The following is a 55,374-nucleotide window of genomic DNA, read 5'->3' on the forward strand; positions in this document are numbered from 1 at the left end:
CCGGCGAGCTCGACCAGGTCTCCGTCGGCCTCGACGACCGTACGCCGATCACCTCGACCGAGCCGAAGGGGCCGCCGGCCTGCGAGCAGCCGTGGCCCGGCTTCCTGGAGCGGTTCGCCCCGGCGTACGAGGCGGAGCTGGACGCCTTCGTACGGGTCGCACTGGGCGAGCGGGACAACCCCTGCGACGGCCGGGAGGCGCTGCACGCGCTGCGGATCGCGGAGGCGTGCGAGCTGTCGCGCCGGGAGCGGCGGCCGGTGCGGCTGGGAGAGATCCCCTCGTCATGACGCTGACGACGGATGACGGGGCGAAGCTCTGGGCGGAGAGAACCGGCGAGGGCGATCCGGTGATCCTGTGCCACGGCGGCCCCGGGCTGTGGGACACGTTCGACGACGTGGCCCGGCTGATCGCGGACCGGGGGGTGGCCGTCCACCGCTGGGACCAGCGCGGCTGCGGGCGCTCCGAGCGGCGCGGCCCCTACTCGGTGGCCAGGTCGGTGGCCGATCTCGATGCCGTACGCAAGCACTTCGGTCTGGAGACGGTGACGCTGCTCGGCCATTCCTGGGGCGCGCGGCTCGCCCTGCACTACGCGCTCGCGCATCCGGCACGGGTGACGCGACTGGTGTACGTGTCGGGCACCGGCATCGGGCCGGACTCCGGCTGGTATCCGGAGTTCGTGGGGAACCTGCGGGCCGCGATCGGTGACCGGCTGCCCCGGTGGGAGGAGCTCAAGGCCCTGGAGCGGCGTACGGAGGCGGAGGAGCGCGAGATGTGCGTGCTCCAGTGGTCGGCGGACTTCGCGGGGCCGGACCGGGAGCGGGCGCTGCGGCTGGCCGAGCGGATGGCCACGCCCTGGTACGGCGTGAACCACGAATGCAACGCGGAGATCAACGCCGAGACCAGGACGATGAGTGAGCATCAGCTCCACGCCGCCTGCGGGGGCTTGAGGATGCCGGTCCTCATCGTGGACGGCGAGCAGGACATCCGGCCGCGCGACGCGGTGGATTCGCTGGCGCAGGCCCTGCCGGATGTCTCGCGGGTGACGCTCGCGGGGGCGGGCCACATGCCGTGGGCGGAGTCCCCGGCCGAATTCGCCGCCGCGGTCGCGCCTCGCTGATCACCTCAGGCTCATGTAAAGGAAGCTTGACTTCACGTTAAGACTGCTTGACACTCCAGGTGTCAGGTTTTCTTGCGGTGTCTTTTCTTACGTGGGGAGCGAGTGAGCCGAGTGGCATTCGAAGAGAAACGCGCCTGGAGCATGCTCCTGGTCGCGATCGGGGCGTACGCGGTGTACCTGGCGGTCGTCCTCGGCCGGCCCGGAGACGCGCCCCTCACCGAGGCGCCCTATGTGTCCGCGCTGCTGTGGACGGTCGGCGCGGCGATCGCCGCGAACACCGCGCTCCACGTCACGCTGGCGGCGCTCTCGCGCGAGGACGCGAACGGCAAGGACCAGCGCGACCGCGAGATCCACCGTTTCGCAGAGCACATCGGGCAGTCGTTCGTCGTGATCGGCGGCGTGGCCGGGCTCGCCCTGGCCATGGCCGGCCACGACCAGTTCTGGATCGCCAACGCCATCTACCTGGCGTTCGTCCTGTCGTCGGTGCTCGGGTCCACGGCGAAGATCGTCTCCTACCGGCTGGGCTTCCACCCGTGGTGAAGGCGAAGCCGACCAGGGTCACCAACACGATCCGGGCCCTGCGATTCACCCACGGCGAGATGACGCAGGCCGAGCTCGCCGGCCGTATCGGCGTATCCCGCCAGACCGTCATCGCCATCGAACAGGGCCGCTACTCACCCTCTCTGGAGATGGCTTTCCAGATCGCCCGCGTGTTCGGCGTCCCGCTCGACGAAGTCTTCCAGTACCCCCATGACAACTCGGGAGAAACCCCATGAAAGCCATGGCCCACACCACGTATGGACCGCCGTCGGTCATGCGCCTCGAAGACGTCGCCCGGCCGGTGCCCGGTGGTGACGAGGTGCTGATACGGGTCCACGCGGCCTCCGTCGACCCCGGCGTCTGGCACCTCACGGCAGGCATGCCGTACCTGATCCGCGCCATGGGCTTCGGCCTCCGTGCGCCCAAGGGCCGCATCCGTGGCGAGGGCGTCGCAGGTCGTGTGGAGGCCGTCGGCGCGGACGTCACCCGCTTCCGGCCGGGTGACGAGGTGTTCGGCGCCGGGGAAGGGACGTTCGCCCAGTACGCGTGTGCCAAGGAGGGCAGCCTCGCCCTGAAGCCGGGGAACCTCGGCTTCGAACAGGCGGCCGCTGTTCCGGTTTCGGCGTGCACCGCCCTCCAGGCCGTACGGAACGCCGGACAGCTGCGGGCCGGGCAGAAGGTGCTCGTCATCGGCGCGGCCGGTGGCGTCGGCCACTTCGCCGTACAGCTGGCCAAATCCTTCGGCGCCCACGTCACCGGCGTGTGCAGCACCGACAAGGCCGGCCTGGTCCGCTCCATCGGCGCCGACGAGGTCATCGACTACACCCGCGAAGACCCCACCGACGGCAGCCGCCGTTACGACCTCGTCCTCGACACCGCCGGCAACCGCCCCCTCTCCCGGCTCCGCCGCGCCCTCACCCCCCGCGGGACCCTCGTCATCATCGGCGGTGAGAACGGCGGCAGGTGGATCGGCGGCAACGAGCGGCAACTGGGAGCACTGCTGCTGTCGCCGTTCACCGGCCACCGGCTCCGCGGACTCGCCGTCATGCGTCTGGACCACGGCGACCTCCAGCTCCTCGCGGAGCTCATCGAGGCCGGCTCGCTGACACCCGTCATCGACCGCACCTATCCGCTGGCCGATGTCCCCGAGGCCATCGATTACCTGATGGAGGGCCGGTCGAGCGGGGGCAAGATCGTCGTCCAGGTGTAAGGGCGAGCGGCGGCGCTCACCACCGCACCGGCAGACGTCGTACGCCGCGCATCAGCAGCCCGGGCAGCCATTCCGGCGGCCCGCCGTCGGGGTCGGGCGTCAGATCGGGGCAGCGTTCGAGAAGCGTACGGACGGCGATGCGGCCCTCCATGCGGGCCAGCGGCGCACCGAGGCAGAAATGCAGGCCGTGGCCGAAGGCGAGATGCCCCGGCCCCTTGCCCGCAACCGCTGTACGCGTGATGTCGAAGCGGTCCGGATCCGGGAAACGGGCGGCGTCCCGGTCACCGGCCGCGAGCGAGACCAGGACCGGCTCGCCGGCCGGAATGACGACGTCGCCGACCTCGAAGGGCTCGCGGGTGAAACGGAAGGTGGCGTTCTCCACGGGGCCGTCATAGCGCAGCATCTCTTCGACGGCACTGTCGATCAAACCGAAGTCGGCGCGCAGAGACGCCAATTGATCAGGGTGGGCGAGAAGGGCCCGTACCCCGTTGGAGATCAGGTTGACGGTGGTCTCGTGGCCCGCGATGAGCAGCAGGAAAGCCATGCCGATGAGCTCGTCGGGGGCGAGCCGGTCCCCGTCCTCGGCCTGGGTCCGGATCAGCGCACTCAGCAGGTCGTCGCCGGGCGCGGACGCGCGCTTGTCCTCGACAAGTTCGGCGAGATAGGCCCCCATGGCCCGTACGGCCTCACCTTCCGCGTCGGCTCCGGTCGGCGCGACGATCTCGTTGGACCAGCCCCGGAAAGAGGCCCGGTCCAGGTCCGGTACGCCGAGGAGCTCGCAGATGACGGTCATGGGGAGCGGGAAGGCGAGCGCCTCGACAAGGTCCGCCGTACGGCTGCTTCCGGCGGTCATCGCATCCAGCAGCTCGTCCGTGACGCGCTGGATCTGTGGCCGCAGCGCCTCGATCCGGCGGGAGGTGAACTCCCTGGCGACGAGCTTGCGCAGCCTTGTGTGGTGGGGCGGGTCGGTCTCCAGCATGTTGGCGTTGATCGGGTTGGCGGTCACCTCGTACAGACCCGAGGTCCGCCAGTCCTTGCTGAGGCGCGGGTCGGCGAGCGCCCGCCGCGCCTCGTCGTGGCCGACTATCAGCCACACCCGCTCGACGTCGGCCGTCCGGATCAGGTGGGCGGGACCGGCCTCGCGCAGTTTCGCGTAGTACGGATACGGATCCGCCGCGAACTCCTCGGCGTGATCGCTCAGATCGACGACTGTCATACTCCCCCACCTCTCCGCTGCCCCCTGGCCACTGCCCGGTCAGCCTACGTCGGTTCCTCGTCGAGGAGGCCGGCGTCGTGCACCAACAGCGCGATCTGGACACGGTTGTTGAGGCCCAGCTTGGCCAGCACGCGCGACACATGGGTCTTTACGGTCGGCACGCTCATGTAGAGCGCCGCCGCGATCTCCGCGTTGGACTGTCCCCGGCCGACGGCGACCGCCACCTCCCGCTCGCGTTCGGCGAGTTGGCCGATGCGCCGGGTCGCCGTGTGCCGGCGGGGGTCGGCGGAGACCTCGGCGGCATGGGTCATCAGCCGGCGCGTGACCGCCGGCGAGAGCACCGGATCGCCCGCCGCCACCCGCCGTACCGAATCGACGATCTGCGCGGGCGGGGTGTCCTTGAGTACGAACCCGGCGGCACCGGCCCGCAGCGCGCGCAGCACCTGCTCGTCCGCGTGGAACGTGGTGAGGACGACGACCTCGGGGGCGTCGGGGCGGCGGCGCAGTACCTCGGTCGCCGCGAGGCCGTCCATGACGGGCATCCGGATGTCCATGAGGACCACGTCGGGGTGGTGCAGGTCAGTCATGGCGGCGGCCTCGGAGCCGTTCGCCGCCTCCCCCACGATGTCGATGCCGTCGGCCCCGCCGAGCATGAAGGTGAGCCCGGCCCGTACGAGCGGGTCGTCGTCGACGATGAGCAGCCTGATGGTCATGCGGCCCACGGTAGCCAGGCGCCGACCTTGAACCCGCCGTCGGGCGTCGGTCCGTGATCGAGACGGCCGCCGGCGAGCGTGGCCCGTTCGGTCAGGCCGATGAGGCCCTGGCCCGATCCGGGAACGGGCGGGGCGTCGCCCTCGGGGGCCGGATTGCGCACCTCGACGGTGAGGCCGTCGCCCGGTGCGCCGGTCAGCGTCACGGTGACTTCGGCGCCGGGTGCGTGTTTGCGGGCGTTGGTCAGGCCCTCCTGGGCGATGCGGTAGACGTTGCGGCCGATGGCGGCGGGCACCTCCTGCGGCCGGGCGACGCGGTGGTCGAGGGCGACCTTCATGCCGGCCTCGCGCGACTCGGCGACGAGGGCGTCGAGGGTGTCGAGGGTCGGCTGCGGCCGGTGTTCGTCGCCGGTGGCGGGTCCGTCGCCGGCGGCGGGGCCGCGCAGTACGCCGATGACCTCGCGCAGGTCGTTGAGCGCCTCGTGCGCGCTGTCGCGGATCACTCCGGCGGCGCGGGCGACCTCGGCGGGCGGGGCGTCGGGGCGGAATTCGAGGGCGCCGGCGTGGACGCTGAGCAGGGTGAGCCGGTGCGCGAGGACGTCGTGCATCTCGCGCGCGATGGCCTCGCGGGCCATGCGCTGCGCCTGCTCGGCGCGGAGCGCGGCCTCGGCCTCGGCGCGGCGGGCCCGGTCGCGCAGCGATACGACGAGCTGCCGGCGGGAGCGTACGAACATGCCCCACCCGACGATCAGCAGCACGATGACCACGGTCGCGACCGCCGCGGCCCGGAAGGAGACGCTGGGGTCGGGGCGCAGCACCGCCTGGACCAGGCCGGCCGCGATGGCGGCGGAGCCGACGGCCGCGACCGTCTTGAACGGCCGGTGCACGGTGAGGGTGAACAGGGCGACGACCATGGCGCCGGACGCGACGGGCGCGATGACGGAGACGACGACCAGGGTGACGGCGAGACCCACGGGCCAGCGGCGCCGCAGCCAGAGCGCGCAGCAGGCGGCCGCGCCCGCCAGTTGGTCCAGGACGACGACGTACTCCGGGTTGCCGACGCTGTCGGCGACATCGGCCGCGCCGAGCCCGACCAGCGCGGCGAAGACGAACATGACGATGTCGACGAACCAGTCACGGGGAGTACGGCGCGGACGTCCGCCGGTCCGGTCACCCGGCCGACCGGGGTCGGTATCGGGGTCGGGGTCGGCCATCGCCGAGGGCTGCAGCCAGCGGTACTCCTGATCGGTCATGTCGACAAAACTACGCACGCGGGGGCGGGGCCGGAGCACCGCGACGGGTTTCAGCGACCAAAGTCGCGGAGTCCAAGACTTTCGGCACACCGGCCGATCCGGACGGCGGACGCGGCGGGGCGGCCCGCCACGCCACGATCGGCGCATGAAGAAGATTCTTGAAGTGGCCGGCTTCGTGCTGTTCGTGTCGGGCGGGTCCGGTCTGATCCATGAGGTGACCGGCTGGATGCCCAAGTTCTTCGGCTTCTTGCAGCTGCTGCCGTTCCTGCGGGGCCACGCGATCTACACGAACATCGTGCTGGCGGTCGCCGGCATAGCCCTGATGGCCTCCGCGGACCGCTTCCGGCGGGTGTAGGCGCCTGCGGCGCTGTTCCCCTGCCCACCCCTTCCTGCTGAACGCCGGAGGGGCGGCCCTCACTGGTCGAGGTCGAAAGTGCCGTACGACGGCCTCCCCGCCGGCCGGTAGGTGTGGATGGCGATGCCCGACTCGGTGGTGCTGCTGTCGGTCAGCTCGAACGAGGTCGGCAGACCGCCCTCCGCGAACAGCCGCTGCCCCGCACCGAGTACGACGGGGAAGGTCAGCAGGTTGTACTCGTCGATGAGGTCGTGCTTCATCAGGGACCGGGCGAGCGTGCCGCTGCCGTGGATCTGGAGTTCCCGGCCGGGCTCCTGCTTCAGCCGTGCGACCTCTTGCGCGACATCGCCGGAGATGATGGTGGAGTTGTTCCAGTCGGCCTTGTCCAGGGTCGTGGAAGCGACGTACTTGGGGAGCGTGTTGAGGGGGCCGGCGACCGGGTCGTTCTCGTCGGTGACCTTCGGCCAGTAGGCCGCGAAGATCTCGTACGTACGCCGGCCGAGCAGGAACGCGTCGACGCGGCCGAACACGCCGTCGATGAACCGGCCCATGCCTTCGTCGGCGAAGGGAACCACCCAGCCGCCCTGTTCGAACCCGCCGCTGGTGTCCTCGTCAGGGCCGCCCGGAGCCTGCATCACACCGTCGAGCGTGAGGAATGTGGTGAGCGTGATCTTCATGGTCCGAAGCCCTTCTTCGTCAGGTGTCACCAGCTCTGACTCCACGCTTCCACGGAACTCATCGGCCGGCTCGGGCACGGCGTCCGTTTGCCGCCAGCGCCACCTCGCCGCCGCCTGTTTCCTTGAATCCGCAACCACTATTGCGGACCTACGGAAGAGGCAGCCGACATGGCTTCACTGAACGGCAGGACGGCTCTGGTCACCGGCGGCAGCCGGGGCATGGGCGCGGCGATCGCGCTCCGGCTCGCCCGGGACGGCGCGGATGTGGCCATCACGTACGTACGGGACGAGAAGGCCGCCCACGACGTCGTCCAGAAGATCGAGGCGGCCGGCCGGCGCGGCATCGCGCTGCGGGCCGACGCGGCGGACCCGGCGGCGGTCACCGCCGTCGTGGGCCGGGCCGCCGACGAGCTCGGCCGGCTCGACATCCTGGTCAACAACGCCGGCGTCGGCATACTCGGCCCGATCGGCACCCTGGCGCTCGCGGAGGTCGACCAGGTGCTGACCGTCAACGTACGGGCGGTCTTCCTGGCCTCGCAGGCCGCGGCCGCCAGGATGGAACGCGGGGGCAGGATCATCTCGATGGGCAGCTGCATGACCGAGCGCGTGCCGGGCCCCGGCGGGACGCTGTACGCGACGAGCAAGGCCGCGCTGACCGGCCTGACGAAGGCCCTGGCGCGGGAGCTGGGCGGCCGGGACATCACGGCCAACCTCGTCCAGCCGGGTCCGGTCGGCACGGACATGAACCCGGCGGACGGCCCGTACGCGGCGGCGCAGAGCGAGATGACGGCCCTCGGCCGCTTCGGCACTCCGGACGAAGTCGCGTCGCTGGTCGCGTTCCTGGCTAGCGAGGAGGCGGCGTACATGACGGGTTCGGAGGTACTGGTCGACGGCGGCCACGCCGCGTAACGCCGGGGCACACGGACGGGAAGACGGACGGGAGATGGACGGAGTGCGCCGGGGCCGTCGCGTCCCGGCGCACTCCGTGTCAGGGGTGCCGCGGTGGCGTCAGCCGCCCAGCTCCTGGTGGCGGGCCGCCAGGCGCGACGCCCCCGCCTCCGTCAGGGAGCCGAAGAGACGCAGGCGGGAGATGCCGCCGTCCGGGAAGATGTCCATCCGGACCTCGGTGGCCGCCGGGACCGCGTCCAGCACGAAGCGGTGGTTCGTGTCGGGCTGGAGCCGGGTCCGGGGCAGGATCTCGGTCCAGGTGCCCTCGGCGCCGTCGCGCACGGAAAGCGCCGCCCAGCCCGCCGAGTTGCCCTTCAGGTATGCCGTGTCGATCTCGACCGCGCGGATCTCCGACTGCTCCACGAGGTGGTAGTGGATCCAGTCGTTGCCCTTGTCGCGGCGGCGGCGCGTCTCCCAGCCGTCGTCCATCTTGTGCGAGCGGCCCGGCTGGATGGTGTTGGTGGCCGGGGAGTAGAAGCGGTCGGAGGCGTCCTCGACGCGGCCGCCGTTCTCCAGGGCGACGAGGTCGAACGTACCGAGCGTGGCCAGCCAGGCCGGGTCGGGTGCGACCTCGCCGTAGACACGCAGGCGGGCGATGCCGCCGTCGGGGTGCTGGTTGATCCGCAGGTGCGTGAAGCGCTGCTCGACGTCGACGGCGAAGCCGTTGGCCGCGTGGCCGCCGACTGCCGTACGGGGTACGAGAGTTACCCACTTGACGTCGCCGGAGAGGAGGTCGTCGGGCGAGGGCGACCCCGGTACCGACGCCGCCTCGACCGATACCGCCTGCGGGTAGTTGCCGCGGAAGTGGGCGGTGTCGATGACGATTCCGCGTACGACGCCGGGTGCCCCGAGGCGTACGAGAGCCCAGTCGTGGTCCTCGTCCGTCGGGTGGGGCTGCTGGGCGCTGACGCCACGGCGGCGGCGGGTCTCCCAGCCGTCCATGATCTTGCCCTTGTGCCCGAAGTGCTCCGGGTCGAACTCCGCCGCCCCGGGCCGCAGCATGTTCTCGCGCTCGGCGAAGAACTCGTCGTTGGCGGCGATCACGCCCGCGCCGAGCCGCCGGTCGGCGAGGTCCGCGAAGTGCGTGAAGGGGAAGTCGGCGGTGCGGTAGTCGGCGTACGGGTCGCCGCCGCCGTACGGGTTCGCGTCACCGGTGAAGGAGGGGGTCGCCAGCTCAGACACGTCAGTTGTTCCTTTCGAGCAGCCGGCCGGTCGGCTCGGCCAGGGTGCCGTTGTCGGCGATACGTACGCCGCGCAGCCACGTCGACTTGACGACGCCCTGCAGGGTCTTGCCCGCGTACGCCGTCACCTGGTTGCGGTGGTGCAGCTCCGCCGGGTCGACGGTGAAGCTCTCGTCGGGGGCGAGGACCGCGAAGTCGGCGTCGCGGCCCGGCTCGATGGCGCCCTTCTGCGTCAGGCCGGCGAGCTCGGCGGGTGCGGCGGACATCCAGCGGACGACGTCCTCCAGCGAGTGGCCCCGGCGCCGGGCCTCGGTCCAGATCGCCGGGAGGCCGAGCTGGAGCGAGGAGATGCCGCCCCACGCGGAGGCGAAGTCGGGGGTCTTGAGGTCCGTGGTGCACGGGGAGTGGTCGGAGACGATGCAGTCGATCGTCCCGTCCGCGAGCCCTTCCCACAGCGCGTCCTGGTTCTCGGCCTCGCGGATCGGCGGGCAGCACTTGAACTCCGTCGCCCCGTCCGGGACTTCCTCGGCCGTGAGGGTGAGGAAGTGCGGGCAGGACTCGACGGTAACGCGTACGCCCTCACGCTTGGCCGCGGCGATGAGCGGCAGCGCGTCCGAGGACGACAGGTGCAGCACGTGGACGCGGGCGCCGAGGCGCTTGGCGTGCGCGATCAGGCTCTCGATGGCGGTGTTCTCGGCGTCGCGCGGCCGCGAGGCGAGGAAGTCGGCGTACGCCGGACCGCTCTTCTGCGGGGCCGCCTCCAGGTGGTGCGGGTCCTCGGCGTGCACGATCAGCTGACCGCCGAAGCCGGAGATCTCGGCCATCGACCGGGCGAGCTGCTCCTGGTCGAGCTGGGGGAACTCCTCCACGCCCGACGGCGACAGGAAGCACTTGAAGCCGAACACGCCGGCGTCGTACAGCGGCCGCAGGTCCTTCACGTTGGACGGGATGGCGCCGCCCCAGAAGCCGACGTCGATGTGCGCCTTGCTGCGGGCCACGTCCTGCTTGGTGCGCAGGTTGTCGACCGTGGTGGTGGGCGGGAGGGAGTTCAGCGGCATGTCGAGGAGCGTGGTGATGCCGCCGGCCGCGGCCGCGCGGGTGGCGGTCCAGAAGCCCTCCCACTCGGTGCGGCCGGGGTCGTTCACGTGGACATGGGTGTCGACGAGGCCGGGGAGCAGGACGTCGTCCGCGAAGTCCTCCAGCCGGGCTCCGGCCGGCACCTCGGCGTCGTACGGCAGCACAGCCGTGATCTTCCCGTCGGCGACGGTCACCGATGCGGCGCGCGTCCCCTCGGGGGTGACGACGCGCGTCGAGCGCAGTACCAGGTCCACGTCGGGCACCCTGTCCCTCACTTCCGTACAGAGAAATTCAACGAACTGTTGAAGGAGTCTTCACTTCGGGGTCCGGCCCGTCAAGACCCTCCCCCACCTGGACGGCCTGCGCATCTCCAGGACCGGAGCTCCTTAGATGTTTCCACAAAGTGGAAGTAGAATTTCATCCAGTAGAACGTCGCAATGCACAGGGGCAGGGCAGGGTCGCCTCGGGAGTGACCGCCGACACAGGGACAAACACCCCTCTGACCGGCGGAGACGTCCTGACGCAGGCCGTGTGCTCCGCGCACGCGGCGGGTAGGCTGCTGCCTTGCCCATCCGCCTCGAAAGGACCGTTGACGTGCCGTCGTCCAACGCCACCACCGACGCTTCCAAAACCGCTGCGCCCACCGGTGGTGTGCAGTCCCTTGAGCGCGCCTTCGACCTGCTGGAGCGGATGGCCGACGCGGGCGGCGAGGTCGGCCTCAGCGAGCTCTCGGCCAGCAGCGGTCTGCCGCTGCCGACGATCCACCGCCTGATGCGCACCCTGGTCGCCTGCGGTTACGTACGCCAGCAGACGAACCGCCGCTACTCGCTCGGCCCGCGCCTGATCCGCCTCGGCGAGAGCGCGTCCCGCCTGCTCGGCACCTGGGCCCGCCCGTACCTCGCGCGCCTGGTCGAGGAGACCGGCGAGACCGCGAACATGGCGCTGCTCGACGGCGACGAGATCGTGTACGTCGCCCAGGTGCCCTCGAAGCACTCGATGCGGATGTTCACCGAGGTCGGCCGCCGGGTCCTTCCGCACTCCACGGGCGTCGGCAAGGCGCTGCTCGCGCACACCCCGCCGGAGGAGGTGCGCGCACTGCTCGCCCGTACCGGCATGCCGACCGCCACCGAGAAGACGATCACCACGCCCGAGGGCTTCCTGGACGCCCTGGAGCAGGTCCGCAGGGCCGGTTACGCCGTGGACGACGGCGAGCAGGAGATCGGCGTCCGCTGCCTGGCGGTCCCGGTGCCCAACTCCCCGACCGCCGCGGCCATCTCCATCTCCGGGCCGGCGGGCCGCGTGACGGAGGCGGCGACCGAGAAGATCGTCCCGATACTCCAGGAAGTCGCCCAGGACCTGTCGGTCGTGCTCACCAACAACGGCACGCAGAGCTGAGCGAGCGCGCAGCTCCGGGTCAGATCGGTGGGGCGGCGGCCGAGAGGCGGCCGTCCGCCATCGTCATCACGGCGTCCATCCGCTCCAGGTGCGCGCGGTCGTGGGTGACCAGGACCGTCGCCGTGCCGCGCTCGCGCGTCAGCGTGACCAGCAGGTCGAGTACGGCCGCGCCCCGCTCGTGGTCGAGGGCGCTGGTCGGCTCGTCGACCAGCAGGACGGCCGGCTCGTTCATCAGCGCGCGGGCGATGTTCACCCGCTGGCGCTGACCGACGGAGAGCTGGTGCGGGCGGCGGCCGGACTGGTCCGCGAGTCCCACCGCGTCCAGCAACTCCCCCGCCCGGTCACGTGCCTGAAGCGGCGGGCGTCCCGACAGGTGGGCCATCACCTGGAGCTGCTCGGTGGCGGTGAGGGACGGCAGCAGGTTCGGCTGCTGGAAGACGATGCCGATGCGCGTCCGCCGCAGTTCCGCTCTGGCGGCCCGGCTCAGGGGGCCCGTGTCCGTACCGTCGACGACGACCCTTCCCCGGTCCGGTGAGACGAGCGTCGCCGCGACCGCCAGCAGGCTGGACTTGCCGGAGCCGGACGGTCCGACGACGGCGGTGAGCGTGCCCGCGGCGACCTGGAGAGCGATGCCGTCGAGAGCGGTCAGGCGGGAGTCGCCGTCGGGGTAGGTGAGGGTCACGTCGGTGAGGGACAGGGTCATCGGGCGCTCCCGAGGGCGACGAGGGGATCGACGGCGGTGATACGCCGGACGGAGAGTGCGGCGCCGGCCATCCCGAGGGCGACCATGACGACGGCGGGGACGAGCAGCGTCGCCGGTGCGAGTACGAACGGGACCGCCCCGGCGACGACTCCGCCGATCAGTGTGGCGAGTGCGGTGCCCAGGAACGTACCGGCGCAGAGCATCAGGGCGGCCTGGCCGAGCGCGTCGCGCAGCAGGTACGGCGTGGAGGCCCCCAGCGCCTTGAGGACCGCGATGTCACCGCTGCGCTGGATCGTCCAGACGGTGAAGAAGGCACCGACGACGAGCGCCGAGATGACGAAGAGGAAGCCGCGCATCAGCTGGAGCGAGCCGTTCTCCGCCTCGTAGGCGGCGAGGGCGCTCAGCGAGCCGTCGATGGTGCGGACCTCGGTGCCCGCCGCCTCGTCGCCCGCCGCGAGGTCCGCGCCTTCGCCGGTGGTCAGGGCGACCACGGTGGCCTGCCGCTCCTTACCGGGGCCGACGGCGGCGAGCCGCTGCCAGTCGTCGAGCGACGTCCACACCACCGGCGTGTGGCTGTACGAGTCCTCCCCTTCGACGGCGGCGACGGTCTCCTCCACGCCGCCGATCATGACCTTGTCGCCGGGCCCCGCGCCCAGGTCCCCGGCCGCCCGCACGGACAGCACGGCCCGCCCGGACCGGAAGCTCTCGACGGCCGGCGCCGGCCCCGAACCGGGCTCGACGCCGAACACCGACACGGCGGCCGTCCTGTCCCCCGACCGCGCGTTGGTCGTACGGATGCCCAGCGGCTCGGCGGCGGTGATGCCGGGCCGGCGGGCCCACTCCCGCCAGGCGCTCTCGGTGACCACGGAATTCGTGAACGACACCTCCTGCCCCTCGGGCGGCCGGTCGAAGGCCAGCCGGTCGGCGGGCAGCGAGGTGATGGCCGAGGTGTTGTCCCTGGCCAGTCCGGCGGTGAGGCCGGACAGCAGCCCGACGAGCAGCGTGATCAGCACCACGACCGTGCCCATGAGCGCGAACCGGCCCTTGGCGAACCGGAGGTCTCTCCATGCGACAAACATAATTCCAGCCTGGCCCCGGGGGCGCGCGAAAACATCGCGCCACGGATCGGCGCGACATCAATCTTTTGATTGACCGGGCAACGGCGCCGGAGCCCTACGCTGGCAACGCCATGGACCTCACCCCCTCCCTTCCCCGCTCCTCCCTGCCCGGTTCGCCCCTTCACGCTTCGTCTCCCCCCTCACGTCCCCTCACTCCCGTGCTGCGCGCACTGCGTCTGTGCCTGCACGCGCTGCTCGGCGGGCTGATCGCGCTCGCCGCCGTGAAGGCCGTGGCCGACGACGCCCCGCACGCGACCGCCGTGGTGCTCTCGGCCCTCACGATGGCCGTCGTCTACACCGTCGGGGCCCTGAGCCCGGCCGTCGACCGCTCGCCCAGGGCCGCCGCCGTCTGGCTCGCCGCCCTGGGCCTCGCCTGGCTGATACTTCTGGGCCTGTCCCGCGACGGGCTGTGGGCGGCGTTCCCCCTCTACTTCCTCCAGCTGCATCTGTTGCCGATGCGATGGGGCCTGCCCGCGGTCGCCGCGACGGCGGCCGCCGCCATCGCCGGCTTCGTCCTGCACGGGCCGCCGGTGACGCCGGGCTCGTTCCTCGGGCCGCTGCTCGGCGCCGCCGTCGCCGTCGCGACGGTCCTCGGCTATCAGGCGCTGTACCGGGAGAGCGAGCGGCGCCGCGAACTCATCGACGAGCTGCTCGCGGCCCGTGAGGACCTCGCCGCCGCCGAACGCACGGCCGGGACGCTGGCCGAGCGCGAGCGGCTGGCCCGCGAGATCCACGACACGCTCGCCCAGGGCCTGTCCAGCATCCAGCTCCTCCTGCGCGCCGCCGAACGGATGCTGCCCGTCGGCGCTCCGGCCGCCGCCCATGTCCGGCAGGCGCGGGAGGCGGCGCAGGACAATCTCGCCGAGGCACGCCGTTTCGTACAGGCGCTGACCCCGCCCGGCCTGGAGCACGGCTCGCTGGCCGCCGCACTGGAGCGGTTGTGCGCGGCGACCCCGGCACCCGCTGTGCAGTTCGGTGTGAGCGGTACGCCGGTGCAGTTGCCCACTCCGTACGAAGTGGCCCTGCTGCGCGTCGCCCAGTCCGCGCTCGCCAACACGGTGCGGCACGCGCGTGCGGCACGCGCCGAGATCACCCTCAGTTTCATGGAGACCTCGGTGGCGCTGGACGTCGTGGACGACGGCGAGGGTTTCGACCCCTCGGCCCCCGACCTGCGCAAGGGCGGCGGTTTCGGTCTGCCCGCGATGCGCTCGCGGGCGCGCTCGCTCGGCGGCACGCTGAGCGTCGAGTCCGCGCCCGGACAGGGCACGGCCGTGGCGATCACCCTGCCCCTGCCGTCCGCAGACCCCAAAGACCCCGCGTGACCCGCCCCGGCGCCCCCGTCCGCCTGCTGCTGGCCGACGACCATCCCGTCGTACGGGCGGGTCTGCGCGCCGTACTCGACACCGAGGAGGACTTCGTCGTCGTCGCGGAGGCGGCGACGGCCGAACGGGCGGTGGAGCTCGCGGCGGCGGACGACTTCGACGTCGTACTGATGGACCTGCAGTTCGGGCCGGGCAGGATGCACGGCTGCGAAGCCACCGCGGCGATCACCGCGCGGCCCGGGTCACCCAGGGTCCTCGTCCTGACGACGTACGACACGGACGCCGACATCCTGGCGGCGGTGGAGGCGGGCGCGAGCGGCTATCTGCTCAAGGACGCGCCGCCGGAGGAGCTGTCGGGCGCCGTACGCACGGCCGCGGCCGGGCAGTCCGCGCTGGCGCCGGCCGTCGCGCACCGGCTGATGGACCGGATGCGGACGCCCGCCCAGGCACTGACCCGGCGCGAACTGGAGGTGCTCCAGCTGGTCGGAGACGGTCTGTCGAACCAGCAGATCAGCAAGCAGCTCTTCCTCAGCCAGGCGACGGTCAAGACCCATCTGGTGCACATCTACGCCAAGTTGGGCGTGGACTCGCGTACCTCCGCGGTGGCGGCGGCGACGGCCCGCCGGCTCATCCGGCGGTGACCGTCGCACGCCGTCAGGCGCCGCGTCCGAAGAGCTCGACCGCCTTGCGCACCTGTGTCAGCGCTTCCGCCAGCGCGCTGACCGAGCCGACCGAACCCGCGACCAGCAGCAGCGAACGCCGCAGCCGCATGATCTCGGGTGCGCCGCCGAGCGCCATGGCGTGCAGCGACGCCAGTTCGTCCTCCGCGACCCCCCGGTCGGGCAGTTCGGCGGGATGTGCGGCGAGTTCACGGCGCAGCCGCGAGACGGCAGCACGCAGCTCCGTCACTCGCGGGTCGTCGCCGTCACCGGTCACGCACCTCTGTTCCACACTTCTCAACAAGGTCTCTCCCCCTCGCACGGCCACGTGCAGGTCCTGCCAGTGATGAAGCCCCGCACGCCGTTGGTCGGACGCCGTACACAGGAGCCGGGGTCAGTTAACGCCAATCGGAGGGCTGTCCGCCACTTGGCCCCGGCTCAGCTCTCCGAGCCGGAGTTGACGGCGTTGCGCCAGACCGTCACGTCGAGCGTCATGTACGTACTGGGCGAGTCCTCGGCCGAGAAGCCCTGGACCGTGACGAGGCCCATGTGTCCCGTGCCGGTGGTGACGCAGACCTGCCGGCCCTTGGAGAGTTTGTTCACATAGACGGTTTCGGTGAACCGGGTGTCCGCGCGGCAGGCGGCGAGCGACCTCTGCTGGCCCGGATCGAGCAGCACCAGCGTTCCGCCCTCGGCCTCCGCGTCGAGGTAGCCGCCGGTGTCGTAGGACAGTTCGTACGAACCGTCCTCGCCCACCTGGGGCCGGACCTCGTCGTCCCCCAGCGTCAGGTGGTATCCGGCGGTGAGGTTGATGCCCTTGTAGTCGGCGGGCTCAGGGTCGGGTTTGACCTCCGGCTTCGGGTCGGCGTCCTTCGGGTCGGTGTCCTTGGGGTCCGCGTTCTGAGGGGCCTCGCCCCCGCCGGCCGTCTGCTTCTCGTCGTCCGTGAGCAGGGCGTACGCCATGCCCCCCCGCGATGCCGAAGACCAGCACGGCGGCAAGGGCCACGAGCAGGCCCTGGCCCCCGCGCTTCGGGGGTCGGGGCGCCGGCGGCTGGGGGTGTCCGGGGTACGCCGGGGTGTGCGCCGGCACCTGGGTGGGGGCGTAGGCGGTGGCCAGCCACGGCCGCGTGCCGTTCGTGTCGGCGTCGATGACGGGCGCGGTGAACAGCCCCTGCACGCGCTGCGCGGACTGCACTTCCTGGGCGAACCTGCGGCGGAACTCGGGGTCCTCGCCGAATTCGGGCCGGATCACCTTGATCGCGACGGGCCGTCCGCCCGGTGTGTACGAAAGGTAGACCTTGCCCATGCCGCCCGCGCCGAGCCTGGCGGCCAGCCGGTATCCGCAGTACTCCGCTATCGAACGGCACCCTGTCCAAGGAGACGGACCGTCGGTGCCGGTCCCCATGAGGTATGCAGAGCCCATGGCACATACAAGAGACGACGGCGCCGCGGGCATCGCGGGGCTTCTGCTCGCGGGCGGCGCCGGGCGGCGGCTCGGCGGGCGGCCGAAGGCGTTGCTGGAGTACCGGGGGCGGCCGCTGGTCGAGCACGCGGTACGGGTGCTGTGCGAGGGCGGCTGCGGCCCGGTGCACGTGGTGCTGGGCGCTTCGGCCGCCGAGGTGCGCGAGCGCGCCGACCTGAGCGGATGCGTGCTGGTCGACAACCCGCAGTGGGACGAGGGGATGGGTTCGTCGCTGCGGGCCGGCCTGGCGTCCCTGGCCGGTACGGGCGCTTCGGCCGCGCTCGTCTCGCTGGTCGATCAGCCGGGGATCGGCCCGGTGGCGGTGGGCCGGGTGGTGGCGGCGTACCGCTCGCCTTCGAGCCTCGTGGCGGCGGCGTACGAGGGAAAGCGCGGGCATCCGGTGCTCTTCGGCGCCGAGCGGTGGGCGGACATCGTGAGGACTGCGACGGGCGACCGGGGGGCACGCGCCTATCTGAAGGAGCACGAGAGCGCCGTCACGCTCGTCGAGTGCGGGGACGTGGCCGAGGCGTACGACATCGACACGCCGGAGGACCTGTTCCACTTGGAGTGACCGAGGTGGCACTGAGCGACAGTTTCTGTCGACTCAGAGAATCTCGATGTCAACAGACCGTTGAACTTCCACCATGAGGAAACTACTATCCACAAGTCAGAAGCGCCCTGCACCACACGGCGGCGCCCGCGACCGTACCTCGGAGCCATGGCACGCTGTGCCGTTCGCAGGCGACCCGGCGGCCGTAAGGCGCCGCCCGCCTAAGGAGTGACAGCTCATGTCCGCACCAGCGCCGTCCCCGCTGGCCATCGTCGATGCCGAGCCCCTGCCCAGGCAGGAAGAGGTCCTGACCGACGCGGCTCTCGCCTTCGTGGCCGAGCTGCACCGGCTGTTCACGCCCCGCCGTGACGAGCTGCTCGCCCGCCGCGCCGAGCGCCGTGCCGAGATCGCCCGCACGTCGACGCTCGACTTCCTCCCGGAGACCGCACAGATCCGTGAGGGCGACTGGAAGGTCGCGCCGGCTCCGGCCGCGCTCAACGACCGCCGCGTGGAGATCACCGGTCCGACCGACCGCAAGATGACCATCAACGCCCTGAACTCGGGCGCGAAGGTCTGGCTCGCCGACTTCGAGGACGCGTCCGCTCCCACCTGGGAGAACGTCGTCCTCGGCCAGCGCAATCTGATCGACGCCTACGAGCGCCGCATCGACTTCACCGACCCGAAGTCGGGCAAGACGTACGCCCTGAAGCCGGCCGAGGAGCTGGCGACCGTCGTCATGCGGCCGCGCGGCTGGCACCTCGACGAGCGCCACCTCCAGTTCGACGGCCGCCCCGTGCCGGGTGCCCTGGTCGACTTCGGCCTGTACTTCTTCCACAACGCCAAGCGGCTCATCGAGCTCGGCAAGGGCCCGTACTTCTACCTCCCCAAGACCGAGTCGCACCTCGAGGCGCGCCTGTGGAACGAGATCTTCGTCTTCGCGCAGGACTACGTCGGGATCCCGCAGGGCTCCGTCCGCGCGACCGTCCTGATCGAGACGATCACGGCGGCGTACGAGATGGAGGAGATCCTCTACGAGCTGCGCGACCACGCGGCGGGGCTCAACGCGGGCCGCTGGGACTACCTCTTCTCCATCGTCAAGAACTTCCGTGACGGCGGGCCGAAGTTCGTCCTCCCGGACCGCAACGCGGTGACGATGACGGCGCCCTTCATGCGCGCCTACACCGAGCTGCTCGTCCGTACGTGCCACAAGCGCGGCGCGCACGCCATCGGCGGCATGGCGGCGTTCATCCCGTCCCGCCGCGACGCCGAGGTCAACAAGGTCGCCTTCGAGAAGGTCAAGGCCGACAAGGACCGTGAGGCCGCCGACGGCTTCGACGGCTCCTGGGTCGCGCACCCCGACCTCGTCCCGATCGCGATGGCGTCCTTCGACGCGGTGCTCGGCGACAAGCCGAACCAGAAGGACCGCCTGCGCGAGGACGTCTCCGTGGCGCCCGGCGATCTCATCGCCATCGACTCGCTCGACGCCAGGCCCACCTATGAGGGCCTGCGCAACGCCGTCCAGGTCGGCACCCGCTACATCGAGGCGTGGCTGCGCGGCCTCGGCGCCGTCGCGATCTTCAACCTGATGGAGGACGCGGCCACGGCGGAGATCTCCCGCTCGCAGATCTGGCAGTGGATCAACGCGGGCGTCGTCTTCGAGAATGGCGAGAAGGCGACCCCGGAGCTGGCCCGCAAGGTCGCCGCCGAGGAACTGGCCGCCATCCGCGCGGAGATCGGCGAGGAGGCCTTCGCGGCCGGCAAGTGGCAGCAGGCCCACGACCTGCTGCTGCACGTCTCCCTCGACGCCGACTACGCGGACTTCCTGACTCTCCCCGCGTACGACCAGCTGGTCGGCTGACCCGCACAGCAGCCGAGCAGCACCCAGACGGCTCCGCCCCCGGTGAACGCACAGCACCGGGGGCGGAGCTCTGCTCGTACCGCGTCACCGGACGGGCTCGCTCAGCTCGCCCCGCAACCGCTGGGCCCGCAGCACCAGTTCGAGCTCGAAGCGGCGGTCCGGGTCGTCGACCTCGTCGCCCCACAGCTCCCGTATCTGCCGCATCCGGTAGCGCACGGTCTGCGGATGTACGCCGAGCCTGGCCGCCACCTCCGGCGCCCCGCCGCGCGTCTCCAGCCAGGCCAGCAGCGTCTCCGCGAGCCGCCGCCCCTGTGTGGGTCCGCAGCCGGCGAGCGGCGCGAGGCAGCGGCGCGTCAGGTCCCCGATGAGTTCCTCGGGCGGCAGCAGTACCAGCGCCTCGGTGTGCTCGGTGCAGTGCAGCAGCCGACCGGAAGGCAGCAGCCCGCGCTCCATGAGACGTACGGCGGCCGCCGCCCAGCGCAGCGACTTCGCGGCCTCCGTCAGCGCGACGGCCGGCCCGATCGCCCCCGACCATCCCTTCATCGACCGGCGCAGCAGCTCGGGCCGTCCCGCCAGTGCCGGGTCGGGGACGATCATCAGCGGCTGCTCGCTCTCCAGGTCGAGGAGTACGCCCTGTCCCACGGCCGGTGCGACGAACTCGCGGGCCGGGCGCAGCAGCACCCCCACGGCGACCCGCTCCGGCAGCGCCCAGCCGATCCGGGCGGCGTGCTCGGCGAGCGAACGGGTGCGCGCGGGGTCGGCGGGCTCGACGTACTCCGCGATCAGTTCCTGCGTCAACTTCCTTTGCAGCCGCAGCCGTTCACCGGCCTGCCGGGCGGCGGCCTCGGCGTATCCCCGCACGGTCTGGTCCACCAGACCGTCCAGGAAGGCGAACCCGGACTCGGCGAGCTCGTACATGGCGGGCGGCGGGATGGACACCTGCTGCCCGATCTCGGCGAACCGCCGCCAGGCGAGCCGGACTCCGAGCCGGTACATGGCCTGGAGGGAGTCGAGCGAGCGGCCGTGCAGCCCCTCGCCGCGTCCGAACTCCTGGAAGACCTGGAGATGAACGTGCGGGCGCCCCTCCGCCAGCACCAGGTGCTGCACAAAGTCCTCCAGGGCGCGCCGGATGCCGACGAGGGCGATCAGCTCGCCCGATTCGTCGACGAGCAGCGGCAGCTTGGGGTGTTCGCGGCAGATGCAGTCGAGGATCTCCTGGGCGAGCGAGGGGACCTCGCGCATGGCCCGGTCGGTGAACTGCCGTACCTGCAGGCGGGGCACGTCCTCCCATGCCGAGCAGTCGGCCATACGTCGCTCCCCGTCCACTGCGGTCGTTTCCACTGGAGGTACTCCCACCGGGATCGCTGGGGTCACTTCCGGGGTGTCGCCGACTCATAGCTGATCAGCGGCACGTTCGGCTGGTCCGGGGTGGCGTTCAGCAGTGCCACGATGACAAAGGCGGCCCCCACGGCGAGGGCGGCGGCAACAACGGTGGTCAGCGCTGCTGCAAGGAGTCTGGACATGGTCGGGTCAGCCTCTCTGACGCTGTGACCCCACCGGTGCCCCCACCGGCCCTGTCCGGCAATGGCCCAGTGTCAACACTCCATTGACAGTCCGTCAAGAGGACGCCTACGGTTCCCGGCCCATACGCATGTGCACGTATCCGCCGAGCACCCCCCGCCGGCCCTCACTGGAGTCGCCCGTATGCGTCGCACCGCTTCCCCCCTGTCGCTGGCCCTCCTCGGCGCCGGCGTTTTCCTGCTGGTACTCGCCCCGATGCTGGCCTGGTACGTCGAGCCACGCGCGAAACGCACACCGGTCGACGTGGATGTCACCACGGTCTTCACCGGCAAGGGCAGCTACTTCGACACGACCGAGATCAGAACCGTCCCCGACAGAAAACTCACGATCACCCGCCAGATACGGGGCGATGTGGCCGACAGCGAGAAGAGCGGCAGGGCGGTCTGGGACGTCTCGACGTCCGTGGACACCGACGCCACGCTGCCCGCCGCCGACACCCACGACTCGCTCCAGTGGACGCTGGAGCGCTGGGTGACCGACCGCCGCACCAACGAGCCCGTGCACTGCTGCGGCGAGAAGCCGGCCTTCGACGGGGAGGCGTACCTCAAGTTCCCCTTCGACGTACAGAAGCGCTCCTATCGCTGGTGGGACAACACGCTCGGCTCGACCGTCCGCCTCCGCTTCGCCGGTACGCGCAAGATCCAGGGGTACGAGGGCTACCGGTTCACCGGCGCCGTGGAACCGGCCAGGACCGGCACCCGGCTGGTTCCGGGGCGACTCGTCGGCCTGCCGGAGCGCAGCCAGGTGCTCGCCGAGGAGTGGTACGCGAACCACGGCATCGAGCTGGTCGTCGACCGGCGCACGGGCCGCATCGTGAACGCCGTGATCGGCCCGCGCAAGACGCTGCGCTCCCCCGGCGGGAAGCGGGACAAGGTGGTCCTTCTGGATAGCCGCCGGCTGGAGTTCACCCCGTCGACGCAGCGCGCGCAGGTCGCGCTGGCCTCGTCCGACAGCAAGCGGCTGAAGCTGGTGGGCGAGACACTGCCGATGGGCGGCGGCGGGGCCGGGGCGCTGCTGGCGGCGGCCGGAGCGGTGTTCGTCGTACGCGGGCGGAAAGGCCCACGCCCGTCATCACATTGTGATGACACATCAGCTCGGACTGGGCCCGAAATTGTCACCGCGGTGAGTAGCCGCATCGAACAGCGTGCCGAAAACTGACCTCCCCACCCGAGCACAGCCCCCACCGGTTCCGCACCCCTGAAACGAGTTGGAGCTCGCATGCCCCAGCACGTGCCCCCCACCCTGCACGATGCGAAACCCCAAGAGACTCACCACACACTCCCCCACCCCACCTCCCGGCACCCCCGCCGGATCGTCTTCCTCTCCCGCCGCGACCTCGGCAATCCCGCCGCCGGCGGCTCCGAACTCCTCGTCGACCGCCTCGCGGACGGCCTGACCGCCCTCGGCCACCAGGTGACACTGCTGTGCGGAGGCCCGGCGGCGTACCGCGACTACCGGGTCGTCTCCGCGGGCGGGGACCTCGGCCACTTCATCAAGGCACGCCACACCTTCGCCCGGCAGGTCGGTGACTGCGATCTGCTGGTCGAGGTCTGCAACGGCCTGCCGTACCTCACCCCGCTCTGGCACCGCGGCCCCACCCTGTGCCTGGTCAACCACGTGCACACGGAACTGTGGGGGATGCGCTACCCGGGCCCGGCCGCCGGTCTCGGGCGCCGCCTGGAGCACTGGGCGCTGTCGGCGGCGCAGCGCGAGAACCTGCTGGTCGCCGTATCGACCTCCACGGCCGGCGCGCTGAAGGCCTTAGGAGTGGACCCCGGCCGGATCCGGGTCGTGCACAACGGTGTCGAACAGCCGGCGGAGCGCACACCGCGTTCGCCCGAACCGCTCTTCCTGGCGATGGGCCGCCTGGTCGAGTACAAGCGCATCGACCTCCTCCTGCGCCTGTGGGAACGGGTCAGACCGGTCACCGGAGGCAAGCTGGTGATCATCGGCGACGGCCCGGAACGCCGCGGCCTGGAGTCCCTGGCCGGCCCAGACGTGATCTTCAAGGGGTACGTCTCGGAAGCCGAGAAGCACGAACTCCTCTGCGCGGCGCACCTCCTGCTCCACCCCTCGGCCGTCGAGGGCTGGGGCCTGGTGGTCACCGAGGCCGCGACCCGGGGCACCCCCGCGATCGGCTTCGACGTACCGGGACTGCGGGATTCCATAGCCGACGGTGTGACGGGCGTACTGGCCCGCGGCGAGAGTTCGTTCGCCGCCGCCTGGTGCACTCTCGCCCTGAGCGCCGAGCGCCGCGAGGCGATGGGCCGCGCGGCCGCCGCGCGGGCCGCGCACTACCGGTGGAGCAGTACGGTGGACCAGTTCCGGGCGGTGGCGGCGGAGGCGGCCCTCTCCCACCGGCGGAGGTGACCACCGGTGAAGGACCCCTCCCTCCGCAGGTCCGTCACCCTCTTCCGGGCCTTCCTGCACGAGCAGTCCGACCCCGACGCGTGCTACTCACTGCTGGCCCGTGACGCGGCCGACCAACTGGAGCGGTACGGTCCGCTGGCCAACCGGACCGTCGTCGACATCGGCGGCGGCAGCGGCCACTTCACGGAGGAGTTCCGCAGGCGCGGCGCGCACAGCTTCCTCTTCGAACCGGACGTACGGGAACTGCGGGACCGCGCCCCCGAAGGCACGGTGGTCGCCGACGGCTATCTGCTCCCCCTGGCGGACGGCGCGGCGGACATCTGCTTCTCCTCCAACGTCCTGGAGCACGTCGAGGACCCGCGGACCTTCGTCAGTGAGCTGGTACGCGTCACCGCACCGGGCGGCCTGATCTACGTCGCGTTCACCAACTGGTACTCCCCGTGGGGCGGCCACGAGTGGGCGCCGTGGCACTACCTGGGGGCGGAACGGGCCCGCCGCCGCTACGAACGCCGCACCGGCCGCAGGGCCAAGCACACCCTGGGCGAGAACCTCTTCCGCATCCACGTCGGCACCACCCTGCGCCAGGTACGTTCCCGCACCGATGTCGAGCTGGTCACAGCCCGCGCCCGCTACTGGCCGTTCCTCCCAGCCGTCGTACCGAAAATCCCTGTGCTGCGTGAGTTCGCCACCTGGAATCTCCTACTCATCCTCCGGCGGTGTCCATGACGACGACCCTCCAGTCACCTCCCAGGACACCACCCGCCCCCGGCCCGCACCGGGAACCGCGCTCACGCCACTGGCTGCTGGGCTTCTGGGCGGCGACCCTCGTCGCCTTCCTGGCGGCGTCGCCGGGCAGGATGACGTTCGAGACGAAACTCGGCGTGGCACTGGACCCGTTCAGGTTCCTCTCCGACCTGGGCGAGCTGTGGCACAGCAGGACGGGCTTCGGCGGAATCTTCGACCAGTACATCGGTTACGCGTTCCCGATGCTGCCGTTCTACGCACTGGCCGACCTGGCGCACCTGCCGGTCTGGCTGGCGGAACGCCTGTGGCTCTCGATCGTCGTCACCACCGCCTTCTGGGGCGCGCTGCGCCTGGCCGAGCGCCTGCGCGTCGGCTCGCCCGCGACCCGCCTCCTGGGAGCGGCGGCGTACGCCCTGTGGCCGACGTACACGATCGTCATCGGCTCGACGTCGGCGGCCGCACTGCCGGGAGCGCTCCTCCCCTGGGTCCTGCTGCCGCTCACGAACCCCCACACCGCCCCCCGCGTCGCCGCACTCCGCTCCGCGCTCCTGATCCCGTGCATGGGCGGCGTGAACGCGGCCTCGACGCTGGCGGCCCTCCTCCCCGTGGCGCTCTACCTCCTCAGCCGGCCCCCCACACCCCGCCGGCGCGCACTGATCGCGTGGTGGGTGCCAGGGGTGCTGCTGGCCACCGCCTGGTGGGTGGTCCCCCTTCTTCTCCTCGGCATATACGGCGAGAATTTCCTCCCGTACGTAGAACAGTCCGAAACGACCACAGCGACCATGTCCGCCACGGAGCTGCTGCGCGGCGCGGGCAACTGGACGGCGTACCTGAACTTCGGCGAGGCGTGGCTGCCGGCGGGCTGGACGGTCGCCACGGCGGCCCCCGCCATCCTCGGCTCGGCCTTCGCCGCCGCGCTCGGCCTGGCGGGCCTGGCCCGCCGGGACATCCCGGAGCGGCGCTGGCTGCTCCTCACCACGCTCTCCATCGCGACGATCACCCTCGCCGGATACGGCGGCCCCTTGGGCGGACCCTTCCATTCCACCGTCCAGGACTGGCTGAACGGCCCGCTGGTCCCCTTCCGCAACATCTACAAGTTCCAGCCGGGCCTGGCCCTCGCCCTGGCCCTGGGCCTGACGCACCTGACAGCAGCGGCCACCCGCCCGTCCCGCCGCCTGGCGCCCCTCCTCACCACCCTGCTCGTCCTCCCCGCGCTCGCCCTCCCTTACCTCAACGGAAACATCCTGCAACCAGGTTCCTTCGACAAGCTCCCCGCCCACTGGGAAGCGACGGCCGACTGGCTGAAGAAGTACTCGCCCGACAGCCGCGCCCTCGTGGTCCCGGCCACGGCGCACGGGATCTACACCTGGGGTTCCCCCATCGACCAGCCGCTCGACGTGCTCGCCGAATCCCGCTGGGCGCAGCGCGACTATGTGCCGTTCGGCACGCCCGGCAACCGCCGGGCGATGGACGCGGTGGAACAAGCACTCACCACCGGAGCACAAGTCCCCGGCCTGAGCGACTACTTGAGCCGCGCGGGCCTGCACTACGTCGTCGTACGCAACGACCTCGACCCGGACCAACTGGGCTACGTGCCCCCGCAGACCGTGAAGCGCACGCTGGAGGAGTCCGGCTACCGCCGTGTCACCGGCTTCGGCCCGGTGCTCACAGGCGGCCGCATCCCGGACGACACCCCCGTACAGGTGGAGGGCCTCTACCCAAGGCAAAAAGCAATAGAGATCTACGAGCCGCCCCCCACCACCACGCGCCCCACCAGAGCAGACATCGCCCCGGTCGCGGACACCGCGCGGGTCAGCGGCGGTCCGGAGTCCCTCCTCCGTCTCTCCGCCGACCCCACGATGCGCAAGCGTCCCGCCGTACTCACCGGCGACAGCCACCCGGGCCTGGCAGACCCGGCGATACAGGCGACCAGCGACGGCCTGCGCCGCGCCGACACCCGCTTCGGCCTGGTCAACTCCAATACGTCGTACACCTACACGGCCACCGAGAAGAACCACACCGAAAGCCTCCAGGACCCGGGCCGCGCCCCCCGCCAGATCCTCCCCACCCACGACATCAAGCACCAGACCACAGCGGTCCTGCGGGGCGCGGAGTCGGTGACGGCGTCGAGCAGCGGCAACTGGCTTTTCCATCTGCCGCAGTACGACCCGGTGAACGCCTTCGACGGAAACCCCGACACGGCGTGGGCGGAAGGCAGCGCGGCAAAGCCGAAAGGCCAATGGCTGCGCATAGCCTTCACCTCCCCCACAGCACTCCCCGCCCAGATCCGTGTGACGCCGCTGCCGTCCGACGGAGTGAGGGCGGCGCCCACGGCCGTACGCGTGGAGACGGACAACGGCAGCAGGACGAGCCCCCTGCACCCCAATGGCTCACCCCAGCAGATCAACACACCCCCGGGCAAAGCCACTTACCTCAAACTCACCATCACCAGCGCCCAGCAGGGCCGTCCGGGCCTGATGGGCGCGGGCTTCACCAGCATCGACATCCCCGGCGTCCAGGTCACCCGGCTCCTGTCCCTCCCCCGGGACGCGGACCCCGACGTGATCTCCCTCCACCGGGGCAGCGACCCGGGCGGCCTCTCGCCGGTATCGGCGGAGGTGGGCCTGCACCGCCAGTTCTCGACGGCCACCGAGGGCACGTACTCACTCCAGGCGACAGCTCTCCCCGTACCGGGCGACGAACTGGACAAACTCCTCTACACCCTCGCCCCCGACCAGCGCCGCCGACTGACGGCCACTGCGGACTCGACCTCCCGCCTGGGCACGTCTCTCACCCCCCGCAACCTGGTCGACGGCGACCTCACGACGGCATGGATAGCCGGTGCCAACCCGACGCTGCACCTGCGCTGGCCGGGAAAGAAGCCCATATCCGAGATCGTCTTCGCGGCAGCCGGCGGCCTGTCCACCCGCCCGGAACAAGTGGAGATCAGCTCCCCCGACGGAGCGACGACGGCCTCGGTCGACGAGAACGGCCTGGCCCGCTTCGAACCGATCAGGACCGACCGCCTGGACATCAAGATCACCCGTTCGTCCCCCCTCACGGTCCACAACCCGGTGGCGGACGCCGAGATGCAGCTTCCCGTGGGCCTGAGTGAGGTGTACGTACCCGCACTGGACGAATTCCGGATCCCCCAGCCGGAACCAACCCGCACCTTCCAACTCCCGTGCGGCCAGGGCCCGGTCCTCGCCATGGACGGCACCCTCCACGCCACAACCGCCAAGGGCAGGCTGAGCGACCTGACAGAACGCCGCCCCATCCAGGTCTCACTCTGCGCGGGCCCTCAGCGCGACGGCAAAGCAAGCCTCTCCCCCGGCACCCACCGCGTGGAGGCCGGCGACGCGGGCCCGTTGGCCCTGACCGACATCACCCTGACCAGGAACAAGGCCACGCCCCCCGCGAAGGAGTCCCGCGAACTGACCATCCGGGACACCGCAGGCGACCGCCGCAGCCTCACCGTGGGCAAGGGCGAAGCCTCGTACCTCCAGACCTACGAGAACGCGAACGAAGGCTGGCAGGCAACCCTCAACGGCCGAAAGCTGCCGTCCGTCCGCCTGGACGGCTGGCAGCAGGGCTGGCTGATCCCGGAGGGCGCGGGCGGCGAGGTGCGCATGGAGTACAAACCGGCGCGCCTGTACGAAGCGGGCCTGATAGCCGGAGGAGTCGCCCTGCTGACCCTGACGGCACTGACCCTCTACCGCCGAAACGCAACCACAACCACGCCCACCCGCACCCCTCCCCCACCAGGACCGGTCCTGGGCCTGGCAGCCCTGACCCTGACCCTGGCCGTCACGGCGGGCCCGCTGGCCCTGCTGGTCCCGGCCCTGGCCCTGCTGGCGCACTTCCGCCACACCCTCCTGCCCCCGGTAGCCCTGCTGGCAATGGCAGCGGCGGGCATAACAGCAGCCCTCCAGCCAGGTGCCCCGCCCACGGCCTCGGAGGGCGCGTTCGGCCCCGCAGCCCAGTTCCTGGCCCTGACGGCCCTGACAGCAGCGCTGGTGACGACACGCGGCCACACCCCGCCGTCGCAATCCGAGGTGCCGGGAGGGGACGTGCCGGGGCGCCACCCGCAGGCCCAGGGCGCGCCCATCACCGCCTCGCGATCCACGGTGCCAGGAGGGGACGTGCCGGGGCGCTCCCCGCAGGGCGTTGAACGCAACCACCGCGAACGAACCAACGCAGTACCCGAACGTTCGACGCCCGAGGAGACGCCCCGGCGCGGCACCGACCCCAACGCCCCCGCAACCGCACCCCCGGAGCCCGGCACCCAGGACCAGGAAGCCCACCCCGGCGAGGAGAGAGCCAAGTGACCGCGCTTCACCATCCCGCCCGCCCCGGCAGCAGCAGCCACCCCCGCCGCGTCCCCTTCACCGTCGTGGACGAAGTCACCCGCCACTGCCTGCACCCCCGGGTGCCCGAGACGGTGCACATCGAGGTCCACCTGCCCGCCCGCCCCGACCCCGTCCGCCTGCGCACCGCCTTCAACGAGGCCCTGCGACGCCACCCCCGCATCCTGATGCGGGAGGCCCCCGGCCCCTGGTACCGACGCCGGTACGAATGGGAACTGACCCCGCACCCCGACACCGAAGTCGTCACGTTCCCACCCCCCACCACCCACGCCCTCACCCAGGCCAGGGCCCGCGCCCTCTCCCTCGCACCCCCGCTCACCCTCTCCCCACCCGTACGCCTGGAAGTCATAGACCGCGTACTCCTCCTCACCGTCAACCACACCGCCCTGGACGGCCCCGCCTGCCTCCGCGTCCTGGCCACCGCCGCCGAGATCTACGGCGGCCGGGACAACTCCCCCACCACCGCCGCCCCCACCCGCGCACCCGCGCACCCGCCCGCACCCCAGCCCACCAAGAACCGGCCCACCCCGACCCCCACCCCCACCCCCACCCCCCGTACCGGCTTCTCCCCGGTGGCACGCGTAGCCCGGGGCAAGCCCACGTCAACCGCTCCCAACGGCATCCTGACAGCCGAACTCCCCGTCCCCAGCCGCCCGCGCGACGCGCCGTACACGGTCAACGACCAGCTGATGGTGGCGACCGCCCGCATGATCGCCGCCTGGAACCGCGAGCACGGCAGCCCGCCACGTCCCATGCGGATCACGATGCCGGTGGACGACCGCTCCCGCGGCCTGGACATGCCCATAGGCAACGGCACCCGCCTGGTGGAGGTGCCGTACGCCCCCGAAGAGCTGACCCGGTCCCCCGACGTCCCGGACCTGCTGCGCCGCACGGCCGACCGCACCCGCGCCCTGAAGGCACTCCCGCGCCCCCAACTGGGCCACGCGGCCGCCCTCCTGACGGCACCGGTACTACCGGTCGCACTCCGAGCAGCATTCACCCGCACCCTGCGCCGAACGGCGGCGCCATGGACATCGACCACCCTCCTCAGCAACATCGGCCGGGTCCCGTACCCCCTGGACTTCGGTGAAGGTACGGGCCGGGCGACGGCCGTGTGGTTCTCGGCGCCCGCCCGCATGCCCCGCGGCCTCACGGTGACCACGGCGAGCACGGCGGGCCGCCTGCATCTGGCGCTGCGCTGGTCGGGCGTACTCCTCGGCGCCACGGACGGCGAACGGCTGCGGGACCTTTTCGCGGAGTACCTGGACGCCACGTCCGGAGGCGAGAAATGACGGCAACAACCCCACCCACTCCCACTCCCACCCACACCTCCACCCCCACCCACACCAACACCCAGCCCCCCACCACCCCCACCCTCCGCGACTTCTACGAGAACCCCGATGTCCCGGTAGCCTCCGGCACCCCCAGAACCCTCCGTCAGGCCCGCATCCTCGCCGCCGCCCTCCCCACCCCGGGGGCGACCGTCCTGGACATCGGCTGCGGCGACGGAACAGCCGCGGCCACCGCCGCACCGCTCCTTCGCGGCCACCGCCTCATCGGCGTCGACTGGTCCCAGGACGCACTGCGCCGAGCCTCCACGCACCTCACGCACGTAGTGAGGGGCGAACTGACAGACAACGGACTCCCCTTCGCCACAGGAGCAGCGGACGCGATCCTCTTCAGCGAGGTGATAGAGCACCTGGTGGACCCCGACAGCGCGCTGGACGAGTTACGCCGCGTCCTGGCCCCCGGCGGCCACCTCATGCTGTCGACCCCCAACCTGGCCGCCTGGTACAACCGCGCCCTACTCCTCACAGGCACCCAGCCGGTCTTCTCCGAGGTGAGCCTGCGCGCGATCCACGGCCGCCCCGGCACCGAGGTCGTGGGCCACCTACGCCTCTACACCGCCCGCGCGCTGCGCGAATTCCTGACCGCCTCGGGCTTCGACGTCGTGAGAATCACCGGCGCCCCCTTCCACGGCGTCCCCCGCCTCCTGCGCCCCCTGGACCGCCTGGTGTGCTCCGCCGCACCGACCGCGGCGTCGATCCTGCTGGCGCACGCCCGCCGCCGCGCCGGGGACTGAGCGCCATGTGGTGGGGCGTGGCGGCCGCGCTGCTGGCCAATGTCCTGTACAGCACGGGCTTTGTACTGGAGAAGCGGGCCCTGGCCGGCCTCCCGGCGCTGAACGTACGCCGCCCGGCCCGTCTCCTGCGCCATCTCCTCGGCAGTCCGCTGTGGATCGCCGGTTCACTCGCCCTGGCCGGCGGCTTCGCCGCGCAGCTCATCGTCTACCGAACCCTGCCCATGGCGGCCGCCCAGGCCCTGTTCGTCTCCGGCCTGGTCCTGCTGCTCCTCCTCTCCAAGCTCTACCTGGGCGAACGCACCACCACCCGCGAGCGCTACGCGACAGCGACAGTCCTCCTCGCGCTGCTCATGGTGGTCAGCTCCCTGCGCCACCACACGGACAGCGTCGGCCAGAGCTCCCCGGCCCCGCTGGTCCTGCTGATCAGCGCTCTCTCCCTCACGATCGGCCTGTGCCTGTACGTCGCCACAGAGCGCCGGGCGGCCCGCCGGCACCGCCTGCGCCCGCCCACCGCGGGCGTTGAATACGGAGTGGCCGTCGGCTTCGTCTACGGAGTGAGCTCCCTGGCGATCAAGGGCGTCTCCGCGCACCTCACGCCGGCCACTCTGGAGCACCCCGGCGCGGCGGCGCTCACGCTCCTGGCGAGCCCGTACCCGTACCTGCTCCTCATCACGGGAGCGACCGGCCTGCTCCTCTCCCAGACCGCACTGCAACGCTGCCGGGCGTCCCTGATCGTGCCCGTCTGCACGACGACGTCGTGCCTCTACACCGCGGTCGTCGGTACGTACGCCTTCGGCGAGTCCCTCCCCGACGACCCGCTGCGCCTGACCCTGCGCATCGCCGGCACCGCCCTCGCGGTGGTGGTCCTCCTGACCCTCACCGCCCACCAGAAGACACCCGCACCCGCCACTCCGGAGTTGAGCCGTGACCCCCGATGACCCACTGCTGAAGATCCTCGCCTGCCCTCTCGACAAGGGCCCCCTCACGCTCCTCGCGCCGGGGGACGCCCTCTACAACCCGCGCCTGCGCCGCCGTTACCCGATCGTCGACGGCATCCCCCAACTGCTCCCCTCATCGGGCGAACAGGTCCCGGAGGCCGAGCACAAGGACCTCCGGCACCTCTCGTAACCGGGCAACGATAGTTATCGGGCAGCGGAGTTCAGCGCGTCACCACAGTCCGCTGCGCCGAGAAGTCGCCCCACTTCCCGTCCGGCAGCTTCGCCCGCAGCTTGATGCTGTAGCGCGTGCCGGGCGGCTCGCTGACGGTGAAGTGGTACGTCGCCGTACCCGTCGGCGGGGTCGTGCCCCACACGATGGTCGTGACCGGCCGGCCGTTGAGGAACAACTGGTGCTCGCGTATCTCTCCCCCGCCACCGGCACGCGGCGGGGTCCACCTGAGGTCGATCCCCCATACCCCCGCCTTCCTGACGGCGGTCGCCTCCAGGTCCGCGGGTGCGGTGGAAGGCCCTTCACCGGGCCCTGAAGCGGTCGTCAGGTCTAGGGCGTTGCTGTCACCGGAGGAGTTCTCGGCGGCGTCCCGCGCCCGGACGGTGAAGGTGTAGACGGTGCCGGGCCGCAGGCCGGACACCCGGGCCGTGGTGGTGGCGCCGGGCACGCTGTGGATGCGGGTGTCCTCCTGGTAGATGTCGTACGACGTGACGGCCGTGTCGTCGGCGGCCCGCGCCCAGGACAGGCTCACCGCGCCGGTCCCCTCGACGCGCCCCCGCAGCTTCGCGGGCGTGGAAGGGGCCGTACGGTCGTCCGGCGTGGGGGCCGGGGTCGTCACCGCGGCGGCGCCGCTGGGCGCGGAGAGGTTGCCCGCGGCGTCGCGGGCGCGGACGGTGAAGGTGTAGGCGGTCGAGGGAGTGAGCCGGTCGATGTCGACCATGTGCCGCGTCCCCGTCACGGTCCTGACCTTGGCGCCCTTCTCGTACACCTCGTAGCCGGCGACCGCTTTGTTGTCCGTCGACCGGTCCCACATCACGTGGACCGACGTGGCGCTGCCCGCCTGGGCCGTCACCCCGCCCGGCGTGGAGGGTCTCTCGGTGTCGCGGTCCGGTCCGGTCACGGCACAACCCGTCACCGTCAGCACGAGCAGAGCAGCGCAGCGGGTCAACACGGCGCGAACGGTGGGGCGTTGCACGGTCCGTCCCCTCTCCCGAAGGCATTGGTCCAGACCTGTATGTCACGGGTGGTGGCGCCCGGCAAGAGTGCGCGCGAAGCCCGCTATTAGGCTGACGCCCCAGAACGGACCGGATCACGAAATAGGGGGCCGCCTGAATGGCGATCACATACAGAATGCTCGACCCCCGCAGCCACACCGCGCGCGGCCGCGACAAGTCCATCGACGTCAAGCCCGGCGCTCCGGTCATGGTCGTGGCCGACGACGGTACGCCGCAGGGCCCGCGCCCGGTGGCGTACCTGCTGCGCAATACCTCGGCCGGCGGCCCGAACGCGTACCTCCCCGGCGCCCGGGAGATCCTGCTGTTCGGTGACGACCGGTGTCGCGAGGTCGTCGCCTCGGTGACGACGGAACACGGCACGGGCTTCGGTTTCGGCGGCCCGCGCTTCGGCTACCGGGTGCTGGACCCGGACGGCACGCTGATCGGGCGCATCTCGCTGCGGCGCGGGCGGATCTTCCGGATCGGCCGTTCCCACTGGACCATGGAGCAGGCGGGCGTGCCCCCGGTGCGCGGCTCGGCGGGCCGGCTGATGTGGTGGGCGCTGTGGTGGACGGTGTTCCTGCCCGTCAACGTCGCTCTGCTCGTCGCCGCCTTCACCGGCATCGCGCAGGACCCGGTCACGACCCCGCGCCGCATCGTCTGGCGCGACAGCGCCGGCCGCGCCGTGATGTCCTTCCGGGGCCTGGCGGGCGACTACCGCGTCGTGCGGGGCGACTGGGACCCGAGGCTGGTGGCGTCGCTGGTGGCGATCCATCAGACGTACGTCTCGATCGCCATCAGCGACAGCACGGACTGGTACCACCGCTGACGATGTAGTCGTGGTGCTGCCGGGGCAGGGGGACTTCGGCATGTCGCCGACCCCGGCACGAACCGGGCGGCCCACGCGGGCGTCTGGAAGATCAGCCCGGCGTCAGCTGGTCATGAACTCGGTCACCTCGTGCGCGAACGGGCGGGGGCGCTCCTCGTGTACGTAATGGCCGGCCGGAATGGTGATCAGCCGGCAGTCGGGGATGAGCGCGGCCATGTCCGGCATCCGGTCCTGGGGCATGGAGCTGTCGGGTCCGCCAGTGATGATCATGGTCGGTGCCACGATCTCGCCGAGGGTCTCCGCCCACTCCGGATCGGGGTCGGCGAGCTGGCCCGTGATGGCCGGTACGACGGGCCAGTCGTAGTCCAGCGGCTCGGCGGGGCGTGCCACCTGCGCCGTGATGCAACCGGGGAACGGCGGCGGGGTCTCCTCAAGGACGAGCCGCTCCACGCGGTCGGAGTTGTCCTGCGCCAGCAGGCGGGCGACAACACCGCCCATGCCGTGGCCGACCACGCCGACCCGGTCCAGTTCCAGTTCGTCGAGGAAGCCCAGTACGTCGTCCCGCATGAGCTCGACGGAGTACTCGTCGGGCCAGTCGCTCTCGCCGTGCCCGCGCAGGTCGATCGCGTAGACCCGCCATTCCTCGCCGAGTGCCTGCCCGGCCTCTTCCCAGCTCGCCGACGACGAACCGAGTCCGTGCAGGAGCACGACCGGCGCCCCGTACGAGTCGCCCCAGGTCCGATAGGCCAGTCGTACGTCGCCGACATCCACTACAGAGTGCTCACTCATGCCCCCGACGCTACAGGCCGGGGCGGGGCCTTCCGACCGCGCGGGCGCTCTGGCCTCGGGAAAGGCGCCTACACGCGTCCGGGCCCCGCCACAAGAGCGTGAGCAGCGCACTCTCCGCCGGAGGCCGGGCTCCCGTGCGCCTGGTGACGGTCAGTGCAGGTGACGATACTTTTAGTGACGAGTCGACCTCGTGCGCGGCGCGCGCCGGTTCGTGGAATCCGTCAAGGGCGAGGACGGTACGTACCGCCTCGACCACTGGCCGCGCGTGCACACGCCCAGACTCCGCCGTCCCGGACGCGGCTCCCGGCGCCGGGACGCCGGTGCCGTCGTCATGCGGCTGCGGTTCGCGCAGCGTCTGACGATGGGGTTCCTCGACCCGGTGGACGACGCGCTCTTCCTGGTGGCCGGGTTGCGGCGGATGGGCATCGCCGCCTCCTTCCACCTGGGGCGCGAGATGGTCCCGGTCACGCCGCCCTCGGGTTTCTACGCGTGGGTGCAGTGCGGGGAAGCGGTGGTGAGCACGTCGCTGCCGGTACGGGAGACCTATGTCGAGGTCCATCGATCGGAGCGGGACGGATGACGCGAACCATGGCGGGAACGATGGCGGGAACAGTCGGCGCACTTGGATGTGCGGCGGCGACGCGCGACGGGGTCCGCTGCACCGGCCCGAGCCCGTGGACGGTTCCCGGCGGCGTACGGATCGAACGGCCGTCACCGGATGTGTTCCGGCTGAGCCGGGACAGCCCGGGAAGCCGGTCCGTTTATTACAGAGTCGGTTACGGACGGGTCGAGTGGGGCGAGGACCTGGGGGCGTTCCTGACGGGTGAGCCCTACCAGACGCCCGATCCGGGGCAGTTGCTCGCACTGATCCACGGAACGGTGCCCTCGCCCGACGCCACTTTGCTGCCGGGCGTGCAACGGCTGGCGGTGGGAACCGCGGTACGGGTGGACTCGGCCGGGGTCACCGTCACGCGGCAGCGGCCGGAGCCGGCCGAGCCGGGGATAGGTGTGGCCGAGGCGGTGGGGCGCGCCCTTGACGGGGTGAAAGGCGACTACGCCATCGCTTACAGCGGGGGGCTCGCCTCGGCGTTCGTCGCGGTCAGCGCTCTGGCTGCGGGGCACCGGCCCGTACTGCTGCACGCGGACTTCGGGGGCGCCTGGGGGGAGCGGCCTCCCGCCGCGCCGCCGCCGGTTCCCGGACTTGAGATCAGGTACGTCCCTGTCGATCCCGCCGAGTTGTTCGCTCACGAGCCGGTCAGCGGTCGTGAACCCGTTCCGCCCCTGCCCGACACACAGGTGCCGCTGCGGCTGATGGACCTGCTGAGCGAGAGCTGCGGACTGCCGGTGGTGAGCGGAGGGCTGCTGAAGGACCTGGCGTCGGCCAGGCTGTCCGAGGCCGATACGGGGTATCGCGGGTGGCGGCTGCTGGGCTGCGAACCCTTCCACATCACCGACACCTTGCGCGGTCTTGCCGAGGCCCGCGAACTCCTCAGCAGGAACGTGGTGTTCTCGCCGGGACCGGGGGGCCGGGAGGCGCCCGGCGAACGGCTGGTGGGCAAGCCGGCTCCACCCAGACCGGCCGGTACGGCTTCCCTGCCCGGGCTCACCCAGGAGGGTGAGGAGGCGCTCTCCTCCTCCCGGCACGGGATGCTGGCGCGGTGGAAGGACCATCTCGACTTCCTCGACCCGGTGTCGGGCCGGGTGGTCGCGGGTCTTGAGGAGCGGGGCGCGGGCGGGGCTCTGCTGCCCGCTCTGGACCCGCAGGTGATCGCGGCCGTGGCCGCGCTGCGCCCGGCCAGGCTGGGACGTATCCACCGCGGGGCCTTCCGCAACCACCTGCCGCTCGAACGCGCTGTCCGCAAGCGGCGGGTGTACGACGTCTGCCGCGCGCCGTCGGGGCACTGGCTGAGACTGGGCGCGGTCGCCCATCTGCACCGTGAGCGCGGACGCGTCCACGCCTGGCTGGAGCGGGAGAGCGCGCTGGCCGATCTCGGTGTGCTGGACGTGGGCCGGGTCCTGGCCGTCCTGCGCGACGGGCGCGAACTGGCAGAACACGCCCTTCCGATGTTGCGCCTGGTGTGGGTATGCCAATTGGCTGCGGGGACTCCGATGACCACGCCCGGGCCCGCACCCGTGTCCGTGCCGGCCGTACTGCGGCTGGCACCGGACGTGACGCTGACCCGGCTGCCGTACGGCGGATCCGTACTGCTCAACGCGGTGACGCTGGCGCTCGCCGAGTGCGGCGAACCGCAGGCCTTCGTCATCGACCGGCTGCTGGTATCCGGCCTGTCCACCGCGGACCGGGACTCGCCGCCCGCGTACCTGGCCGCCGAGCTGGTCGCCAAGGGGTGGCTGACCGTGTGCCCGGCAGCCGGGCAAGAAGGGTGAATCAGGCGTATCAGGAGGCTCGCTGATCCGTGGCACGGGCAGCGCCACCCGTCCCGAGGCCGTTCCTCGTCCCACCCGTACGCCGCGACTCGCCGCCGGGTCGGCGGCGAGTCGCGGCGAGTCGGGCAGCGTGGTCGGGATGCGTCGGCCGGGCGATCCGGACGGCCGGTGATCCGGCTCAGTGGGCGGTGGCCGGGATCTGGTCCGGGATCTCCGGCTGGGTGGGGTTCTCGTCCCCGGTGTCCTTCTTGCCCAGGTGGTTGAAGGCCAGGTTGAGGACGATGGCCACCACGCATCCGGTGCTGATGCCCGAGTCGAGTACCACCAGCAGGTCCTCCGGGAACGCGTGGTAGAAGGTCGGCGCCGCGATCGGGATGAGGCCGATACCGAGGGCGGCGGCGACGATCAGGGCGTTCTCGCCCTTCTCCAGCGCGGCCGTGGCGAGGGTTTGGATGCCGCTGGCCGCGACCGTACCGAAGAGCACGATCCCCGCGCCACCGAGTACCGGCAGCGGTACGAGGGCGATCACGGAGGCCAGGACCGGGCACAGACCGAGCAGGATCAGGATGCCGCCGCCGGTGGCGACGACGAAGCGGCTGCGGACCTTCGTCATGGCGACCAGACCGATGTTCTGCGCGAAGGCACTGCACATGAAGCCGTTGAACAGCGGGCTGATCGCGCTGCCGAGGGTGTCGGCGCGCAGGCCGCCCTCGATGGTCTTCTCGTCGGCCGGGCGGCCGACGATCTTGCCGAGGGCGAGCATGTCCGCGGTCGACTCGGTCATGCACACCAGCATCACGATGCACATGGAGATGATCGCGGCGATCTCGAACTGCGGGGCGCCGAAGTGGAAGGGGGTCGGGAAGCCCACCAGGCCGGCGTTCTTGATGGCGTCGAAGTTGGTGATGCCCACCGGGATGGCGATGAGCGTGCCCGCCACGAGACCGAGCAGGATCGCGATCTGCTGGAGGAAGCCGCGCAGGAACTTGCGCAGGGCCAGCACGATCACGAAGGTCAGGGCGGCCATGCCGATGTTGGTCATCGAGCCGTAGTCGTCGGCCTGGGAGTTGCCGCCCTGGGACCAGTTGAAGGCGACCGGCAGCAGGGAGACACCGATCAGGGTGATCACGGTGCCGGTGACGACGGGCGGGAAGAAGCGTACGAGCTTGCAGAAGTACGGGGCCGCGAAGAATCCCAGTACACCGGCGACGATGATCGCGCCGAAAATGATCGGTATCGCGTTGTCGCCCTCGCCCTTGCCGATGGCGATCATCGGAGTCACTCCGGCGAACGAGACGCCGTTGACGAAGGGAAGCTTTGCGCCGATCTTCCAGAAGCCGAGAGTCTGGAGGAGCGTGGCGATGCCCGCGGTGAAGAGGCTGGCCCCCATCAGGAAGGCCGTCTCCTTGGCGTCGAGCCCCACCGCGGGGCCGACGATCATGGGCGGGGCCACCACGCCGGCGTACATCGCGGCCACGTGCTGAAGGCCGCTGGTGAACATCTTGCCGGGCGGGAGCTTCTCGTCGACCGGGTGCTTCTGATCGGAGCCGGACGAGGATCCGGGCTGGGGGTCGGATTCGGCGGATGCATCTTTGCGAAACCTGGGCTTGGCGGCCACAGCGGTTCCTCCGGTCGTTTTACACGTCGGCGGGGACGTGGGTGTCAGGGAGGTGGTGCGGAGTGGTGCGTTGAAGCAGGTGGTGCAGACGTGCATGACGCATGGGGGGTGTGCGGATCGGCGGGGCCGTGGCCCGGTGACTCGTGTTCACCGTCCCCGGAGGTGCGGGCACTTGGGCGCGCACCTCCGGGCACAGCTGCCGTGGACCCCGCTCGGGTCCGCGGCCGCCGGCTGAGGGCCGTCCCCCTCAGCCGGACTTCCATGGGGACGGTCAACCCTGCGCGACGATCCGCGCGAGCCGCTGGGACTCGCTCCGCGCGTCGCGGGCGATGGCGTCCTCGTCCACCGTGACCAGGTGGTTGTCCTCGACGACGGGCTTGCCGTTGACGAGCGACAGGGTGACGGGGGCCGCCGCGCCGAAGACGATCGCGGTGACCGGGTCGGCGATGGTGGAGTGGCCGAGTCCGTCGACCTTCCACATCACCAGGTCGGCGAGCTTGCCGGCCTCCAGCGAACCGATCTGGTCGGCGCGGCCGAGTACCTGGGCTCCGCCGTACGTGCCGAGGCGCAGCGCCTGGCGGGCGCCCAGCGCCGCCTCGCGGTGCGCGCCGAGGCGGTTGATCAGCAGCGCGTTGCGCAGCTCGGTGTGCAGCTCACCCGACTCGTTGGACGCCGTACCGTCGACACCGAGGCCGACCGGGACGCCGGCCTTCAGCATGTCGGGGACGCGGGCGATGCCTGCCGCGAGGCGGGCGTTGGAGGACGGGCAGTGGGCGACGCCCGTGCCCGTACGGGCGAAGGCGGCGATGTCGGAGTCGTTCATGTGGACGCAGTGGGCCATCCACACGTCGCTGCCGAGCCAGCCGGTCGACTCGAAGTATTCGGTCGGGCCCATGCCGAACAGTTCCTTGCAGAACTGCTCCTCCTCGACTGTCTCGCTGCCGTGGGTGTGCAGGCGCACCCCGAGGCGGCGGGCCAGTTCGGCGCCCTGCTTCATCAGTTCGGTGGAGACCGAGAACGGCGAGCAGGGGGCGACGGCCACCTGCGTCATCGCGTCGAAGGACGCGTCGTGGTGCTTCCTGACGGTCTCCTCGGTCGCGGCGAGCGCGCCTTCGAGGGTCTCGACGGCGAAGTCCGGCGGCAGGCCGCCGTCCTTCTCGCTGCGGTCCATGGAGCCACGGGCGAGGGTGAAGCGTACGCCCATGTCGGAGGCGGCCCCGATGACGGCGCCGGACAGGTCGCCCGAGCCCTTGGGGAAGACGTAGTGGTGGTCCATCGCGGTGGTGACACCGCCGCGGGCCATCATGGCCAGCGAGCCCTGCGCCGCCGCCTTCACCATGGGCTCGTCGATGCGCGCCCACGTCGGGTACAGCGCGACCAGCCAGTTGAAGAGGTTGTGGTCGGTGGCCATACCCCGGGTGATCCACTGGTAGAAGTGGTGGTGCGTGTTGACCAGGCCAGGGGTGACCAGGTGGCCCGTGCCGTCGATCCGGCGTACGACGTTCTCGAGGCCCTCGGGGGCCTTGCCCGCGCCGATCGACTCGATGCGGTTGCCGGCGACCACAACGTAACCCGAGGCGTACTCGGTGTCGTTGGCGTCGACGGTTGCGATGGCACAGTTCTCGATGATGGTGCGCGCGGCTGCCGATGCTGCCATGGTGCGTCCTTTTCTCGGTGATGGGGGCACGGCAGGACCCTAGGAGGATTTGAGTGCCGCAGCCGCGTGGCTCCGGGTGCCGAGACGGTGAAAGAACAGGCTGAGCAGGACCGCGACCAGGGCGCCGGCACTGATTCCGGAGCCGAGCACGGTCTGTGCCCGGGCGGGGAAATCCATGGAGAAGGCGGGCGCGGCGAGCGGGATGATGCCCGCGCCGCCGAGTACCGGCATCGGGACGGTGGAGACGACGGCGCCGAGCGCCGGCATGCCGGCTGACGATTCCGTCATCGAGGCGACCGGCGCAGCACTCGGCAGCCTGCTCCCGTGCGCACCAGGAACCCTGCCCGCCTCGGGCCGGATCACGTGCAGGCGGTGACGACGCCCGCGTGTTTCAGGGCGGGAAGTGAATGGGCGGCGTGGCCCGGCCGCAGGACGGGGCCCTGTGTGCACGACGTGAGCACAGGGCCCGCCGTCGGCCCGACATACAGGCGTTGCCATGGAGCTTCCCTCCGGTCCGGTACGCCCCCGCCCTACGCACTCGGGGCGGGCGGGGGACGTACCGGTCCCGCGTCAGAGGTTGGTCATGTCGACCGGGATCTTCGGCTCGACGCCGTCCCGCAGGATGGTGGCCTCGATGAGGCCGTACGGGCGGTCGGCGGCGAAGTAGACCTCGTTGTCGTTCTTCAGCCCGAAGGGCTCGAGGTCGACCAGGAAGTGGTGGTTGTTCGGCAGCGAGAAGCGGATCTCGTCGATCTCGCTCCGGCTGTTGATGACCCGCGAACCCATCTGGTACAGGGTCTGCTGGAGCGAGAGGGAGTACGTCTCGGCGAAGGCCTCGAGGATGTGCTTCTTGGCCTGCGCGTACGACTTCTCCCAGTTGGGCATCCGGTCCGCGTCGTTGGACCAGCTGTAGCGCCAGGCGGCGGAGACATCGGTGCACAGGATGCGGTCGTACGCCTCCTTGAGCGTCGTGTACCGGTCCTTGACGTAGCCCCAGAACTCCGAGTTGGTGGAGTTCATGACCGTGAGGTCCTTGAGGCCGGAGATGACCTCCCAGTTCTCACCGTCGAAGGTGATCTGCGTGATGCGCAGCTCCTGGCCCTTGCGGACGAAGGAGTGGTTGACCTCGTCGGATCCGATGAACTTGGAGTTGTTGTCCGAGGTCGCGATGCGGTCCCAGGCGTACTCCTCGATCCGGATCCGGGCGCGCTTGATCGGCTCCTGCGACGTCACGAAGTGGCGGGCGAGGTGGATGCCGAACTGCTCGGCGGACTCGATGCCGTACTCCTTGGCGAACGCGTACACCGTGTTCTTGGTGGTGTCCGTCGGCAGGCAGTTCGCGTTGGAACCGGAGTAGTGCACGTCCTCCATGTCGCCGGAGAGGGCGACGGAGACGTTGAGGTCCTTGATGTGGTGGGTGTCGCCGTCCCGCGTGATCCTGACGACGCGGTTCTCTGCTTTGCCATACTGGTTCTGGCCGAGAATCGTGGGCATGTCGGTGCTAGCTCCCTCGGTATACGGAGTAGCCGAACGGGTTGAGCAGCAGCGGTACGTGGAAGTGTTCGCCCGGCACGACGGCGAACGTGATCGCCACCTCCGGGAAGAACGCGCCGCTGTCCCTTACGCGGGGGGCGTCCTGCTGTGCCTCGGCTTGCTTCTTGGAGAAGTACGCCTCGGTCTGGAAGTCGAGACGTACGTGGGTCGTGCCTTCCGGCAGGGCCGGCAGGTCCTTGCAGCGCCCGTCCGCGTCGGTCGCGGAACCGCCGAGTGCCACCCACTCGGCGGCACTGCCGCTGCGGGCGGTGAGCGAGATGGCGACGCCCTCGGCGGGGCGCCCGATGCTGGTGTCCAGGATGTGGGTGGACACCGAAGCAGTGGTCGCGGTGCTCATCAGTCGTTGTCCTCTTCGTACTCTTCTACGAGCCGGGTCAGCCGGATTCGGTTGATCTTCCCGAGTTCGGTGCGCACGATCTCGCGCTCCGCCTCGGCGGTGTTGCCGATCCGGTCCCGCATCGCGTCACGCATCTGCTCACCGGTCGCACCGGTGGCGCAGATCAGAAAGACATGTCCGAACTTTTCCTGGTAGGCCAGGTTCAGTTCGAGCATCTCGGCTTTCAGTTCCTCGGACGCTCCGGCCATCCCCCGCTGTTCACGGGAGGAGGTCGGGTCTCCGGGCTTCGGCCGGCCGATCGGCGGGTGGCCCGCCATCGCCTCGGCCAGATCCTCCGCGGTCAGTTCGGCCATGGCGGCGTCACTGGCGTGGAAGAGGGCTTCCGCGTTGGCGTACGGGCGCTGGGCGAGCATCTTGCTCCCCCACGCCGAGCTGGCGCACACCTCGTGGAGCGCGGCCGAGGCCTCGCTGTCCGCCGAGGTGTTGAACCGGGTGAGGCCCGGTGTCGAACCTGAAGTCACGGGAGCCTCCGTGGCGTGCTGGACGGGCTGGGCATAGCTAACGCCCTCAAGAACAGCTCGTCAACACTTTGTTGAAATCTTGCGAACGCAAAAGCCGCCGACCCGTTGCCCGGACGGCGGCCTCCACAAATGATCGATCAAATATGCCCACTTAGTGGACAGCCGACTAATCGCCCCTGGCGCTGTTTTCCCTGTTCAGATAGTTGTAGACGGTGAAGCGGCTGACCCCCAGGGCGCTCGCCACCGTCTCCACGCCGTGCCGCACGGAGAAGGCGCCGCGCGCCTCCAGGATCCGTACGACCGACTGCTTCTCCTTACGGTCGAGCTCGGCCAGCGGCATACCGTGCCGGCGCTCCAGCGCGGCCAGGATGTGGTCGAGCGAGTCCGAGAGCTGCGGAAGCCGTACGGCGACCACGTCCCGGCCCTCCCAGGCCAGCACCACGTCGTCGCCGCCCGCCTGCTCCGGCACCATCATCTCGCCGCCCATGGCGTCGACCAGCGGCTTGACCGCGGTGACGAGGGGGTGGTCGCCCGGCCCGCTGTGCTCCGTCACTTCTCGCCCTCCCCGATCACGTTGACCTGCAACGAGACCCGGGTGGCACCCGCGTCCAGGGACCTGCGCAGCAGCGCGTCGACCGCGGTCAGCACCGCGTCCGCGTCACCCTCGGCGGTGTTCCCGAACGGGCCTACGTCCACAGCGTCCAGCTCGGCCACCTGGATGACCTCGCGAGCCGCCAGCGCGTGCGCCGGCGCCTCGTCGAGATCGAAGGGCTCGGTCGTGAACTCCACTCTCAATCGCACCATGCCCCCACGTTACTGGCGGGGGCCGGCAGTCCGTCAGCCAGTCGCCAGCGCGGTCGTCGGCGAGACGCGCGCGGCGCGCATCGCCGGGTAGAGCCCGGCCACGGCCCCGATGACCAGGGTGCCCGCCGCGCCGGCCAGCACCGCGCTCGCGGGCAGCGCGACCGGCCAGCCGCGATGTCCGGCGTACGCCGTGGTGATCAGCAGCCCGAGGGCCGCGCCGCCGCAGCCGCCGAGCCCGGAGAGCACCAGGGACTCGGTGAAGAACTGGTTGCGGACCTGGCCGCGGGTGGCGCCGAGGGCCCGGCGCAGGCCGATCTCGCCGCGCCGCTCCAGCACCGCGATGACCATGGTGTTGGCCACCCCGATCCCGCCGACCAGCAGCGCGACCGCTCCGATGCCCAGCAGCAGACCGGTGAACGCCTCGTCGGCGGCGAGCTTGGCGGCGAGCGCGTCGGAGGGCCGGGCGACCCGTACCGCGTCGGGCTGCTCGGGATTGACCGTACGGGCGAGCACGTCCCGTACGTCGGTCACCGCGTTCTCGTCGGCCCGGACGTAGACGGCGGTGGGGTGGCCGTCGAACCCCAGGGTCCGCTCGGCGGCGCCGAAGCCGATCAGGGCCGCGCTGTTCAGCTCGGGCGCGAGGACGACCGGTTCGATGACCCCGATCACGGTGAAGTGGCGGCCGCCGATCAGGACCTGGACGTCGGGATGGGCCCGTACGACGCCCAGCCTGCGGGCCGTGGCGGAGCCGAGCACGACCGCCGGGTACTCGCCGGTGGCCCGGTTGAGCCAGGTGCCGCTGAAGGTGCGTACACCCAGGGTGTCCAGCAGGTCGGGGTGGGCCGCGAAGACCTCCAGGGCGTTGGTCTCCTCGCGCGGGATCAGGTCGGAGCGGTACACCTTGGCGTCGATCTTGCCGACGGCGCTCACCTCGTTCACCGGCGGGACGCGCCGCACCATCGCGGTCACGCCCGTGGGGAGTTTCGCCTCCCCGCCGGTCAGGGTCTCCCCCGCCTCGGCGTGCAGCAGGTTGGTGCCGAGGGTGTCGAGGGTGGCCTGGAGTTCGGCGCGGCTGGAGGTGGAGATGCCGACCACGGCCACCATGGCGGCGATGCCGATGGAGATGCCCGCCGCGGAGAGGACCGCGCGCAGCGGTTTCGCACGCAGCCCGGACAGACTCAGCCGCAGGACGTCGAGCGGGCCGAGCCGGGCGGGGCGCAGCGGAGGACGGGACGGGGCGGCGGGCGGGGAGCCGGGCGGGGTCATCGGGTGGCCTCCTGGGCGGTACGGGGGGCCGCGCCGCCGTGGTCCTCGACCAGCCGCCCGTCGCGCATGACCACCCGGCGCGGCAGCCGGGCGGCGAGCTCCGTGTCGTGGGTGATGACGACGACGGTGGTGCCGTCGGCGTTGAGTTCCCGCAGCAGTTCGACGACGCGCGCCCCGGACGCGGTGTCGAGCGACCCCGTCGGTTCGTCGGCGAGCAGCAGGGAGGGCCGGCCGGCCACCGCGCGGGCCAGGGCGACGCGCTGCCGCTCGCCGCCGGACAGCTCGTGCGGGCGGTGCCGCAGCCGGTGGCCGAGGCCGACCCGGCGCAGGCTCTCGGCGGCGGCCGCCGTTCTGGCCCGCCGGGACAGTCCGGCGTACAGCAGCCCTTCGGCCACGTTGTCGACCGCGCTCACTCCCTGGGTGAGGAAGAACTGCTGGAAGACGAACCCGATGTGCTCGGCCCGCAGCGCCGAGAGCTGGCGGTCGGAGAGCCGGTCCACGGGATAGCCGGCGATGCGTACGCGGCCGCCGGTCGGGCGGTCGAGCGTGCCGATGAGGTTGAGCAGGGTGGACTTGCCCGACCCGGAGGGGCCGACCACGGCGAGGAGTTCGCCGGGCAGGACCCGCAGGGAGAGATCGCGGACGGCGTGCACGGGCGGGGCGCCGGGGTAGCTGCGGGTCACTTCGATGAGTTCGATGACGGGCTCGGCCGCCCGCGGGTCCGGCTCGGCGGCCGGCGCGTTCGTCACCTCACTGACGGCGTTCACAGCGCGGGCGTCCCGACCTTGAGGCCCTCGGTGATGCCGGCTCCCGACACCTCGACGCGGCCGCCGCTGAACAGCCCGGTCGTGACCGGGAGGATACGGTCGGGCTCGCCCGAGCCGTCCCCGACGACCTGCACGCCGTACCCGCCTTCGCGCAGCGCGAGCAGCGCGGCGACGGGGACGGACAGGACGTCGCGGTGCCGTTCGGCCTCGGCCTCGACGCGGACCGGGGAGTAGGTCAGGGCGCCGGCCGCCTTCTGGTCGGCGAGGGCAATCCGTACGGTGACGGTCCGGTCGCCGCCCTGGGGGTTCTGGCCGCCGCCCTGGCCATTGTCGCCGCCACCGTCGTCGTCGCCGCCGTTCTTGTCGCCGCCGTCGTCGCCGCCACCGCCGACCACGGTGCCGACCGAGGTGACCTTGCCCGCGACCGGTTTGTCGCGGCCGGGGATGGTGACGGTCACCTTCTTGCCGATGGGCAGCAGGCGCTGCTGGGACATGGTGGCCTTCACCGTCACGGTGCGTTCGGCCTTGGTCGTGTCCAGGACGGGGCTGCCGTTCTGCGCCTCGTCACCGGGTTTGCGGTCGGCCTCGCCCGCCCGCACGGACTGCGGGGCGAACAGGACGCGGCCGAGTTCGAGCTGCCCCGTGCGCGGCAGGCCGAGGGCACGCTGCCAGCGTCTGACCGCGTACGCCGTGCCGTCGGTGTACGTCTCGTCCACCGTGAAGCCGGTGTAGCCGAGGGCGGCGAGGTTCTTCTCCAGCTGGCGTACGTCGCCTCCGTCGGCCATGCCGGGGGCGAAGGCGCGGTAGGCCGGGATGCGTCCGTACAGCAGCACGACGGGCTTCTCGTCGATCCGGTAGAGGACGCCGCCCCGCGAGACCGTCGCTCCGGGGCGGGCCGTCCAGGTCACGGTGCCGGTCAGGCGGTTGGGGAGGTACACCTCGTCGGCGTACTCCAGCGTCCCGTCCAGGGTTTCCTTCGCCGTCAGATCGCCGCGGGTCACCGGGGCGGTGGCCGCGGTCGGCGGGAGCTTCGGCGGCGGTGCGCCGTCCGCGCGGTCGCGGACCACCACGACGGCCGCCGCACCGGCGGTCAGCACGACCACGCAGGAGATGATGAGCCTGCGGGCGCGGCGGGGGCGCGGCGGGAGGTCGTCGGCCTCACCCACGGTCCGGGTCCCGGCCCCGGGATCGGTAGCGGTCACTGTCCCGCACCCGGAACGGGACCGGCTTCCTTGTAGCACTCCTTCGAGGCCTTCTCGTGGGCTGCCCGCTCGCTCTCCGCGACGTTGCCCATCTTGAAGCCCTTGTCGCGCAGGCAGCGTTCGACCTTGAGCCGCCACACCTTCTGCTCCTCGGTCTCCTTGCCGCCGCCGGCCGCACCGCCGCCGCCACTGGCTCCCTCGTCCATGTACTGCTTGCAGGCGTTCTGGGCCTTGCTGATCTTGGCCTGGTCCTGGGTGTCCGTGACCTGGATCGAGACATTCCCATTCGTCTCCGGGTCGTCGACCTCGATGTCGTTCTCGCGCAGGCACCGTACGAACTTGAGGACGTCGGCATCCGGATCACCGGCGCCGGGCTTTTCGGTCTTACTGTCGGCCGATGTCTTCCCGCCGGCGGACGGAACATCGCTCTTCTTGTCCGACGAGCAGCCAGTCAGCATCGTGAACGGAAGCAGTACGGCGAGGGAGGTCATCGCCAGTCGGCTTAACTGTTTCGGATTCATGACTCCATGAAAGCAATCCCCGCCGAGAGATCACTGAGAGATTTATGAGATTTCTCTGAGAAGAAGAGGAGGGGATCATTCCCGCATACGCGAAAAGACCGAATCCAGGGACTGTCCGGACAGTCCCTGGATTCGGCCTCAGTCAGTCGGCGCCCCGCGGCCGGGGATCAGCCGCCGATCGAGCCGCCCCAGATGGCGTTGGTGCCCGAGGGGCAGGTCAGCGTGTGGTTCCAGGTGCCGTAGTAGTACGTCCCGAAGGTGTACCGGTAGCCGTTGGAGCAGTCCACGTAGACCCGGTAGCCGTTGCCGGAGCAGGTCATGTAGAAGTTTCTGCCGGACGTGCGGCCGTTCCAGCAGCTCGCATTGATGTTCACGTCGCCCTCGGAGGCGGCTGCGGCGCCGCCCGCCTTGCTGAGGGACTTCGTGCCCACGCCCGACTTGACCTGACCCTTCGACGACTGCGAGGTGGAAACCGCCTGGCCGTCCCCCGTTGAAGCCGCGCTTGCGGCGGGCGCGAGGCCCACCCCGGCACCCAGCATCAGCATGGCACCGGCCCCGACGAGACCCAGGTTTTTGCGGATCATCATCTTTCCCCCATCAACGCTTCTTGTAGAACCGTCACCCACTCGGTGAGCGAGCAACGCGATTCTGCTAAGAGCAATGCGGGCATGTCAATTCTCATTTCCTTCTCATGAAGGCACCCGTACTGCGAATCAGTCATTCCGCAAAGGTCCAGGCCACGACCCGGGGATGGACGCGAAATGCCGTTCCGGCCGGTAAACACCTTGGCCAGAAAAATGAACTATGCATTCCCTATGCATTTCCTGTGAGCCATGGCCGAATCTCGGCCATAAACAGACCGGACGTGGCGCGCGGCCGACCGTCGCTCGTCAGCCACCCCCCTGGCCACCCCCTCCCCAGGGGCACCTTCCGCACCGTCCGGCCGCCCGACCTGCCCCCACCCTCTTGACAGGCCTCCACACCACCATGCAACATTCCATCAGGCAGAAAATAACTTCCGCGATACGGAAGGAGCGCCGAAACCCTCATGGGCTACACGGACCACCGCTTCGATGTGAACCTCTCGATCCTCTTCACGGAACTCCCGCTCCTCGAGCGCCCGGCGGCCGCCGCCGCGGCAGGCTTCAAGGCGGTCGAGCTGTGGTGGCCCTGGATCGAGACCCCCACCCCCGACCAGGCCGAGCTCGACGCGCTCAAGAAGGCGCTCGACGAGGCCGGCACCCAGCTGGTCGGCCTGAACTTCTACGCCGGGCAGCTGCCCGGCCCGGACCGCGGCGCACTCTCCGTGCCCGGCGAGGAGTCGGACCGCTTCCGCGCCAACATCGATGTGGCGGCGGACTTCGCCGCCTCGGTCGGCTGCAAGGCGCTCAACGCGCTCTACGGCAACCGCGTGGACGGCGTCGACCCGGAGGTCCAGGACAAGCTTGCCCTGGAGAACCTGGTGGTGGCCGCCCGCGCCGCCGACCGAGTGGGCGCGATCCTGCTGATCGAGACCCTCAACAAGCCGGAGTCGCCGCGCTACCCGCTGGTGAGCGCACCGGCCGGCATCGCGGTCGTCGACAAGGTCAACGAGGCCACCGGACTCGGCAACGCCAAGTTCCTCCTCGACATCTACCACCTGTCGATGAACGGCGAGAACGTGTCCGACGTGATCGCGGAGTACGCCGGCAAGACCGGCCACGTCCAGATCGCGGACAACCCCGGCCGCGGCGCACCCGGCACGGGAGACCTGCCGCTCGAAGAGCTGCTCAACCAGCTCAAGAACGCCGGTTACGACGGCTGGGTGGGCCTGGAGTACAAGCCCGGCGACCGCCCGAGCGCCGAAGCCTTCGGCTGGCTCTCGAACTGACCATTTTTACGCGTGTGTCGAAACGCGTGTGTTGAAAGAGGCACCCATCATGAGCAACCCCACTGCACTCCCGTCGATTGGCTTCATCGGCCTCGGCATCATGGGCTCCCCCATGTCCGAGAACCTGCTGAAGGCGGGTTACGACGTCACCGGCTACACCCTTGAGCAGCCCAAGATCGACCGTCTGGTCGCCGCCGGCGGCAAGGGCGCGTCCTCGATCGCCGAGGCCGTCAAGGACGCCGACGTCATCATCACGATGGTGCCCGCCTCCCCGCAGGTCGAGGCAATCGCGTACGGTCCGGACGGCATCCTGGAGAACGCCAAGAAGGGCGCCCTCCTGATTGACATGTCCTCGATCACCCCGCAGACCTCCGTCGACCTGGGCAAGGCCGGCGCCGAGAAGGGCCTGCGCGTCCTGGACGCCCCGGTCTCCGGCGGCGAGGCCGGCGCGATCGAGGCCGTACTGTCGATCATGGTCGGCGGTTCGCAGGAGGACTTCGACGCCGCCAAGCCGGTGCTCGAAGCGCTCGGCAAGACCATCGTCCTGTGCGGTCCGCACGGCTCCGGCCAGACGGTGAAGGCCGCGAACCAGCTGATCGTCGCGGTCAACATCCAGGCATGCGCCGAGGCCGTCGTCTTCCTGGAGAAGTCCGGCGTGGACCTCACCGCGGCCCTCGACGTCCTCAACGGCGGACTGGCCGGCTCGACCGTCCTGACCCGCAAGAAGGACAACTTCCTCAACCGCGACTTCGCCCCCGGCTTCCGGATCGACCTGCACCACAAGGACATGGGCATCGTCACCGACGCCGCCCGCAATGTCGGTGCCGCTCTCCCCGTCGGCGCGGTAGTCGCCCAGCTGGTCGCCTCGCTGCGCGCCCAGGGTGACGGTGGCCTCGACCACTCCGCCCTGCTCCGCGCCGTCGAGCGCCTCTCCGGTCAGCCCGTCCAGAGCTGACCAGCCCCCTGACTTCCGGGCGGCGGCGGCGCTGACACCTGTCCTGTCGCGCCCAGGCGCCGCCGTCGCCCGGATACCAGTTTTTTTCGCTCCAGTCCGCGCCGATCCCTCTCTTCAACTTCAACAAACTGTTGACGTCACGCTCGGTGCGTACTTACGCTCCTCACGCCGCCAGCAGATTTCCGCAGGAAGGTCCCCATGTCGAAGCGTGTGCTCACGACCGAGTCAGGCGCCCCGGTCGCCGACAACCAGAATTCCGCCTCCGCCGGTGTCGGCGGCCCGCTCCTCCTCCAGGACCAGCACCTGCTGGAGAAGCTGGCCCGGTTCAACCGTGAGCGCATCCCGGAGCGCGTCGTCCACGCCCGCGGCTCGGGCGCGTACGGCTACTTCGAGGTGACGGACGACGTCACCGGCTTCACCCGCGCGAACTTCCTCGGCGAGGTGGGCAAGCGGACCGAGACGTTCATCCGCTTCTCCACCGTCGCCGACAGCCTCGGCGGCGCGGACGCGGTCCGCGACCCGCGCGGTTTCGCGCTGAAGTTCTACACCGAAGAGGGCAACTACGACCTCGTCGGCAACAACACCCCGGTGTTCTTCATCAAGGACCCGATCAAGTTCCCCGACTTCATCCACTCCCAGAAGCGCGACCCCTTCACGGGCAAGCAGGAGCCGGACAACGTCTGGGACTTCTGGGCGCACGCCCCCGAGGCGACGCACCAGATCACCTGGCTGATGGGCGACCGCGGCATCCCCGCGTCGTACCGCCACATGAACGGCTACGGCTCGCACACCTACCAGTGGACGAACGCCGCGGGCGAGGCCTTCTTCGTCAAGTACCACTTCAAGACGAACCAGGGCATCCGCTGCCTCTCCTCCGAGCAGGCCGCCGAGCAGGTCGGCAAGGACGCCAACTCGCACCAGACGGACCTGCTCCAGGCCATCGAGCGCGGCGTGAACCCGTCCTGGACGCTGTACGTCCAGATCATGCCGGCCGCCGAGGCCCCGGACTACCGCTTCAACCCGTTCGACCTCACGAAGGTGTGGCCGCACGCGGACTACCCGCTCCAGCGGGTCGGCCGGCTGGTCCTCGACCGGAACCCGGACAACGTCTTCGCCGAGGTCGAGCAGGCCGCGTTCTCCCCGAACAACTTCGTTCCGGGCATCGGTCCTTCGCCCGACAAGATGCTCCAGGGCCGGCTCTTCGCCTACGCGGACGCCCACCGCTACCGCCTCGGTGTGAACCACACCCAGCTGCCGGTGAACGCCCCCAAGGCCACAGTGGCGGACAACTACGGCCGCGACGGCGCCATGGCGACCCGCTACGGCTCGCGCTACGACAAGAACTACGAGCCCAACTCGTACGACGGTCCCGCGCAGACCGACTCGGCGCTCTCCGCCCCGCTGGCGCTGGCCGGCTGGACCGGCACGCACGCCGCCGCCGTCCACGTCAAGGACGACGACTTCTTCCAGGCCGGTGAGCTCTACCGCCTGATGTCGGCCGAGGAGAAGTCCCGCCTGATCGCGAACATCGCCGGTGGCCTCTCGCAGGTCAGCCGCGACGACGTGATCGAGAAGAACCTCGCGCACTTCCACGCCGCGGACGCGGAGTACGGCAAGCGCGTCGAGGAAGCGGTCCGCGCCCTGCGCGAGGACTAGCACCGAGACCGCACCGCGGGCCTGACGGGAGGTCGGGCCGGTGGTGCAGTCCGTACCGCCGGCCCGAATGAGGGGTGGCCGAAGGTTACGGACGGAATGGGTGCCGCGGCGGCGAGCGAGCCAGTGCGGTGGTCAAGGCTCAAGGAACGCCCTCCTCGGCCTGAGGGGAGGACGCCCGAAAGCTCATCGCCCACCGCCGCGGAACCCCTTCCCCCTCAGCTCCGCCCGACGGCGCGAACGTCATGTCGCGCCAGTCTCGTGCCGTCGGGCGGCATCAACTTCCCTGCCGGGGCGCGGGGTGGTTACGGACGGTCCCGTACCCACCCCGCGCCCTTCAGGCATGCTCAGGCCTCCGGCGACCGCCGCCCCAGCGCCCGTGCTTCCTTCTCCGGAGGGAGACCGACCACCGGACGGTCGGGCCGCTGCGGGGCCACCCCGCCCAACTGCCGTAGCCACGCCCACGTGTCGGCCACCGTCTCGCCGGCCGGCCGGCAGCGCAGGCCCGCACCGAGCGCCTTGCCGACGTCGGTGTCGTGGATCGCGTCGTGCATCTCCCCGGGCGGCACCCACACCGGCAGCTCCAGCCACGGCTCGATGCCCGCCGCCAGGACCACCTCGGGGTCGGTCCAGCGCAGCTCTGCGTCGGCGCCCGTGGCCCGTACGCACTCCTCCAGGAGATGCCCCATCGTCGCGTGCCTTCGCGGGGCGATGAGGTTGTACGGTCCCCCGAGGCCGCCCGCGGCGGCGTCCAGCGTCCACGCCGCGAGGTCGCGCGCGTCGACGTACTGCACCGCCAGGTCCCTCGGGCCCGGAGCCAGCACCGGCCCGCCCCGGGCGATCCGCGTCAGCCACCACGGCAGCCGGCCGATGTTCTCTCCGGGGCCGAGGATGAGCCCGGCCCGCACCAGCAGCGCCCGGTCGCCGAAGGCCTCCGCCGCGGCGAGCTCACCGCCGCGCTTGGCCTGCGGATAGGCGACGTCGGCACCCGCGTCGGCCGAGCCGTCGACCAGCGCTCCGTCCTCGCCCGCTCCCGCCGGGGACGGGTACTGGTACACGGACGCGCTGGACACGTACGCGTAGTGCCCCGCGCGCCCGGCCAGCAGCCGCGCCGCGTCCCGTACGGCACAGGGCGCGCCCGACCACGTATCGACGACGATGTCCCACTCGCCCTGCCCGAGCGCCGCGAGGCCGTCCGGGGCGGTGCGGTCGCCGTGCAGGGCGACGACGCCGGGCGGCGCCGCGTGCAGCCCACGGTGGAACACCGTCACGTCCCACCCGCGCGCCAGGGCGTCGTCGGTGACGGCGCGGCCGACGAACTCCGTACCGCCCAGTATCAGTAGTCTCATGCGGGCAACCCTGCCGAACCGCGGCCTCTTTGGGAACGCAGGCTCGCTCTCGGCGCAACGCCGGCCGGCCGGCCGCCCCGGTGAGCCGGGGGCGGCAGGCCGGTCGCGGGGGCCTGCTCCGAGTCAGCCGACGGACACCGACGCCTCTACGGCCATGGCGGCGGCCGGAGTCGGGCCCGCCCACCGGCCGATGGCGGTCTCGGCCGTGATGCCGGGCCCGAACCCGGCAATGAGCCCGCCGGCCCCGTTCTCGACGGTGCCCTCCTCGAACAGCCGGGCCAGCGCGTCGAAGACCACGGAACTGGCGATGTTCCCGCGCTCGGTGAGCGTGGCCCGGCTGAACCGGAACATCTCCGGCGGGAGGTCCAGGTAATAGCACAGGTCGTCGAGGATGCGCGGCCCGCCCGCGTGGATGATGAAGAAGTCCATGTGCGCGACATCCCAGTTGTGCTGCGCGACAAGCGACTTCAGGGCCGGGGCCAGCATCTCCATGGTTCCGGGAACCCGCTTGTCGAGCAGGAAGTGGAACCCGGTGTCCCGTACGGCGTACGAGATCCAGTCCTCGGTGTTGGGCACGAGATGGGAGCCGTTGCGCTCGATCCGCATGCCGACGCCGCCCTCGCCGCGCACCACGGCCGCCGAGATCGCGTCGCCGAACAGCCCGTTGGAGAGCAGTGAGCCCACCCCCAGGTCGGTCGGCTGGTAGCAGAGCGAGCAGAACTCGCAGGACACGATCAGTACGTTGGCCTGCGGGTACGCGGTGCAGAAATCATGCGCGCGGTTGATCGCCGCACCACCCCCGGCGCACCCGAGCTGGGCGATGGGCAGTTGTCTGGTATCCGATCTGAAGCCCATCGTGTTGATCAGCCAGGCGGTCAGCGACGGCATCATGAAGCCGGTGCAGGAGACGTAAATGATCAGATCGATGTCTCCGGTCTCCACCTCGGCGTGGGCGAGCGCCTGGCCTACGACACTGGGAACACGCGCCTTGGCCTCGGCCTCGTACAGCTGATTGCGGATCTCGAAACCGGGGTGCCGCAGGGTGTCCTCGATCGGCTGGACGATATGCCGGGTGCGGACACCCGTGTTCTGGATGAGGCGCAGGACCAGGTCGCGCTGCGGATGGTCCGCGTGCGTCTCGCGGGCCAGTTCCAGCGTCTGCTCCATCGTGATGACATGGTCGGGTACGGCGACGGACGGTCGGCACAGTGTGGCCATGGGTTTTCCTTGTCTCATGCCCGGCAGCGGTATCGCCGGGCGGTCCTCACCACGGGCGGTCGTCCACACGGGCGGTCGTCCATGTGGCGGTCATCACCACGCGACGGGCAGGCCGAGCGGATAGCGCCAGATCGATGTCGTGTTCCAGCGCACCTGTGACGGCTCCACCGCCAGCCGCAGGCCGGGAAAGCGGTCGAGGAGCGTGCCGAAGACGACCTCCAGCTCCATCGCGGCCAGGGGCGCCCCGAGGCAGTGGTGCGCTCCCCAGCCGAAGGTCATATGGGGCACGGTGGGCCGGTCCACGTCCAGCTCGTCGGGCCGGTCGAACTTCCGCCCGTCCCGGTTGGCCGTGAGATACGAGACGTGGACGACGTCCCCGGCCCGGATCAGCACGCCGCTCAGCTCCACGTCCTCGGTGGCGATCCGCGGGATGCCGACGCCCTTGCGGAAGGGGATGAAGCGCAGGAGCTCCTCGATCGCCGCCGGAAGGACCGAGGGACGCGCACGGAGCGTGTCGAGCACCTCGGGGCGGGTGAGCAGCGTGTACGCGATGTTGCCGATCTCGTACGTCGTGGTGTCCTGGCCCGTGATGAGCAGCACCATCGACATGACGGCCAGTTCGTCGTCGTCAAGCAGCTCAGCGCCGTCGCGGGCGGTGGCCAGCGTACTGATCAGGTCGTCACCGGGTGTCCGGCGGCGCTCGGCGCTGAGCTCGGCGAAGTAGGCGCGCAGGTCGGCCTTGGCGCGGACGGCCGCTTCCCGGTTGGCGGCACTGACGTTCATCATGGTGAACGCGTGTGCGCGCAGCCGGGGCCGGTCGTCCTCGGGGATGGCGAGGACCTCACAGATCGTCATGAGCGGCAGGGGCGCCGCCACATGCTCGATGAGGTCGGCCGGTGAGCCGAGGTCCGCCATCCGGTCGAGCATCAGGTCCACGACGCTCTGGGTGCGCTCTCGCATCCGCGCCACATGGCGCGGGGCGAAGCTCTTGGCGACCAGGCTGCGCAGCCGGCTGCTCGACGGCGGGTCCATGAGGTTGATCGACTCGGACTGCACGATCGGCTCCGGCGTCATCCGGGGGAAGTCGCGGCCCTTGACGGCGCTGCGGCTGAACCTCCGGTCGGTGGTCACGGTCCGCACGTCCTCGTAGCGCGTGACGAGCCAGGCCTCTCCGTCGCCGTACGGCATACGGATGCGGGCGACGGGGTCGGCCTCCAGCATCTGCCGGAGCTGGGGGTCGAACTCGAGGGCCTCCGCGTAGTCGAAGGGACAGCTCCATACGGTGCCGGTGGTCTCGGTCTCCACGTCGCTCCAGACGGTGTGCGGTCGATGTCCGACACACATCCCCAGCCGTGGGGACGATCATGTCCCCACGCGGGCCAGTTAACCGATTAGAGGGAGATTCGGACTTCAGCGCG

Annotated in this window: 56 protein-coding genes and 2 pseudogenes (2 of these 58 running past the window's edge); 26 read left to right on the forward strand and 32 right to left on the reverse strand. The window is 70.8% G+C overall.

All coding sequences use genetic code 11. The features are described 5' to 3' along the window. From J7E91_RS25645 to J7E91_RS25665, 5 genes are all read left to right on the forward strand, one after another. A protein-coding gene (locus J7E91_RS25645; RefSeq protein ID WP_214908668.1) for a Gfo/Idh/MocA family oxidoreductase crosses the window boundary here: on the forward strand, window positions 1-287 show its 3' end. Its footprint begins 718 nt before the window's first position; the window shows 287 of its 1,005 coding nt (coding positions 719-1,005); its start codon lies beyond the left edge, outside the window; the stop codon is at window positions 285-287. Further along, complete coding sequence (locus tag J7E91_RS25650) at window positions 284-1,117, forward strand: alpha/beta fold hydrolase (protein ID WP_214908670.1); 834 nt, start codon at window positions 284-286, stop codon at window positions 1,115-1,117. The genes J7E91_RS25645 and J7E91_RS25650 overlap by 4 nt, the downstream gene beginning before the upstream one ends. Window positions 1,118-1,228: 111 nt before the next feature. Continuing rightward, window positions 1,229-1,657, forward strand: a complete 429-nt coding sequence (locus J7E91_RS25655) for a hypothetical protein (RefSeq protein ID WP_214908672.1) — start codon at window positions 1,229-1,231, stop codon at window positions 1,655-1,657. Then, window positions 1,651-1,893: a helix-turn-helix transcriptional regulator gene (locus tag J7E91_RS25660; RefSeq protein ID WP_214908674.1), complete on the forward strand. Its 243-nt coding sequence runs from the start codon at window positions 1,651-1,653 to the stop codon at window positions 1,891-1,893. Before J7E91_RS25655 ends, J7E91_RS25660 begins: the two co-directional genes overlap by 7 nt. Continuing rightward, a complete protein-coding gene (locus J7E91_RS25665; RefSeq protein WP_214908676.1) occupies window positions 1,890-2,867 on the forward strand; it encodes an NAD(P)-dependent alcohol dehydrogenase in 978 nt (325 codons plus the stop codon). Before J7E91_RS25660 ends, J7E91_RS25665 begins: the two co-directional genes overlap by 4 nt. 16 nt (window positions 2,868-2,883) lie before the next feature. Here the strand turns inward: J7E91_RS25665 and J7E91_RS25670 are convergent, their stop codons facing one another. The 3 genes from J7E91_RS25670 to J7E91_RS25680 are packed head-to-tail and all read right to left on the reverse strand — an operon-like array spanning window position 2,884 to window position 6,046. Continuing rightward, a complete protein-coding gene (locus J7E91_RS25670; protein WP_214908678.1) occupies window positions 2,884-4,083 on the reverse strand; it encodes a cytochrome P450 in 1,200 nt (399 codons plus the stop codon). A gap of 44 nt (window positions 4,084-4,127) precedes the next feature. Then, the gene (locus J7E91_RS25675) at window positions 4,128-4,796 is read right to left on the reverse strand and encodes a response regulator transcription factor (RefSeq protein WP_214908680.1); all 669 of its coding nucleotides are present in this window, start codon (window positions 4,794-4,796) and stop codon (window positions 4,128-4,130) included. After that, complete coding sequence (locus J7E91_RS25680) at window positions 4,793-6,046, reverse strand: sensor histidine kinase (RefSeq protein WP_214908682.1); 1,254 nt, start codon at window positions 6,044-6,046, stop codon at window positions 4,793-4,795. The genes J7E91_RS25675 and J7E91_RS25680 overlap by 4 nt, the downstream gene beginning before the upstream one ends. 145 nt (window positions 6,047-6,191) lie before the next feature. Between J7E91_RS25680 and J7E91_RS25685 the strand changes: the two genes are divergently transcribed. Beyond that, window positions 6,192-6,401 (forward strand): hypothetical protein, encoded by a 210-nt coding sequence (locus J7E91_RS25685; protein ID WP_028812918.1) that lies wholly within the window; start codon window positions 6,192-6,194, stop codon window positions 6,399-6,401. Between the two features lie 59 nt (window positions 6,402-6,460). Here J7E91_RS25685 and J7E91_RS25690 read toward each other — a convergent pair whose 3' ends face one another. Next, entirely contained in the window at window positions 6,461-7,078 is a 618-nt protein-coding gene (locus J7E91_RS25690; RefSeq protein ID WP_214908683.1) for a dihydrofolate reductase family protein, read from the reverse strand. Window positions 7,079-7,246: 168 nt separating this feature from the next. On the opposite strand from J7E91_RS25690, the gene J7E91_RS25695 reads away from it, so the two are divergent. Continuing rightward, window positions 7,247-7,987, forward strand: a complete 741-nt coding sequence (locus J7E91_RS25695; RefSeq protein ID WP_214908684.1) for an SDR family NAD(P)-dependent oxidoreductase — start codon at window positions 7,247-7,249, stop codon at window positions 7,985-7,987. Window positions 7,988-8,086: 99 nt separating this feature from the next. Here J7E91_RS25695 and alc read toward each other — a convergent pair whose 3' ends face one another. Together alc and allB are read right to left on the reverse strand one after the other, a co-directional pair. Continuing rightward, the gene (gene alc, locus J7E91_RS25700) at window positions 8,087-9,208 is read right to left on the reverse strand and encodes an allantoicase (protein WP_214908685.1); all 1,122 of its coding nucleotides are present in this window, start codon (window positions 9,206-9,208) and stop codon (window positions 8,087-8,089) included. Between the two features lies 1 nt (window position 9,209). After that, complete coding sequence (gene allB / locus J7E91_RS25705; RefSeq protein ID WP_214908686.1) at window positions 9,210-10,547, reverse strand: allantoinase AllB; 1,338 nt, start codon at window positions 10,545-10,547, stop codon at window positions 9,210-9,212. 331 nt (window positions 10,548-10,878) lie between these two features. Here allB and J7E91_RS25710 point away from each other — a divergent pair, with 331 nt between their 5' ends. Next, on the forward strand, window positions 10,879-11,679 hold the full coding sequence (locus J7E91_RS25710) for an IclR family transcriptional regulator (RefSeq protein WP_214908775.1): 801 nt from the start codon (window positions 10,879-10,881) through the stop codon (window positions 11,677-11,679). Between the two features lie 19 nt (window positions 11,680-11,698). Here the strand turns inward: J7E91_RS25710 and J7E91_RS25715 are convergent, their stop codons facing one another. Together J7E91_RS25715 and J7E91_RS25720 are read right to left on the reverse strand one after the other, a co-directional pair. Further along, window positions 11,699-12,382 carry an ABC transporter ATP-binding protein gene (locus J7E91_RS25715; RefSeq protein WP_214908687.1) on the reverse strand — a complete coding sequence of 228 codons (684 nt, stop codon included), beginning with the start codon at window positions 12,380-12,382 and terminating at the stop codon, window positions 11,699-11,701. Then, entirely contained in the window at window positions 12,379-13,461 is a 1,083-nt protein-coding gene (locus tag J7E91_RS25720; RefSeq protein WP_214908689.1) for an ABC transporter permease, read from the reverse strand. Before J7E91_RS25720 ends, J7E91_RS25715 begins: the two co-directional genes overlap by 4 nt. A 197-nt stretch (window positions 13,462-13,658) precedes the next feature. On the opposite strand from J7E91_RS25720, the gene J7E91_RS25725 reads away from it, so the two are divergent. Both J7E91_RS25725 and J7E91_RS25730 read left to right on the forward strand, forming a co-directional pair. Beyond that, the gene (locus J7E91_RS25725; RefSeq protein WP_308377092.1) at window positions 13,659-14,822 is read left to right on the forward strand and encodes a sensor histidine kinase; all 1,164 of its coding nucleotides are present in this window, start codon (window positions 13,659-13,661) and stop codon (window positions 14,820-14,822) included. Further along, complete coding sequence (locus J7E91_RS25730; protein ID WP_214908693.1) at window positions 14,819-15,463, forward strand: response regulator transcription factor; 645 nt, start codon at window positions 14,819-14,821, stop codon at window positions 15,461-15,463. Before J7E91_RS25725 ends, J7E91_RS25730 begins: the two co-directional genes overlap by 4 nt. Window positions 15,464-15,476: 13 nt before the next feature. On the opposite strand, the gene J7E91_RS25735 is transcribed toward J7E91_RS25730, so the two are convergent. The 3 genes and pseudogenes from J7E91_RS25735 to J7E91_RS36230 form a co-directional block, all read right to left on the reverse strand. Beyond that, window positions 15,477-15,785, reverse strand: coding sequence for a DUF5955 family protein (locus J7E91_RS25735; RefSeq protein ID WP_214908694.1), 309 nt, complete (start codon window positions 15,783-15,785; stop codon window positions 15,477-15,479). Between the two features lie 134 nt (window positions 15,786-15,919). Next, complete coding sequence (locus J7E91_RS36225) at window positions 15,920-16,444, reverse strand: hypothetical protein (RefSeq protein ID WP_251016233.1); 525 nt, start codon at window positions 16,442-16,444, stop codon at window positions 15,920-15,922. Window positions 16,445-16,541: 97 nt separating this feature from the next. Further along, a pseudogene (locus J7E91_RS36230) lies at window positions 16,542-16,886 on the reverse strand (hypothetical protein); the annotation flags it as partial. 16 nt (window positions 16,887-16,902) lie between these two features. On the opposite strand from J7E91_RS36230, the gene J7E91_RS25745 reads away from it, so the two are divergent. Together J7E91_RS25745 and aceB are read left to right on the forward strand one after the other, a co-directional pair. Beyond that, window positions 16,903-17,514 carry an NTP transferase domain-containing protein gene (locus tag J7E91_RS25745; protein ID WP_214908695.1) on the forward strand — a complete coding sequence of 204 codons (612 nt, stop codon included), beginning with the start codon at window positions 16,903-16,905 and terminating at the stop codon, window positions 17,512-17,514. Window positions 17,515-17,731: 217 nt separating this feature from the next. Beyond that, window positions 17,732-19,351 (forward strand): malate synthase A, encoded by a 1,620-nt coding sequence (aceB, locus tag J7E91_RS25750; RefSeq protein ID WP_214908696.1) that lies wholly within the window; start codon window positions 17,732-17,734, stop codon window positions 19,349-19,351. An 84-nt stretch (window positions 19,352-19,435) separates the two neighbouring features. On the opposite strand, the gene J7E91_RS25755 is transcribed toward aceB, so the two are convergent. Both J7E91_RS25755 and J7E91_RS25760 read right to left on the reverse strand, forming a co-directional pair. Then, on the reverse strand, window positions 19,436-20,659 hold the full coding sequence (locus J7E91_RS25755) for a helix-turn-helix domain-containing protein (RefSeq protein ID WP_214908777.1): 1,224 nt from the start codon (window positions 20,657-20,659) through the stop codon (window positions 19,436-19,438). Window positions 20,660-20,721: 62 nt separating this feature from the next. Further along, window positions 20,722-20,874: a hypothetical protein gene (locus tag J7E91_RS25760; protein WP_214908697.1), complete on the reverse strand. Its 153-nt coding sequence runs from the start codon at window positions 20,872-20,874 to the stop codon at window positions 20,722-20,724. 181 nt (window positions 20,875-21,055) lie between these two features. Here J7E91_RS25760 and J7E91_RS25765 point away from each other — a divergent pair, with 181 nt between their 5' ends. From J7E91_RS25765 to J7E91_RS25800, 8 genes are read left to right on the forward strand one after another with little or no spacing between them, the layout of a single operon-like run. After that, window positions 21,056-22,090, forward strand: a complete 1,035-nt coding sequence (locus J7E91_RS25765) for a DUF3068 domain-containing protein (RefSeq protein ID WP_214908699.1) — start codon at window positions 21,056-21,058, stop codon at window positions 22,088-22,090. Window positions 22,091-22,150: 60 nt separating this feature from the next. Beyond that, a complete protein-coding gene (locus J7E91_RS25770; protein ID WP_214908701.1) occupies window positions 22,151-23,302 on the forward strand; it encodes a glycosyltransferase family 4 protein in 1,152 nt (383 codons plus the stop codon). A gap of 6 nt (window positions 23,303-23,308) precedes the next feature. Beyond that, on the forward strand, window positions 23,309-24,028 hold the full coding sequence (locus J7E91_RS25775; RefSeq protein ID WP_214908703.1) for a bifunctional 2-polyprenyl-6-hydroxyphenol methylase/3-demethylubiquinol 3-O-methyltransferase UbiG: 720 nt from the start codon (window positions 23,309-23,311) through the stop codon (window positions 24,026-24,028). Further along, window positions 24,025-28,374 carry an alpha-(1->3)-arabinofuranosyltransferase family protein gene (locus J7E91_RS25780; RefSeq protein ID WP_214908778.1) on the forward strand — a complete coding sequence of 1,450 codons (4,350 nt, stop codon included), beginning with the start codon at window positions 24,025-24,027 and terminating at the stop codon, window positions 28,372-28,374. The genes J7E91_RS25775 and J7E91_RS25780 overlap by 4 nt, the downstream gene beginning before the upstream one ends. After that, a complete protein-coding gene (locus tag J7E91_RS25785; protein ID WP_214908705.1) occupies window positions 28,371-29,705 on the forward strand; it encodes a condensation protein in 1,335 nt (444 codons plus the stop codon). The genes J7E91_RS25780 and J7E91_RS25785 overlap by 4 nt, the downstream gene beginning before the upstream one ends. Then, window positions 29,702-30,496 (forward strand): bifunctional 2-polyprenyl-6-hydroxyphenol methylase/3-demethylubiquinol 3-O-methyltransferase UbiG, encoded by a 795-nt coding sequence (locus J7E91_RS25790; RefSeq protein ID WP_214908706.1) that lies wholly within the window; start codon window positions 29,702-29,704, stop codon window positions 30,494-30,496. The genes J7E91_RS25785 and J7E91_RS25790 overlap by 4 nt, the downstream gene beginning before the upstream one ends. Window positions 30,497-30,501: 5 nt before the next feature. Beyond that, the gene (locus J7E91_RS25795) at window positions 30,502-31,434 is read left to right on the forward strand and encodes a hypothetical protein (protein WP_214908707.1); all 933 of its coding nucleotides are present in this window, start codon (window positions 30,502-30,504) and stop codon (window positions 31,432-31,434) included. Then, the gene (locus J7E91_RS25800) at window positions 31,421-31,624 is read left to right on the forward strand and encodes a Trm112 family protein (protein ID WP_214908708.1); all 204 of its coding nucleotides are present in this window, start codon (window positions 31,421-31,423) and stop codon (window positions 31,622-31,624) included. The genes J7E91_RS25795 and J7E91_RS25800 overlap by 14 nt, the downstream gene beginning before the upstream one ends. Before the next feature lie 31 nt (window positions 31,625-31,655). Here the strand turns inward: J7E91_RS25800 and J7E91_RS25805 are convergent, their stop codons facing one another. Continuing rightward, window positions 31,656-32,639, reverse strand: a complete 984-nt coding sequence (locus tag J7E91_RS25805) for a fibronectin type III domain-containing protein (protein ID WP_214908709.1) — start codon at window positions 32,637-32,639, stop codon at window positions 31,656-31,658. Between the two features lie 137 nt (window positions 32,640-32,776). Here J7E91_RS25805 and J7E91_RS25810 point away from each other — a divergent pair, with 137 nt between their 5' ends. Beyond that, window positions 32,777-33,487, forward strand: a complete 711-nt coding sequence (locus J7E91_RS25810) for a hypothetical protein (RefSeq protein WP_214908710.1) — start codon at window positions 32,777-32,779, stop codon at window positions 33,485-33,487. A 102-nt stretch (window positions 33,488-33,589) separates the two neighbouring features. Here J7E91_RS25810 and J7E91_RS25815 read toward each other — a convergent pair whose 3' ends face one another. Continuing rightward, complete coding sequence (locus J7E91_RS25815; protein ID WP_214908711.1) at window positions 33,590-34,276, reverse strand: alpha/beta fold hydrolase; 687 nt, start codon at window positions 34,274-34,276, stop codon at window positions 33,590-33,592. Window positions 34,277-34,466: 190 nt separating this feature from the next. Between J7E91_RS25815 and J7E91_RS36235 the strand changes: the two genes are divergently transcribed. Together J7E91_RS36235 and adfB are read left to right on the forward strand one after the other, a co-directional pair. Then, window positions 34,467-34,856, forward strand: a complete 390-nt coding sequence (locus J7E91_RS36235) for a lasso peptide biosynthesis protein (protein ID WP_214908712.1) — start codon at window positions 34,467-34,469, stop codon at window positions 34,854-34,856. Beyond that, complete coding sequence (adfB, locus tag J7E91_RS25825; protein ID WP_214908713.1) at window positions 34,853-36,664, forward strand: actinodefensin-associated protein B; 1,812 nt, start codon at window positions 34,853-34,855, stop codon at window positions 36,662-36,664. Before J7E91_RS36235 ends, adfB begins: the two co-directional genes overlap by 4 nt. A 178-nt stretch (window positions 36,665-36,842) precedes the next feature. Here adfB and J7E91_RS25830 read toward each other — a convergent pair whose 3' ends face one another. From J7E91_RS25830 to J7E91_RS25890, 13 genes and pseudogenes are all read right to left on the reverse strand, one after another. After that, window positions 36,843-38,282 (reverse strand): nucleobase:cation symporter-2 family protein, encoded by a 1,440-nt coding sequence (locus tag J7E91_RS25830; RefSeq protein WP_308377099.1) that lies wholly within the window; start codon window positions 38,280-38,282, stop codon window positions 36,843-36,845. A 271-nt stretch (window positions 38,283-38,553) separates the two neighbouring features. Beyond that, complete coding sequence (locus tag J7E91_RS25835; RefSeq protein WP_214908717.1) at window positions 38,554-39,939, reverse strand: 8-oxoguanine deaminase; 1,386 nt, start codon at window positions 39,937-39,939, stop codon at window positions 38,554-38,556. A 39-nt stretch (window positions 39,940-39,978) separates the two neighbouring features. After that, a pseudogene (locus J7E91_RS25840) lies at window positions 39,979-40,203 on the reverse strand (purine permease); the annotation flags it as partial. Window positions 40,204-40,509: 306 nt separating this feature from the next. Then, window positions 40,510-41,433 (reverse strand): factor-independent urate hydroxylase, encoded by a 924-nt coding sequence (pucL, locus tag J7E91_RS25845; protein WP_214908719.1) that lies wholly within the window; start codon window positions 41,431-41,433, stop codon window positions 40,510-40,512. Between the two features lie 7 nt (window positions 41,434-41,440). After that, a complete protein-coding gene (uraH, locus tag J7E91_RS25850; RefSeq protein ID WP_214908721.1) occupies window positions 41,441-41,830 on the reverse strand; it encodes a hydroxyisourate hydrolase in 390 nt (129 codons plus the stop codon). Beyond that, on the reverse strand, window positions 41,830-42,351 hold the full coding sequence (gene uraD / locus J7E91_RS25855) for a 2-oxo-4-hydroxy-4-carboxy-5-ureidoimidazoline decarboxylase (RefSeq protein WP_214908723.1): 522 nt from the start codon (window positions 42,349-42,351) through the stop codon (window positions 41,830-41,832). Before uraD ends, uraH begins: the two co-directional genes overlap by 1 nt. A gap of 166 nt (window positions 42,352-42,517) precedes the next feature. Further along, entirely contained in the window at window positions 42,518-42,838 is a 321-nt protein-coding gene (locus J7E91_RS25860) for a helix-turn-helix domain-containing protein (protein ID WP_214908779.1), read from the reverse strand. 62 nt (window positions 42,839-42,900) lie between these two features. Next, the gene (locus J7E91_RS25865) at window positions 42,901-43,152 is read right to left on the reverse strand and encodes a hypothetical protein (RefSeq protein ID WP_078607047.1); all 252 of its coding nucleotides are present in this window, start codon (window positions 43,150-43,152) and stop codon (window positions 42,901-42,903) included. A gap of 36 nt (window positions 43,153-43,188) precedes the next feature. After that, the gene (locus J7E91_RS25870; protein ID WP_214908725.1) at window positions 43,189-44,421 is read right to left on the reverse strand and encodes an ABC transporter permease; all 1,233 of its coding nucleotides are present in this window, start codon (window positions 44,419-44,421) and stop codon (window positions 43,189-43,191) included. Next, window positions 44,418-45,188, reverse strand: a complete 771-nt coding sequence (locus J7E91_RS25875; RefSeq protein ID WP_214908727.1) for an ABC transporter ATP-binding protein — start codon at window positions 45,186-45,188, stop codon at window positions 44,418-44,420. Before J7E91_RS25875 ends, J7E91_RS25870 begins: the two co-directional genes overlap by 4 nt. Beyond that, complete coding sequence (locus tag J7E91_RS25880; protein ID WP_214908728.1) at window positions 45,185-46,390, reverse strand: peptidoglycan-binding protein; 1,206 nt, start codon at window positions 46,388-46,390, stop codon at window positions 45,185-45,187. The genes J7E91_RS25875 and J7E91_RS25880 overlap by 4 nt, the downstream gene beginning before the upstream one ends. Continuing rightward, window positions 46,387-46,911, reverse strand: a complete 525-nt coding sequence (locus tag J7E91_RS25885) for a hypothetical protein (RefSeq protein ID WP_214908729.1) — start codon at window positions 46,909-46,911, stop codon at window positions 46,387-46,389. Before J7E91_RS25885 ends, J7E91_RS25880 begins: the two co-directional genes overlap by 4 nt. Before the next feature lie 167 nt (window positions 46,912-47,078). Then, a complete protein-coding gene (locus tag J7E91_RS25890; protein WP_214908730.1) occupies window positions 47,079-47,498 on the reverse strand; it encodes a hypothetical protein in 420 nt (139 codons plus the stop codon). Window positions 47,499-47,959: 461 nt separating this feature from the next. On the opposite strand from J7E91_RS25890, the gene J7E91_RS25895 reads away from it, so the two are divergent. The 3 genes from J7E91_RS25895 (at window position 47,960) to J7E91_RS25905 (ending at window position 51,392) form a co-directional block, all read left to right on the forward strand. Further along, complete coding sequence (locus J7E91_RS25895; RefSeq protein ID WP_214908731.1) at window positions 47,960-48,781, forward strand: TIM barrel protein; 822 nt, start codon at window positions 47,960-47,962, stop codon at window positions 48,779-48,781. A gap of 49 nt (window positions 48,782-48,830) precedes the next feature. Next, on the forward strand, window positions 48,831-49,736 hold the full coding sequence (locus J7E91_RS25900; RefSeq protein ID WP_214908733.1) for a 2-hydroxy-3-oxopropionate reductase: 906 nt from the start codon (window positions 48,831-48,833) through the stop codon (window positions 49,734-49,736). A gap of 198 nt (window positions 49,737-49,934) precedes the next feature. After that, window positions 49,935-51,392 (forward strand): catalase, encoded by a 1,458-nt coding sequence (locus tag J7E91_RS25905; protein ID WP_214908734.1) that lies wholly within the window; start codon window positions 49,935-49,937, stop codon window positions 51,390-51,392. A gap of 344 nt (window positions 51,393-51,736) precedes the next feature. Here J7E91_RS25905 and J7E91_RS25910 read toward each other — a convergent pair whose 3' ends face one another. The 4 genes from J7E91_RS25910 to J7E91_RS25925 form a co-directional block, all read right to left on the reverse strand. Continuing rightward, on the reverse strand, window positions 51,737-52,738 hold the full coding sequence (locus J7E91_RS25910; protein ID WP_214908735.1) for an NAD-dependent epimerase/dehydratase family protein: 1,002 nt from the start codon (window positions 52,736-52,738) through the stop codon (window positions 51,737-51,739). Between the two features lie 123 nt (window positions 52,739-52,861). Continuing rightward, entirely contained in the window at window positions 52,862-53,956 is a 1,095-nt protein-coding gene (locus J7E91_RS25915; protein WP_214908736.1) for a type III polyketide synthase, read from the reverse strand. A 93-nt stretch (window positions 53,957-54,049) separates the two neighbouring features. Further along, a complete protein-coding gene (locus tag J7E91_RS25920; protein ID WP_374224780.1) occupies window positions 54,050-55,261 on the reverse strand; it encodes a cytochrome P450 in 1,212 nt (403 codons plus the stop codon). Between the two features lie 105 nt (window positions 55,262-55,366). Beyond that, window positions 55,367-55,374, reverse strand: the final stretch of a protein-coding gene (locus J7E91_RS25925; RefSeq protein WP_214908738.1) for a vanadium-dependent haloperoxidase. It continues 1,372 nt past the right edge of the window; the window shows 8 of its 1,380 coding nt (coding positions 1,373-1,380); its start codon lies off the right edge, out of view — the gene reads right to left on this strand; its stop codon occupies window positions 55,367-55,369.

This window comes from Streptomyces sp. ISL-99, assembly GCF_018614005.1.
Classification (GTDB): Bacteria; Actinomycetota; Actinomycetes; order Streptomycetales; family Streptomycetaceae; genus Streptomyces; species Streptomyces flavidovirens.

What these genes read in the sequence shown, in the direction of transcription:
- J7E91_RS25650 (WP_214908670.1), top strand. Translation starts at nt 284, where the DNA reads ATGACGCTGACGACGGATGACGGGGCGAAGCTCTGGGCGGAGAGAACC.
- J7E91_RS25665 (WP_214908676.1), top strand. Translation starts at nt 1,890, where the DNA reads ATGAAAGCCATGGCCCACACCACGTATGGACCGCCGTCGGTCATGCGC.
- J7E91_RS25670 (WP_214908678.1), bottom strand. Translation starts at nt 4,083, where the DNA reads ATGACAGTCGTCGATCTGAGCGATCACGCCGAGGAGTTCGCGGCGGAT.
- J7E91_RS25675 (WP_214908680.1), bottom strand. Translation starts at nt 4,796, where the DNA reads ATGACCATCAGGCTGCTCATCGTCGACGACGACCCGCTCGTACGGGCC.
- J7E91_RS25680 (WP_214908682.1), bottom strand. Translation starts at nt 6,046, where the DNA reads ATGACCGATCAGGAGTACCGCTGGCTGCAGCCCTCGGCGATGGCCGAC.
- J7E91_RS25685 (WP_028812918.1), top strand. Translation starts at nt 6,192, where the DNA reads ATGAAGAAGATTCTTGAAGTGGCCGGCTTCGTGCTGTTCGTGTCGGGC.
- J7E91_RS25690 (WP_214908683.1), bottom strand. Translation starts at nt 7,078, where the DNA reads ATGAAGATCACGCTCACCACATTCCTCACGCTCGACGGTGTGATGCAG.
- J7E91_RS25695 (WP_214908684.1), top strand. Translation starts at nt 7,247, where the DNA reads ATGGCTTCACTGAACGGCAGGACGGCTCTGGTCACCGGCGGCAGCCGG.
- J7E91_RS25715 (WP_214908687.1), bottom strand. Translation starts at nt 12,382, where the DNA reads ATGACCCTGTCCCTCACCGACGTGACCCTCACCTACCCCGACGGCGAC.
- J7E91_RS25720 (WP_214908689.1), bottom strand. Translation starts at nt 13,461, where the DNA reads ATGTTTGTCGCATGGAGAGACCTCCGGTTCGCCAAGGGCCGGTTCGCG.
- J7E91_RS36225 (WP_251016233.1), bottom strand. Translation starts at nt 16,444, where the DNA reads ATGGCGTACGCCCTGCTCACGGACGACGAGAAGCAGACGGCCGGCGGG.
- J7E91_RS25745 (WP_214908695.1), top strand. Translation starts at nt 16,903, where the DNA reads ATGGCACATACAAGAGACGACGGCGCCGCGGGCATCGCGGGGCTTCTG.
- aceB (WP_214908696.1), top strand. Translation starts at nt 17,732, where the DNA reads ATGTCCGCACCAGCGCCGTCCCCGCTGGCCATCGTCGATGCCGAGCCC.
- J7E91_RS25755 (WP_214908777.1), bottom strand. Translation starts at nt 20,659, where the DNA reads ATGGCCGACTGCTCGGCATGGGAGGACGTGCCCCGCCTGCAGGTACGG.
- J7E91_RS25760 (WP_214908697.1), bottom strand. Translation starts at nt 20,874, where the DNA reads ATGTCCAGACTCCTTGCAGCAGCGCTGACCACCGTTGTTGCCGCCGCC.
- J7E91_RS25765 (WP_214908699.1), top strand. Translation starts at nt 21,056, where the DNA reads ATGCGTCGCACCGCTTCCCCCCTGTCGCTGGCCCTCCTCGGCGCCGGC.
- J7E91_RS25770 (WP_214908701.1), top strand. Translation starts at nt 22,151, where the DNA reads ATGCCCCAGCACGTGCCCCCCACCCTGCACGATGCGAAACCCCAAGAG.
- J7E91_RS25780 (WP_214908778.1), top strand. Translation starts at nt 24,025, where the DNA reads ATGACGACGACCCTCCAGTCACCTCCCAGGACACCACCCGCCCCCGGC.
- J7E91_RS25790 (WP_214908706.1), top strand. Translation starts at nt 29,702, where the DNA reads ATGACGGCAACAACCCCACCCACTCCCACTCCCACCCACACCTCCACC.
- J7E91_RS25795 (WP_214908707.1), top strand. Translation starts at nt 30,502, where the DNA reads ATGTGGTGGGGCGTGGCGGCCGCGCTGCTGGCCAATGTCCTGTACAGC.
- J7E91_RS25810 (WP_214908710.1), top strand. Translation starts at nt 32,777, where the DNA reads ATGGCGATCACATACAGAATGCTCGACCCCCGCAGCCACACCGCGCGC.
- J7E91_RS25815 (WP_214908711.1), bottom strand. Translation starts at nt 34,276, where the DNA reads ATGAGTGAGCACTCTGTAGTGGATGTCGGCGACGTACGACTGGCCTAT.
- adfB (WP_214908713.1), top strand. Translation starts at nt 34,853, where the DNA reads ATGACGCGAACCATGGCGGGAACGATGGCGGGAACAGTCGGCGCACTT.
- J7E91_RS25835 (WP_214908717.1), bottom strand. Translation starts at nt 39,939, where the DNA reads ATGGCAGCATCGGCAGCCGCGCGCACCATCATCGAGAACTGTGCCATC.
- pucL (WP_214908719.1), bottom strand. Translation starts at nt 41,433, where the DNA reads ATGCCCACGATTCTCGGCCAGAACCAGTATGGCAAAGCAGAGAACCGC.
- uraH (WP_214908721.1), bottom strand. Translation starts at nt 41,830, where the DNA reads ATGAGCACCGCGACCACTGCTTCGGTGTCCACCCACATCCTGGACACC.
- J7E91_RS25860 (WP_214908779.1), bottom strand. Translation starts at nt 42,838, where the DNA reads ATGGGCGGCGAGATGATGGTGCCGGAGCAGGCGGGCGGCGACGACGTG.
- J7E91_RS25870 (WP_214908725.1), bottom strand. Translation starts at nt 44,421, where the DNA reads ATGACCCCGCCCGGCTCCCCGCCCGCCGCCCCGTCCCGTCCTCCGCTG.
- J7E91_RS25885 (WP_214908729.1), bottom strand. Translation starts at nt 46,911, where the DNA reads ATGAATCCGAAACAGTTAAGCCGACTGGCGATGACCTCCCTCGCCGTA.
- J7E91_RS25890 (WP_214908730.1), bottom strand. Translation starts at nt 47,498, where the DNA reads ATGATGATCCGCAAAAACCTGGGTCTCGTCGGGGCCGGTGCCATGCTG.
- J7E91_RS25895 (WP_214908731.1), top strand. Translation starts at nt 47,960, where the DNA reads ATGGGCTACACGGACCACCGCTTCGATGTGAACCTCTCGATCCTCTTC.
- J7E91_RS25900 (WP_214908733.1), top strand. Translation starts at nt 48,831, where the DNA reads ATGAGCAACCCCACTGCACTCCCGTCGATTGGCTTCATCGGCCTCGGC.
- J7E91_RS25905 (WP_214908734.1), top strand. Translation starts at nt 49,935, where the DNA reads ATGTCGAAGCGTGTGCTCACGACCGAGTCAGGCGCCCCGGTCGCCGAC.
- J7E91_RS25910 (WP_214908735.1), bottom strand. Translation starts at nt 52,738, where the DNA reads ATGAGACTACTGATACTGGGCGGTACGGAGTTCGTCGGCCGCGCCGTC.
- J7E91_RS25915 (WP_214908736.1), bottom strand. Translation starts at nt 53,956, where the DNA reads ATGGCCACACTGTGCCGACCGTCCGTCGCCGTACCCGACCATGTCATC.